The organism is Streptomyces sp. NPDC045026 (assembly GCF_056432625.1).
Genome location: NZ_JBWKIS010000010.1, coordinates 226,604 through 282,398 on the forward strand (window position 1 = coordinate 226,604; position 55,795 = coordinate 282,398).

At 69.9% G+C, this 55,795-nt stretch carries 55 protein-coding genes and 3 pseudogenes (2 of these 58 cut by a window edge); 38 read left to right on the forward strand and 20 right to left on the reverse strand.

Annotated elements, in window-relative coordinates; all coding sequences use genetic code 11:
* From AC07EJ_RS22965 to AC07EJ_RS22975, 3 genes and pseudogenes are all read right to left on the reverse strand, one after another.
* Positions 1-545, reverse strand: partial view of an aminoglycoside phosphotransferase family protein gene (locus tag AC07EJ_RS22965; RefSeq protein ID WP_478884839.1) — the 5' portion only. The gene continues 340 nt to the left of window position 1, outside the view; 545 of the gene's 885 nt are visible here — the first part of the coding sequence; the start codon lies at positions 543-545; the stop codon falls past the left edge of the window.
* Between the two features lie 94 nt (positions 546-639).
* Complete coding sequence (locus AC07EJ_RS22970) at positions 640-1,545, reverse strand: hypothetical protein (protein ID WP_478884840.1); 906 nt, start codon at positions 1,543-1,545, stop codon at positions 640-642.
* Positions 1,542-2,338, reverse strand: a pseudogene (locus tag AC07EJ_RS22975) (MerR family transcriptional regulator). The gene AC07EJ_RS22970 and the pseudogene AC07EJ_RS22975 overlap by 4 nt, the downstream one beginning before the upstream one ends.
* A 133-nt stretch (positions 2,339-2,471) precedes the next feature.
* Between AC07EJ_RS22975 and AC07EJ_RS22980 the strand changes: the two are divergent.
* A complete protein-coding gene (locus tag AC07EJ_RS22980) occupies positions 2,472-3,554 on the forward strand; it encodes a Dyp-type peroxidase (RefSeq protein ID WP_478884841.1) in 1,083 nt (360 codons plus the stop codon).
* 51 nt (positions 3,555-3,605) lie between these two features.
* Here the strand turns inward: AC07EJ_RS22980 and AC07EJ_RS22985 are convergent, their stop codons facing one another.
* From AC07EJ_RS22985 to AC07EJ_RS23005, 5 genes are all read right to left on the reverse strand, one after another.
* A complete protein-coding gene (locus AC07EJ_RS22985) occupies positions 3,606-4,025 on the reverse strand; it encodes a cytidine/deoxycytidylate deaminase family protein (protein ID WP_389482781.1) in 420 nt (139 codons plus the stop codon).
* Between the two features lie 40 nt (positions 4,026-4,065).
* Positions 4,066-5,073 (reverse strand): winged helix-turn-helix domain-containing protein, encoded by a 1,008-nt coding sequence (locus tag AC07EJ_RS22990; RefSeq protein ID WP_478884842.1) that lies wholly within the window; start codon positions 5,071-5,073, stop codon positions 4,066-4,068.
* A 294-nt stretch (positions 5,074-5,367) separates the two neighbouring features.
* Positions 5,368-5,889, reverse strand: a complete 522-nt coding sequence (locus tag AC07EJ_RS22995) for a hypothetical protein (protein ID WP_478884843.1) — start codon at positions 5,887-5,889, stop codon at positions 5,368-5,370.
* 158 nt (positions 5,890-6,047) lie between these two features.
* Complete coding sequence (locus AC07EJ_RS23000) at positions 6,048-7,466, reverse strand: sensor histidine kinase (RefSeq protein WP_478884844.1); 1,419 nt, start codon at positions 7,464-7,466, stop codon at positions 6,048-6,050.
* Positions 7,463-8,140: a response regulator transcription factor gene (locus AC07EJ_RS23005; RefSeq protein ID WP_389482770.1), complete on the reverse strand. Its 678-nt coding sequence runs from the start codon at positions 8,138-8,140 to the stop codon at positions 7,463-7,465. The genes AC07EJ_RS23000 and AC07EJ_RS23005 overlap by 4 nt, the downstream gene beginning before the upstream one ends.
* A gap of 64 nt (positions 8,141-8,204) precedes the next feature.
* Between AC07EJ_RS23005 and AC07EJ_RS23010 the strand changes: the two genes are divergently transcribed.
* The 4 genes from AC07EJ_RS23010 (at position 8,205) to AC07EJ_RS23025 (ending at position 12,224) form a co-directional block, all read left to right on the forward strand.
* Positions 8,205-9,356 carry a UDP-N-acetylglucosamine--N-acetylmuramyl-(pentapeptide) pyrophosphoryl-undecaprenol N-acetylglucosamine transferase gene (locus AC07EJ_RS23010; RefSeq protein WP_478884845.1) on the forward strand — a complete coding sequence of 384 codons (1,152 nt, stop codon included), beginning with the start codon at positions 8,205-8,207 and terminating at the stop codon, positions 9,354-9,356.
* The gene (locus tag AC07EJ_RS23015; protein ID WP_478884846.1) at positions 9,353-10,360 is read left to right on the forward strand and encodes a GDP-mannose 4,6-dehydratase; all 1,008 of its coding nucleotides are present in this window, start codon (positions 9,353-9,355) and stop codon (positions 10,358-10,360) included. Before AC07EJ_RS23010 ends, AC07EJ_RS23015 begins: the two co-directional genes overlap by 4 nt.
* Before the next feature lie 165 nt (positions 10,361-10,525).
* Positions 10,526-11,503 (forward strand): class I SAM-dependent methyltransferase, encoded by a 978-nt coding sequence (locus AC07EJ_RS23020; protein WP_478884847.1) that lies wholly within the window; start codon positions 10,526-10,528, stop codon positions 11,501-11,503.
* 151 nt (positions 11,504-11,654) lie between these two features.
* Complete coding sequence (locus tag AC07EJ_RS23025; RefSeq protein ID WP_389482760.1) at positions 11,655-12,224, forward strand: dihydrofolate reductase family protein; 570 nt, start codon at positions 11,655-11,657, stop codon at positions 12,222-12,224.
* A gap of 57 nt (positions 12,225-12,281) precedes the next feature.
* Here AC07EJ_RS23025 and AC07EJ_RS23030 read toward each other — a convergent pair whose 3' ends face one another.
* On the reverse strand, positions 12,282-12,626 hold the full coding sequence (locus AC07EJ_RS23030; RefSeq protein ID WP_389482758.1) for a VOC family protein: 345 nt from the start codon (positions 12,624-12,626) through the stop codon (positions 12,282-12,284).
* Between the two features lie 109 nt (positions 12,627-12,735).
* Positions 12,736-13,548 (reverse strand): hypothetical protein, encoded by an 813-nt coding sequence (locus AC07EJ_RS23035; RefSeq protein WP_478884873.1) that lies wholly within the window; start codon positions 13,546-13,548, stop codon positions 12,736-12,738.
* 110 nt (positions 13,549-13,658) lie between these two features.
* On the opposite strand from AC07EJ_RS23035, the gene AC07EJ_RS23040 reads away from it, so the two are divergent.
* The 13 genes from AC07EJ_RS23040 (at position 13,659) to AC07EJ_RS23100 (ending at position 27,647) form a co-directional block, all read left to right on the forward strand.
* Positions 13,659-14,282 (forward strand): TetR/AcrR family transcriptional regulator, encoded by a 624-nt coding sequence (locus AC07EJ_RS23040; protein ID WP_389482756.1) that lies wholly within the window; start codon positions 13,659-13,661, stop codon positions 14,280-14,282.
* Between the two features lie 128 nt (positions 14,283-14,410).
* Positions 14,411-14,884 carry a carboxymuconolactone decarboxylase family protein gene (locus tag AC07EJ_RS23045; protein WP_389482753.1) on the forward strand — a complete coding sequence of 158 codons (474 nt, stop codon included), beginning with the start codon at positions 14,411-14,413 and terminating at the stop codon, positions 14,882-14,884.
* A gap of 97 nt (positions 14,885-14,981) precedes the next feature.
* Entirely contained in the window at positions 14,982-15,530 is a 549-nt protein-coding gene (locus AC07EJ_RS23050; RefSeq protein ID WP_389482751.1) for a YciI family protein, read from the forward strand.
* A 104-nt stretch (positions 15,531-15,634) separates the two neighbouring features.
* On the forward strand, positions 15,635-16,516 hold the full coding sequence (locus AC07EJ_RS23055) for a hypothetical protein (protein ID WP_389482748.1): 882 nt from the start codon (positions 15,635-15,637) through the stop codon (positions 16,514-16,516).
* 82 nt (positions 16,517-16,598) lie between these two features.
* On the forward strand, positions 16,599-17,297 hold the full coding sequence (locus tag AC07EJ_RS23060; protein WP_389482746.1) for an HAD family hydrolase: 699 nt from the start codon (positions 16,599-16,601) through the stop codon (positions 17,295-17,297).
* A gap of 181 nt (positions 17,298-17,478) precedes the next feature.
* On the forward strand, positions 17,479-17,787 hold the full coding sequence (locus AC07EJ_RS23065) for a trypco2 family protein (protein WP_389482743.1): 309 nt from the start codon (positions 17,479-17,481) through the stop codon (positions 17,785-17,787).
* A 15-nt stretch (positions 17,788-17,802) separates the two neighbouring features.
* Positions 17,803-21,762, forward strand: a complete 3,960-nt coding sequence (locus AC07EJ_RS23070; RefSeq protein WP_478884848.1) for a trypsin-like peptidase domain-containing protein — start codon at positions 17,803-17,805, stop codon at positions 21,760-21,762.
* Between the two features lie 4 nt (positions 21,763-21,766).
* On the forward strand, positions 21,767-22,222 hold the full coding sequence (locus tag AC07EJ_RS23075; RefSeq protein ID WP_389482737.1) for a DUF4913 domain-containing protein: 456 nt from the start codon (positions 21,767-21,769) through the stop codon (positions 22,220-22,222).
* 506 nt (positions 22,223-22,728) lie between these two features.
* Complete coding sequence (locus tag AC07EJ_RS23080; protein WP_389482734.1) at positions 22,729-23,316, forward strand: hypothetical protein; 588 nt, start codon at positions 22,729-22,731, stop codon at positions 23,314-23,316.
* 122 nt (positions 23,317-23,438) lie between these two features.
* Entirely contained in the window at positions 23,439-24,227 is a 789-nt protein-coding gene (locus tag AC07EJ_RS23085) for an alpha/beta hydrolase (RefSeq protein ID WP_389482731.1), read from the forward strand.
* 169 nt (positions 24,228-24,396) lie between these two features.
* Positions 24,397-25,797 carry a carotenoid oxygenase family protein gene (locus AC07EJ_RS23090; protein ID WP_389482728.1) on the forward strand — a complete coding sequence of 467 codons (1,401 nt, stop codon included), beginning with the start codon at positions 24,397-24,399 and terminating at the stop codon, positions 25,795-25,797.
* 211 nt (positions 25,798-26,008) lie between these two features.
* Complete coding sequence (locus AC07EJ_RS23095; RefSeq protein ID WP_389482726.1) at positions 26,009-26,971, forward strand: RNA polymerase sigma factor; 963 nt, start codon at positions 26,009-26,011, stop codon at positions 26,969-26,971.
* A 112-nt stretch (positions 26,972-27,083) separates the two neighbouring features.
* Entirely contained in the window at positions 27,084-27,647 is a 564-nt protein-coding gene (locus AC07EJ_RS23100; protein ID WP_393581990.1) for an NADPH-dependent FMN reductase, read from the forward strand.
* Positions 27,648-27,683: 36 nt separating this feature from the next.
* Here AC07EJ_RS23100 and AC07EJ_RS23105 read toward each other — a convergent pair whose 3' ends face one another.
* Both AC07EJ_RS23105 and AC07EJ_RS23110 read right to left on the reverse strand, forming a co-directional pair.
* Positions 27,684-28,076: a VOC family protein gene (locus tag AC07EJ_RS23105; RefSeq protein WP_393581991.1), complete on the reverse strand. Its 393-nt coding sequence runs from the start codon at positions 28,074-28,076 to the stop codon at positions 27,684-27,686.
* Positions 28,073-28,381 (reverse strand): ArsR/SmtB family transcription factor, encoded by a 309-nt coding sequence (locus tag AC07EJ_RS23110; protein WP_389482718.1) that lies wholly within the window; start codon positions 28,379-28,381, stop codon positions 28,073-28,075. The genes AC07EJ_RS23105 and AC07EJ_RS23110 overlap by 4 nt, the downstream gene beginning before the upstream one ends.
* A 106-nt stretch (positions 28,382-28,487) precedes the next feature.
* Here AC07EJ_RS23110 and AC07EJ_RS23115 point away from each other — a divergent pair, with 106 nt between their 5' ends.
* From AC07EJ_RS23115 to AC07EJ_RS23125, 3 genes are read left to right on the forward strand one after another with little or no spacing between them, the layout of a single operon-like run.
* Entirely contained in the window at positions 28,488-28,976 is a 489-nt protein-coding gene (locus tag AC07EJ_RS23115) for a MarR family winged helix-turn-helix transcriptional regulator (protein WP_393581992.1), read from the forward strand.
* Entirely contained in the window at positions 28,973-30,298 is a 1,326-nt protein-coding gene (locus AC07EJ_RS23120; RefSeq protein ID WP_478884849.1) for an MFS transporter, read from the forward strand. Before AC07EJ_RS23115 ends, AC07EJ_RS23120 begins: the two co-directional genes overlap by 4 nt.
* Positions 30,299-30,341: 43 nt before the next feature.
* Complete coding sequence (locus tag AC07EJ_RS23125) at positions 30,342-30,854, forward strand: protein kinase domain-containing protein (RefSeq protein WP_478884850.1); 513 nt, start codon at positions 30,342-30,344, stop codon at positions 30,852-30,854.
* On the opposite strand, the gene AC07EJ_RS23130 is transcribed toward AC07EJ_RS23125, so the two are convergent.
* Together AC07EJ_RS23130 and AC07EJ_RS23135 are read right to left on the reverse strand one after the other, a co-directional pair.
* Entirely contained in the window at positions 30,775-31,641 is an 867-nt protein-coding gene (locus AC07EJ_RS23130; protein ID WP_389482712.1) for an NAD-dependent epimerase/dehydratase family protein, read from the reverse strand. The two genes, AC07EJ_RS23125 and AC07EJ_RS23130, sit on opposite strands and share 80 nt — an antisense overlap.
* A 113-nt stretch (positions 31,642-31,754) precedes the next feature.
* Entirely contained in the window at positions 31,755-32,615 is an 861-nt protein-coding gene (locus tag AC07EJ_RS23135; RefSeq protein ID WP_478884851.1) for a LysR family transcriptional regulator, read from the reverse strand.
* A gap of 104 nt (positions 32,616-32,719) precedes the next feature.
* Between AC07EJ_RS23135 and AC07EJ_RS23140 the strand changes: the two genes are divergently transcribed.
* The 3 genes from AC07EJ_RS23140 to AC07EJ_RS23150 all read left to right on the forward strand — a co-directional run bounded on the left by AC07EJ_RS23140 (position 32,720) and on the right by AC07EJ_RS23150 (position 35,176).
* Positions 32,720-33,064 carry a YciI family protein gene (locus AC07EJ_RS23140; protein ID WP_478884852.1) on the forward strand — a complete coding sequence of 115 codons (345 nt, stop codon included), beginning with the start codon at positions 32,720-32,722 and terminating at the stop codon, positions 33,062-33,064.
* A complete protein-coding gene (locus AC07EJ_RS23145; RefSeq protein ID WP_478884853.1) occupies positions 33,061-34,308 on the forward strand; it encodes an RNA polymerase sigma factor in 1,248 nt (415 codons plus the stop codon). Before AC07EJ_RS23140 ends, AC07EJ_RS23145 begins: the two co-directional genes overlap by 4 nt.
* Positions 34,309-34,447: 139 nt before the next feature.
* On the forward strand, positions 34,448-35,176 hold the full coding sequence (locus tag AC07EJ_RS23150) for a DUF899 family protein (RefSeq protein WP_389482704.1): 729 nt from the start codon (positions 34,448-34,450) through the stop codon (positions 35,174-35,176).
* Between the two features lie 32 nt (positions 35,177-35,208).
* Here AC07EJ_RS23150 and AC07EJ_RS23155 read toward each other — a convergent pair whose 3' ends face one another.
* Entirely contained in the window at positions 35,209-36,159 is a 951-nt protein-coding gene (locus tag AC07EJ_RS23155; RefSeq protein WP_478884854.1) for a helix-turn-helix domain-containing protein, read from the reverse strand.
* 90 nt (positions 36,160-36,249) lie between these two features.
* Here AC07EJ_RS23155 and AC07EJ_RS23160 point away from each other — a divergent pair, with 90 nt between their 5' ends.
* The gene (locus tag AC07EJ_RS23160; protein ID WP_478884855.1) at positions 36,250-40,497 is read left to right on the forward strand and encodes a S8 family serine peptidase; all 4,248 of its coding nucleotides are present in this window, start codon (positions 36,250-36,252) and stop codon (positions 40,495-40,497) included.
* 64 nt (positions 40,498-40,561) lie between these two features.
* On the opposite strand, the gene AC07EJ_RS23165 is transcribed toward AC07EJ_RS23160, so the two are convergent.
* The 3 genes from AC07EJ_RS23165 to AC07EJ_RS23175 form a co-directional block, all read right to left on the reverse strand.
* Entirely contained in the window at positions 40,562-41,983 is a 1,422-nt protein-coding gene (locus AC07EJ_RS23165) for an MFS transporter (RefSeq protein ID WP_478884856.1), read from the reverse strand.
* Positions 41,980-42,624, reverse strand: a complete 645-nt coding sequence (locus tag AC07EJ_RS23170; protein ID WP_389482693.1) for a TetR/AcrR family transcriptional regulator — start codon at positions 42,622-42,624, stop codon at positions 41,980-41,982. The genes AC07EJ_RS23165 and AC07EJ_RS23170 overlap by 4 nt, the downstream gene beginning before the upstream one ends.
* Before the next feature lie 71 nt (positions 42,625-42,695).
* On the reverse strand, positions 42,696-43,694 hold the full coding sequence (locus AC07EJ_RS23175; protein ID WP_389482691.1) for a GlxA family transcriptional regulator: 999 nt from the start codon (positions 43,692-43,694) through the stop codon (positions 42,696-42,698).
* A gap of 195 nt (positions 43,695-43,889) precedes the next feature.
* Between AC07EJ_RS23175 and AC07EJ_RS23180 the strand changes: the two genes are divergently transcribed.
* The 3 genes from AC07EJ_RS23180 to AC07EJ_RS23190 all read left to right on the forward strand — a co-directional run bounded on the left by AC07EJ_RS23180 (position 43,890) and on the right by AC07EJ_RS23190 (position 46,600).
* Positions 43,890-44,474 (forward strand): isochorismatase family protein, encoded by a 585-nt coding sequence (locus tag AC07EJ_RS23180; RefSeq protein ID WP_389482688.1) that lies wholly within the window; start codon positions 43,890-43,892, stop codon positions 44,472-44,474.
* On the forward strand, positions 44,474-45,205 hold the full coding sequence (locus tag AC07EJ_RS23185; protein WP_478884857.1) for a cysteine hydrolase family protein: 732 nt from the start codon (positions 44,474-44,476) through the stop codon (positions 45,203-45,205). Before AC07EJ_RS23180 ends, AC07EJ_RS23185 begins: the two co-directional genes overlap by 1 nt.
* 255 nt (positions 45,206-45,460) lie before the next feature.
* On the forward strand, positions 45,461-46,600 hold the full coding sequence (locus AC07EJ_RS23190) for a hypothetical protein (protein WP_478884858.1): 1,140 nt from the start codon (positions 45,461-45,463) through the stop codon (positions 46,598-46,600).
* Positions 46,601-46,685: 85 nt separating this feature from the next.
* Here AC07EJ_RS23190 and AC07EJ_RS23195 read toward each other — a convergent pair whose 3' ends face one another.
* Positions 46,686-47,156, reverse strand: a complete 471-nt coding sequence (locus tag AC07EJ_RS23195; RefSeq protein ID WP_478884859.1) for a hypothetical protein — start codon at positions 47,154-47,156, stop codon at positions 46,686-46,688.
* A gap of 349 nt (positions 47,157-47,505) precedes the next feature.
* Between AC07EJ_RS23195 and AC07EJ_RS23200 the strand changes: the two genes are divergently transcribed.
* The 10 genes and pseudogenes from AC07EJ_RS23200 to AC07EJ_RS23245 all read left to right on the forward strand — a co-directional run bounded on the left by AC07EJ_RS23200 (position 47,506) and on the right by AC07EJ_RS23245 (position 54,893).
* Complete coding sequence (locus AC07EJ_RS23200; RefSeq protein WP_478884860.1) at positions 47,506-48,273, forward strand: PIG-L family deacetylase; 768 nt, start codon at positions 47,506-47,508, stop codon at positions 48,271-48,273.
* A 63-nt stretch (positions 48,274-48,336) separates the two neighbouring features.
* Entirely contained in the window at positions 48,337-48,588 is a 252-nt protein-coding gene (locus AC07EJ_RS23205) for a hypothetical protein (RefSeq protein WP_389482677.1), read from the forward strand.
* A 30-nt stretch (positions 48,589-48,618) separates the two neighbouring features.
* A pseudogene (locus tag AC07EJ_RS23210) lies at positions 48,619-48,836 on the forward strand (helix-turn-helix domain-containing protein); the annotation flags it as partial.
* A gap of 85 nt (positions 48,837-48,921) precedes the next feature.
* Positions 48,922-50,112, forward strand: a pseudogene (locus tag AC07EJ_RS23215) (cytochrome P450 family protein).
* Positions 50,113-50,509: 397 nt separating this feature from the next.
* A complete protein-coding gene (locus tag AC07EJ_RS23220) occupies positions 50,510-51,565 on the forward strand; it encodes a chitinase (protein ID WP_389482674.1) in 1,056 nt (351 codons plus the stop codon).
* A gap of 107 nt (positions 51,566-51,672) precedes the next feature.
* Entirely contained in the window at positions 51,673-52,083 is a 411-nt protein-coding gene (locus tag AC07EJ_RS23225) for a VOC family protein (RefSeq protein ID WP_266571662.1), read from the forward strand.
* A gap of 67 nt (positions 52,084-52,150) precedes the next feature.
* Entirely contained in the window at positions 52,151-52,594 is a 444-nt protein-coding gene (locus tag AC07EJ_RS23230; RefSeq protein WP_478884861.1) for a helix-turn-helix transcriptional regulator, read from the forward strand.
* A 5-nt stretch (positions 52,595-52,599) separates the two neighbouring features.
* Positions 52,600-53,232 carry a glyoxalase gene (locus AC07EJ_RS23235; protein ID WP_389482668.1) on the forward strand — a complete coding sequence of 211 codons (633 nt, stop codon included), beginning with the start codon at positions 52,600-52,602 and terminating at the stop codon, positions 53,230-53,232.
* 94 nt (positions 53,233-53,326) lie between these two features.
* The gene (locus AC07EJ_RS23240; protein WP_389482666.1) at positions 53,327-54,145 is read left to right on the forward strand and encodes an SAM-dependent methyltransferase; all 819 of its coding nucleotides are present in this window, start codon (positions 53,327-53,329) and stop codon (positions 54,143-54,145) included.
* A gap of 10 nt (positions 54,146-54,155) precedes the next feature.
* Positions 54,156-54,893, forward strand: coding sequence for an HAD family hydrolase (locus AC07EJ_RS23245; protein ID WP_389482664.1), 738 nt, complete (start codon positions 54,156-54,158; stop codon positions 54,891-54,893).
* A 20-nt stretch (positions 54,894-54,913) separates the two neighbouring features.
* Here the strand turns inward: AC07EJ_RS23245 and AC07EJ_RS23250 are convergent, their stop codons facing one another.
* A protein-coding gene (locus tag AC07EJ_RS23250; protein ID WP_478884862.1) for an NAD(P)H-dependent flavin oxidoreductase crosses the window boundary here: on the reverse strand, positions 54,914-55,795 show its 3' portion. It continues 78 nt past the right edge of the window; the window shows 882 of its 960 coding nt (coding positions 79-960); its start codon lies beyond the right edge, outside the window; the stop codon is at positions 54,914-54,916.

A 55,795-nucleotide genomic window follows, 5' to 3' on the forward strand; every position in this document is an offset into this window, starting at 1 on the left:
CCGGTGGGCAGGGTGACGGGTCCGTGAGCAGCGAGAAGCCGCTCGCAGACCTTGACGAGGTCCCGGCCGGTCGGGCCCGTCACGGCTGTCTGGCGCCACAGGTCGTCACCGGTCATGCGGGTGGTCGCGAACTCGGACCAGCATCGTTGCGGGTCGGGGTCGAGACCGGCGTGCATCTCCAGGACGTCGATCAGCAACCGGGCCTCGCGCGCGGTCAGTTCCTGCGCGATGTGACCAGGGGCGAGTTCCTGGATCTGGTATCCGAAGCCGTCTGCGCTGGTGCCGACGGCGAGCCATGCAGGGGTCGGATATCCGGCAGCGCGGATCTTGGCGACGGCCGCGGCAGCCCGTTCGATCTGTGGAGCCCAGGAGAGGTCCGGGCTCCACTTGAGTACGGCTTGCCGGCCGGATTCGTCGCTGACGAGCCACGCTCCCGACTGGACTCCGTCGTCGAATCGGTGAAGCAGGTGGAACCGTTCGTCATGCGCGTGGTTGGCCTCGGTCAGGACTGCCTGGGCGGTGCGCGTGTCAGTGGGCTCAGACATGGTCTTCCGGGGCATGGGGAACTCCAGGGCAAGCCGAGTGGTGCCGAACGTGCGCAGGGGACACTACGAGGTACGGTCCCGAACCGCTCGTCAATTACAGGCTGTGGATGCCGCCGGCCGGGTCGGAACTGGGGCTGTTTCCGGCCTGGTTGGTGAGCGTGGACGGGCCGGCGAACGCCTTCAGCGCGGTGACCGCGGCCGTGGCGTCCTCGGCGTAGAAGCGGAAGGCGCGGGCCTCGGCGGGCCTGCCGAGGGCGCGTATGTAACGCACCGGTCCGGTCTGTTCGACGGTGACCGTCGTCTGGCCGCCGACGGCCAGGTCGGCGACGCCGTTCTCGTCCACGGCAGCCAGCCTGCTTGTCGGGAACTTACGGTCCTGGCGCACGGAGGCTATGCGGTCGGCCGGGATGCGGATGTCCAGCAGTGCGCCGTAGCGCAGGTGCAGGGAACCGTCGGATCCGATCACGTGCGGGCGCACCACGCACGAGGCGTGCAAGGCGATGACGAAGTAGCAGCCCCAGACGTCGAGTACCAGCGTGATGGCGTGCACCAGGGGCCAGGGGATGAGGAAAGCGAGGGCGACGGTCTCGACGATGCTGACGAAGAGGAAGCCGTACATGAACGACGTCTGCCCCGGGGCGTAAGGGACGGGCACGTCGCCTTCGCCCACTCCGTGCGGGCCGCGGCGGGCGACCCAGCGCGCGAAGCTGGTGGAGAGGGAGATCTCGTGGGCGGTCAGTTTGCGCACGGGCGCCGGTACGGAGTCGGCGACCGCGGCGAGGAAGGCGCCGCGACGGTCGAGACCGGTGCGGTGGTGCCGGCGCCAGTCGAGGCAGAGCAGAAGGGCTGCCGCCGACATGAGCGCGAGCGCCGCAAGTTCCACCGCCGTTCGGGCGGCCGGGGGCGGTCGCACCCCACCGGCCATGCACAGGACGAGCGCGAGCTCCCCCGGCACGAGTGCGGCGAAGGACCGGCGCACCGTCTTCCTCAACGCCTTCACCGGGCACGCTCCTGAAGCAGCACGATGGCGCGGCGCACGGCCGCGGCCTGGGCCGGGGCGAAGTCCGAGAAGAGGGCGTTCGTGAAACCGCCGCCCTCACCCACATCGCCGTCGGCAGGGATGTTCATCGCTTGCACCGCCGCCTCGGGGATGCTGTCGACGAGGGCCTGCGCCGCCTCCTCCACTCGCACGTCGTCCTCGTCGGCCTCGGCCAGTTCGTCCAACCGGGCGTAGACCTCGTAGGCGCGCCGCATGGCGTCCGGGTCGGCGTTGAGGGTGTGCATCAACGCCTCGAGCCAGCCGCGGTCGCCGCCGGGTGAACCGGTCTCCAGCAAGGCGAGCAGTTCCCGTTCCTTGGCGGCCATCGCGGGCTCCGGTCCGGTCAGCCGCGCCGAGGCGCGGGCCATGTCTTCGAAGAGCGCGGTCAGTTCGGGGGAGACGGGGCCTCGGCGGGAAGCTGCCCGGTGCCCTCGGCCTGTTCGAGCAGCAGCCGCAGACGGGTACGGCGTTGCCGGATGGCCTCCTCCTGGCGGGCCAGGTCGGCGTCCAGCTCGGTGAGGATCTCGACGAGATCCTTGCCCGCATCGTCCGCCAGCACGTCCTTGACCTCGTCGAGGCTCAGGCCGAGCTCGGTCAGCCGCCGGATGCGCGCCAGTTCTACGGCGTCGCGCAGGGAATACTCGCGGTACCCGTTGGGCTGTCGGGCAGGCTCGGGCAGGAGCCCGATGCGGTGGTAGTGCCGCACGGCACGGGTGGTGATGCCGACGATGCCGGCGAGCTCTCCGATTCGCATGGCACCAGTAGAAACGTTGACGTTGCGACAAGGTCAAGCGGCGCGGTGCACGGCTGGTGGCCTCCGCCGTGCGCGGGTCTGGGTGTCCGGCCCGTACGGCCGGGGCCGGTGGCGGACCGTGGTGGGGTGTCCGATGCTGGTTGCGGTGGCCGCCACGGATCTGAAGAGACGCCGTCGCGCGTCGAAGGCCGAGGGTCGAACGTCGCATGCTGAACGCCGCTCGCTGGGAGAGACCGAGATCATGGACCATGCCGCCTCGCAGACCGCCGCCGCCGGCCAGGAAGCGGTCGACACCGAGCCGCAGTGCATCGACGCACCGCTGAGCTCGGCGGCCGCCTTTCTGGTGCTGGTCATCAACGAGGGCGACCGGGCGATGGCCGCGGCCCGTTTCGTCGTCGCCGGCTCGGACGACCTCATCAAAGACGTCCGTATCCGCGCCGGTGGAGGCCTCTTCAGCTGCAACGTCGGGATCTCGCATCGTGTCTGGGAGCCACTGACCGGGAAGCCCCTGCCCAAGGAGCTCAAGCCGTTTCAGGAAATCAAAGGCGCCAAGCACACGGCCGTCTCCACGCCGGGTGATTTGCTCTACCACATTCGGGCTGACTCGGCCGATCTGATTGTCGAATTCGAAAAGATCCTGCTCACGGCTTTCGGTGATTCCGTGACAGCGGTCGATGACGTCGTCGGCTTCCGTTACTTCGACGGGCGCGACCTCCTCGAATTCGTCGACGGCACAGCGAACCCGGATGGCCTGGCCCTCAAGGTCGCCACCCTCGTCGGCGCGGAGGACCCGGCCTACGCCGGAGGAAGCTACGTCGTCATCCAGAAGTACCTGCACGACCTCGCGGCCTGGGAAGCGGAGGACATCGGTACTCAGGAAGCCGTCATCGGGCGCACGAAGTTCGACAACGTCGAAAAGCCGGACGGTACGGAAGGCCAGAAGGCACACAAGACCCTTTGCACCATCCAGGATGCCGACGGCGAGCACGACATTCTGCGCGACAACATGCCGTTCGCCAATCCAGGACGCGGCGAGTACGGCACGTACTTCATCGGGTACTCCAGGCGCCTGTGGGTCGTCGAGAAGATGCTGGAGCGGATGTTCATCGGTGATCCGCCGCCCTTGCACGACCGGATCCTGGACTTCTCCAAGGCTGTTGCAGGGGTGACGTTCTTCGCCCCTGCCCGGAATTTCCTGAGCGACCTGGGCCGATGACCGCCTTGGATGAGTGAGCGCACGACGCGCATGGGTCTGTCCGGTCCGGCGCTACTGGCGTTCCTCATCGAGCTGGTGGTCGGCCCACACGTAGGTCTCGGGAAGCAGGTCGGCGATGGCGACGGTCCGGAGTCGGTCGCCCGCACCGACAATCACCTTCAGGGCCGGGAAATAGTCGAGAAGGACCTGGCGGCACCGGCCGCACGGGGGAACGACTCCGCGGTCGCGGTCGCCCACGGCGACGATCGTGTCCAGCTCGTAGGCGCCTTGGCCTGCTGCCGCGCCGATGACGACCAGCTCGGCACAAGGGCCTCCGGTGAAGTGGTAGGCGTTCACCGCGGTGACGATCCGGCCGTCCCGGGCTCGGGCCGCGGACGCCATGGTGTGGTTGTCGGTCCGGCAGCGCGTGCGCGCGACCTGGGCCGCGGCCTCGATGAGTTCGTGGTCGACGTGATCGGTGTGCGTGGTCATCTTCTCTGCCTTCGTGAGGTGTTGGCCGTCTTGCCGTCAGTCAGCCCGGATGGTCGGGTGGCAGCTTCGCCGTCATGCGGTGTGCGGCGGCGGAACGGCCCTGCCTGCGGTAGAGGGGCAGGGCGGTGGTCCAGGCTTCCCGCGCACGAGCGTCTTCGTCGCGCTCGGCGTGGAGGTCGCCGAGTTTGGACCACGTGTCAGCTTCTCGGTTGGCGTTCCCGATGGACCGGAAGTGCAGGAGCGCCTGACCGTATGCGTGCAGGGCTCGTTCGGTTCCTCCGGTGTGCCGGGCGATGTAACCCAGAGTGTCCCAGGTGGCGGCCTGGCCCTCGCCGTCGCCGTGGTGTTGCAGCAGCGGCAGGGCCTGGCGGCAGTGATCCGCGCCTTCGGCGTAGCGGCCGAGGCGGGCGAGGGCCCACCCTGTGCCGTTGAGGATGTTGGACTCGCCGACCTGGTCGCCGAGTTGCCGGTATCCGTCGAGAGCTTCGGCGAAATGCGGCAGGGCGCTCTCGTACGCGTTGAGCCGGACATGAACCTCGTCGAGAAGGAGCTCGTTGTACTCGAGACGGACACCCAGATGCTCGGCGTCGAGGGTGAGGCGGTATCCGTCCAGCCAGTTCGACTTGAGCCCGGCGAACGGGCGGCCCCGCCACAGCGCCAGAGCCCGTTCGTACCGCTCCTTCGCCTCCTCGGGCGTCATGGTTCGCGCCCGGTCGACCTCGGACCGGAACAGGACCAGGTCCACGCTTGTCTCGTCCGTGCGCAGCAGATAGCCGGCCGGAGTACGGGCGATGTCCCATGCCTCCTTCTCGGACGGCGTCGCCCGTAGGGCGCGGAGCCGGGAGATGTAGCTGTACAGCGTGGCGGAGGCCTGACGCGGGGGCGTGGCGCCCCAGACCCGCTCGATGAGCGTGTCCATGGCCACGGGCCGGTTGGCGTCGATGAGCAGAAGAGCGAGGACACATCTTTGCCGCGGGGAGCCGGGGACGATCTCGGATGTGCCGGAGCGGATGACCACGTCGCCCAAGAGCTCGAAGCCGATGCTCATACTTCCCCTTGCTCCCTGCGCCCTCGCCGACCGGTATCGGTCCGTCGACTCGGGATGCGGTGCTGCTCTCCTTGCGTGTGCAAGAAAGTATCAAGGTCGCTGCACGACGCTTGGGGGAGTCTGGGGCACAAGGGCTTACGGGCAGGGAAGGGCAGGCTCGCGCAGCGCGCCGTGTCGTGCCGTGCGTCAGAGGGCTTGGCGGTCTGACCGGGGGCGGGGGAACCGCCGGAGTCGTGTCCGGCTCTCCGCCCACGGGGGTGGCGGGGAGCCGGGCTGCCGGTGACGTGATCGCTGTCAGTCGGACACGATGTGCAGGATCGCCGTGCCGTCCTCGCCGGTCGCCGCCTGGATCACCACTGCGTCGGGCTCGGGGCTCGGCCGGGTGGCGTCCCCCAGGCCACCGCAGGAGTTGCCTCCACCGTTGCTGCGCAGGACCGTGATGCACCCTTGTCCAGGGCCGGTCGCGCCGGCCTTGGACTGGCCGTTTCCCGACTTCACCGTGTACTCGACCTTGTCCGGGCCGACTTCGGTGACGGTCAGTGTCGCCGTACCGTTCGGGCCCTTGAAGCGGAACGTCACCGGACTGGATACCGCGATCTCGCAGTTGCCGTCCGCGCAGGCGCCGACGTCGCGCCCGTCCGCCGCCGACGCGGACGGCTGCCCGGACGAAGGCCGCGTGGACGGAGTCTTCGGGGACGGGGACTTCTGGGACGGCGAGGTCTTCGACGTCTGTTGAGGGGCGGAGGGCGCCGCCTCGCCGGAGTGGTCCGAACTGTCGCAGCCACCCACCGCCGAGGTGACCAGCGCGGCGAGCACGAGGCCCGCTACCCGCCGATACGAAAGCCCTGCTCGCCGCCTCCGTGCCGATGCCGTCGCGCTCATGAGTTCCCCCGTGTTCCAGCTCGCATGGTTCTCGGCAGCCAGTCTTCCCCCTTGCCACCGTCGTCACGCGGCCGCGGTCCGGTAAGCGGCTCTCACTCGAACGTCAGCCGGAACACCGCCCCGCCGCCCTGCGCCTGTTCCGCCGTCAACTCGGCGCCGTGTGCTCGGGCGATCTGGCGGGCCATGGCCAGGCCGAGGCCCGACCCCGGCAGGGCGCGGGCCGTTTCCGCCCGGTAAAAGCGGTCGAAGACATACGGCAGGTCCTGTGCGGTGATGCCGGGCCCGTGGTCGCGGACCGTCAGTTCGAGACGCTCACCCGGACCCGGACCCGGACCCGGATGCCGGGACGTGGTGAGTTCCATCTCCACCGGCAGCCCTTCCGGGCTGAACTTCGCCGCATTGTCCAGCAAGTTCGTCAGCAGCCTGGTCAGCCGGGCAGGAACCCCCGGGCGTACGGCCTGGGAGGCAGCCGGGGCGATGTCCAGGGTGAAGGGGGTGGTGGGCCAGTGGGCGCGGGCCGCCGTCACCGCGTGTTCGGCGAGTGCGGCGATCCGTACCTCTTCGAGGAGCGGCGCGGGTTCCTCGTCCCTGGCCAGCTCGATCAAGTCGTTCACCAGGCCCGTCACTTCGCGCAGCTGCCGTGCCAGCGCCCCCGCCGCCCGGTCGCGCTGTGCATCGGTCAACCGGTCGGCGCGGGCGAGGAGTTCCGCGTTCGTACGCAGCGCGGTGAGTGGAGTGCGCAGCTCGTGCGAGGCGTCCGCGACCAGGCGGCGCTGTGCCGTCACCGACTGCTCCAGCTCGCCCAGCATCGTGTTGAAGCTCGCGGCGAGTCGGGTCACCTCGTCCTCACGCCCCGGCGGGCCGGGCGGCAGCTCGATGCGGTGGCGCGGGTCGCGGGTCGACGCGATGCGCTCGGCGGTCGCCGTCAGCCGCGCCACCGGCGCGAGACCGGTCCTGGACACCCAGTAGCCGAGCCCGGCCGCCAGCAGAACGCCGGCCGCGCCGATCACGGCCAGCAGGCCGGCCGCTTGGCGTACGCCCTTCTCGACGCTGTCCGAACGGAGCGCGACCTGAAGGGCCTTGTCGTGGCCGAGGCGGGTCGTCAGCATCCGTATGGGCTTGCCGGAGAGCGTGATGTTGCTGAAGTAGGGGGCCCGATCGCCCGTTGCCACCTCGCGGACCGGCGCCGACACGGGCAGGAGATAGGGGTGTGCGGGGTCCTCGGCCGCCAGGGCCGGCACGATCTGGGCGCAGGCCGGAGCCGACAGGAACCGGCACTCTCCGGCCACGACCTGCGGTCCGGCGTCCCGGTTCTCCTGGAGCACCCGGGTCGCCGACTGGGTCAGATTCAGGTCGAGCTGGTGGAACATCTCGTAACGGATCACGAAGAACGCCGCCGTGCACACGCCGACGGCGACCAGTGCCACCGCCGCCGAGGCCGCCACGGCGAGCCGGGTGCGCAGCGGCCGGTGCCGCCGCCAGCGGCGCCCGAGTCTGCGCGCGCCGCTCATGCCACGTCCAGCCGGTAGCCGATGCCGTGGACCGTGTGCACAAGGCGCGGTTCGCCGCCGGCCTCCAGCTTCCGGCGCAGATAACCGACGTATACGGCGAGGGAGTTGGAGTCCGGGCCGAAGTCGCGGCCCCACACGAGTTCCAGGATCAGCTCGCGCGGCAGGACCTGTCCCGGGTGGCGCATCAGCAGTTCGAGCAGTGCCGCCTCGGTGCGGCTGAACTCCAGCGGACGGCCGGCTCGCCGTCCCGTACGGGTGTCGGGGTCGAGGACCAGGTCCGCGTACGTCAGCCCGTCCTCCGTAGGGGTCGGTGCCGCACGCCGCAGCAGCGCCCGTACGCGCGCCACCAATTCGTCCAGGGCGAACGGCTTCACGAGGTAGTCGTCGGCGCCCGCGTCCAGGCCGTCGACGCGCTCACTCACCGAGTCGAGCGCCGTGAGGACGAGTACGGGAGTACGGTCGCCCATCGCCCGCAGCTGACGGCACACGCCGAGCCCGTCCAGGACCGGCATCATCACGTCGAGGACGACCGCGTCGGGTTGCCAGGACGAGACCGCGGAGAGCGCCTCGAGGCCGTCGCGCGCACCGCGCACCTCGTATCCCTCGACGGTCAGTCCGTCCTCGACGGCCGCCCGCACTTCCGGCTCGTCATCGACTACGAGGATCTTGGTCATGCCGTAAAGAGTGCCAAACGGGACTCTTAGAACCCTCTTAGACCGCTCCACGAGTGTGGCCGCCATGCGCACACCAATCTCCGTCGTGATCGGTGCGGGCGGCACCGGCGGTCACATCTACCCCGGGCTCGCGCTCGCCGAAGCACTGCGCCGGGCCGCCCCGGACGCGGTGATCTCCTTCGTCGGCACCGAGCGGGGCCTTGAGACCAAGCTCATCCCGGGCGCCGGGTTCCGCCTGCACACCGTCGACATGATCCCCTTCGACCCCGCCCTCGGCGCCAAGCGCTACCTGCTGCCCGCCGCTCTGCTGAGGTCGGGCGCCCAATGCCGCGCCATTCTGCGCGCCCAAGGCGCCCAGGTGGCGGTCGGCATGGGCGGCTATCCGAGCGCCCCCGTCATCGTCGGCGCGCGCATGGCCGGGCTGCCGAGCGTGATCCACGAGTCCAACGCGGTTCCGGGCCGCGCCAACCAGTTCGCCGCGCGGCTCACCCCGCACATCGCGGTCGCCTTCGACCGCAGCCGCACGCACCTGTCCGGTGGCAAGAACGCCGACACCGTCGGCATGCCGATCGCCACGCAGCTCGCCACCCTCGACAGGATCGCCCTGCGCGCCGAGGCGCGGCACGCCTTCGGGATACCCGACGGCGCGCGGGTCGTGCTGTTCAACGGCGGCAGCCTCGGCGCGGCGCGGCTCACCGAGGCGGCCCTCGGGCTCGCCGCGCGCTGGCGGCACCGCCCCGACGTCCATCTGCTGATCAAAACAGGGCCCGCCGCGCTCGACGAGACCCGCCGGCGGCTCGGGGACTCGCCGGTCGCGCAGGCCGTCCCGTACCTCGACCGGATGGACCTGGCGTACGCCGTCGCCGACCTGGTCGTCTGCCGGGCCGGTTCGGCGACCGTCGCCGAACTCGCCACCACCGGCGTGCCCGCCGTTCTCGTGCCGTACCCGCACGCCCCGGGCGACCACCAGACGCACAACGCCCGCGTGCTGTCCGACGCGGGCGCCGCCCACCTCGTACCGGACGGCGAGACGACCGCCGAGCGGCTCGCGGTCCTCGTCGAGCCGCTGCTCGCCGACCCGTCCCGACTCGCGGCGATGAGCCGCGCCGCGGACCCCGGAAACCATGCGCACGCGGCCGACCTGCTCGCCGCGAAGGTGATCAGCCTCGCCGCCACCCCCAACTCGCCTGTCCACGAAATGGAGTTCACCTCATGACCACCACCGACAACCACTGGGCCGACCGCACCGTCCTCGTCACGGGCGCCGAGGGGTTCATCGGCTCGACGCTCGTCGACATGCTCGTGGAGCGTGGCGCGAAGGTCCGTGCGATGGTGCACTACAAGCCGTACGCGGAGAAGGGCTACCTGGCGCGCTACCTGAGCGACCCGCACAGCCCCGTCGAGATGATCGCGGGCGACGTGCGCGACGCGGGCCGCGTGATGGACGCTGTGGCCGGCTGCGACACCGTGTTCCACCTGGCCGCGCTCATCGGCATCCCGTACAGCTACGACTCGCCCGGCGCCTACGTCCAGACGAACGTCGTCGGCACCGAGAACATCGCCGAGGCCTGCCGCCGCCACTCCGCACGCCGCCTGCTGCACACCTCCACCAGCGAGGTGTACGGGACCGCGCTGACCGCCCCCATCAGTGAGACGCACCCGCTCCAGCCGCAGTCCCCGTACTCCGCCTCCAAGATCGGCGCGGACATGATGGCGCTGTCGCACTGGCACGCCTTCGAACTGCCGGTGACGGTGGTGCGGCCGTTCAACACCTACGGTCCGCGGCAGTCCGCGCGCGCCGTGATACCCACGATCCTGTCCCAACTGCACGCGGGCGCAACGGAGATCAGGCTCGGGTCGCTCACCCCGACCCGCGACTTCACGTACGTCACGGACACCGCGGCCGGCTTCCTCGCCCTCGCGGACTGCGACCGGGCGCTCGGCGAGTCCGTCAATCTCGGCACCGGGCGGGAGATCTCCATCGGGGACCTGGCGACCGCGCTGATCGCCGCATCGGGTCGAGACGCGAAGGTGGTAGTGGACCCGGCGCGGCTGCGGCCGTCCGGCAGCGAGGTGGAGCGGCTGCTCTCCGACAACGCGCGGGCGCGTGAGTGGGCGGGGTGGCAGCCCGAGGTGTCCCTGGAGGACGGTCTGAAGCGGACGTCGCAGTGGGTGGCCGAGAACATCGAGCTGTTCGCGACGGACCGGTACCAGGTCTGAGCCGGAGGTGTCAGGCGGCTGGGGGAGGCCGGGTCGTCGCGTGACCGGCCACGTGCGGCGCGCAAGGCCGTGATCCCTTGCGCTGGAGGCCGTCGAGCGGCGGATCTTCTTGCTTCATAGGCAAGGGCTTATGCGTTGAACGAAATGGCACGTACGGTCGATGTCATGACGCACCGCACACCCGCACCGCACGGTTCTCCCGCTCACTCCCAGCCGCAGCCGCAGCCGCAGCCGCAGCCGCAGCCGCAGCCGCAGGGGCATGGGCCTCATGGCGCAGGCCACAGCGCCCACGCCACCCACAGCCACGGCACTCCTTCCCATGAGCAGGACGGCCTCGCGGAGCTGCTCGACCTCGATGCCGATCTGTTCGCGCCGTACCTCGCTTCCGCGATGCGTTCCATCGCGGAAGCCGCCGGGGACGTCGAGAGGATCGTGGACCTCGGTGCCGGGAGCGGCACGGGGACGTTCGCCTTGCTGAAGCAGTTCCCCTCCGCCCAGGTGACGGCCGTGGACAGCTCCGCTCACATGCTGGAACTGCTGACCCGGACCGCTGCCGCCGAGAACCTGGCCTCGCGGGTCCAGCCGCTGGAAGCGGACGCCGGTACGGGCCTGCCGGGCGTCGCCGACGCGGACCTCGTGTGGGCCTCGGCCTCCATGCACCACATGGACGACCCCGCCGCGACCCTCGACATCGTCTTCAAGGCGCTGCGTCCGGGCGGGGTCCTGGCCGTCGCCGAACTGGACGGGATGCCGCGGTTCCTCGCCGACGACGCGGTACCGGAGCGCCCGGGGCTGGAAGGCCGCTGCCGCGACGCACTCACGACACTGCACGCCGAAGAGGTGCCCCACATGGGTGCCGACTGGGGCACACTGCTGGCGTCGAGCGGCTTCGCCCTTGAGGACGAGCGCACAGAGAATCTCGAACTGCGTCCGGCGGCGGGCGGCAGCGCCGGGCTCTACGCGCACGGGACGCTCAGCCGTATCCGCGGCGCCCTGGACGGCCGCATCGAGCCGGCCGACCTCGAAGCGCTCGACACCCTCTTGAACGAAGGTCCGGCGGACGTACGCCGTCGCGACGACCTGGTGGTGCGCTCCACGCGCCAGCTCTGGATCGCACGCCGCCCCACGGACAGCGGCTCGTAGCGACCCGGAGGAGCGGGCGACGTGATTGGCTGAACAGGTCGAAACACGCGATGCCGCTCCGGCGTCTGTCCTACGTCTCTCCGACGTCTCCGCTGGAGGCCATGGCCGAGGGGAGCGGGTGTGGCACGGAAGGTGCGAGACATTCGGAGGTATGGCCATGCAGACACTCACCGTCGATGTGTTCGTCTCGGTTGACGGGTATGCCGGCAGCGCAACGTCGCCCGCCTACTTCGGCTACTACGGACCCATGCTCGAGGAGTGGATCCACGAGGAGATGGCCGGACCGCAGCTGGTGCTCATGGGGCGGCGTACCTACGAGGCCCTCGCGGATCTCCCCGGGGAGACGGGTGGTGCCGGCGCGGATCCGATGCCCGGTGTGGACAAGGTCGTCTTCTCGTCGACGCTGAAGACGGTCGCCTGGCAGGACACGCGCGTGTGCCATGACGACCTGATCGCCGAGGTCACCCGGCTCAAGAGCGAGGGCCATGTGCCTCTGCGGACCATGGGCAGTCTGTCCGTGGTCCGGCAACTCCTCGACGCGGGTCTCGTGGACCGGCTGCGGCTGATGACCTTTCCGCTGCTCGTGGGGGAGTCGGGCCGCGAGCCGTTGTTCGACGGTGTGGGGTCGGCCGACCTGGAGCTGTTGAGCCATCACGACCTGGACGGCAGGGTGCTGGTGATGGAGTACCGACCCACGGGACGCGCCATCCCACGGGCCTGACGGGCAGCCGGCAGCCGACCCGGCCCGGGAGAGGTCGTTTGAGGTCGTCAGATTTCGTCAGAGGTGGTGGGCCGTTTCGTGGCGCGGTTGGTAGAGGCCCAGCTCGCCGCCGCCCGGCAGCCGGATCCCGGTCTTGATGCCCCACCCGGCGTTCGTGACCGGGGTGCACTCGACCCCCTTGGCCGAGAGCTCATCGACCGTCGCATTGACGTCATCGCACATCAGGTACAACTCGTGTGACGGTGCGTCGGCGGGGTGGACCGCTACCTCGGCAGGAGGCAGCTTGAAGATGAGCCAGCCGTCGCCGGCATCGACGTGCGGATACCCCAGGACATCCCTGAAGAAGGCGCGATCCGCCTCCGCGTCCTGGCTGTAGATGATGACGTGAGCGCCGTTGATCATGCGTGCAGGGTACTTACTGCCGGGGGCAGCGCCTGGATATGACGTCGTGTCCGAGGCGCGGCCGGGAGCGGGACCTTCCGTTACGCGGCGCTCCGGGTCCGGCGACCGATTACGCGGCGCTCCGGGTCCGGCCACCGATGAGCCCGGCCAGCGAGGCCATCGTCGTGCGCGGCGGCTGCCGCAGGTCGCGGTCCGGGCGCAGCACGGTGCGGAACGCGACCCAGGCGAGTGCCCCGAGGGCGAACCCGTAGCAGGCGACGAGCCCGTGGCCGTTCTCCTGGGTGAACCACATCGCCATCCCGAGCGCCGGTACGGCGAGGGCGAGGAGCCGGTGCTTGCGGACGGCACTGCGGCGCGTGCTCTCCTCGGGCGAGGGCGCGGTGTCGGAGTTCGCGCCGTGGGAACCCTTGCCGAGTGCCTCGCCCGCAGCGCCGTGCAGCAGCAGCGCCGCGGCCAGCGTCGCGCCCAGGAAGTACGTCGCGCCCGAACTGCCGGCGAAGTTGCGCGGGTCGGTGCTGTGCGAGGTCTGGGCCCACAGCGCGTCGATCCGCTCAGGCAGCAGAATGCCCGCGGCGAACAGGGCGAGCGTCAGCGGCGCCCCCCAGAACCACTCGGCGAAGGCCCCGACGGCAGCGAGGGTCGCGATGTTCCAGGCCGCCCCGCCGAAGCCCCCGTTCTGCATGAAGACCGAGGTGACCACGCGCCACCAGCCGGACTTCGCCGGGTCCGCGTCGAGCGCCCCCATCGCCCCCGACCAGCAGAGCTGGAGGACGACTCCGGCGAGCGCGACCCCGGTCAGGCCTACGGCCGCCCATGGGATCCGCCGCCCGCCCAGCGTGGTCTGACCGACCAGAGCCACGCCACCGTTGAACATCAGCGCCATCAGTGCCGCCGTGGTCGCGCTGAACAGCAGGCTGCCCATCGTCACCGCCCCCTTCGTTCCCCCGTCGATTCGTCGATCGTGACAGTAGCTCGACGGCGGCGATTTTCAAACAGTGTTTGAAAACTGTTGAGGATCGTTAAACTGCGGTCGTGAAGCTGACTGCAGACCGGATCGTCGACGCGGGGATGGCGGTGTTCGCCGAGACCGGCTACCACGGCTTCTCCATACGGCAGGTCGCGGACAGGCTCCGCGTACACGCCGGCAGCCTCTATTACCACGTGCCGAACAAGGCCGCGCTGCTCCAGCTCATGGCCGACCGCGTGGCCCGGCAGGCCTACGACGTCGGCACCGCGGCCCTGGCCCAACTGCCGGGGCAGGAAGGCTGGCAGGCGCGGGTCGCGGCGCAGGCCGTCGCCGTACGGCAGAGCATCCAGCGGCACCCCGGCGGGGCGATCCTGCTCGCAGACAGCCCCAAGACGCTCAGCCCCGGCGCGCTCTCGCTGATGGAACGGCTGCTCGACACCCTTGCCGAGGCCGGCGTCCCGCCGGAGCACTGCGGCACCGCTGCCGACACGGTGCTCAGCCATGTCACCGGCTATGTACTCCAGGAGCAGAGCGAGCCACCCGCGGTGCCCGTCACCGCCGAGGACATCGCCGATCTTCAGCGGCGCTACCCCCGGACGGTTGCCGCCGCGTCCGCCCAGCACCCGGACGAGAAGTTCACCCGCAGCCTCGACCTGCTCTGCGCCGGCATCGCGACGCTCATCCCGTAGACCGCGCCTTCGGTGGCCACTCCCGCAGAACAGGGCATGGAGACGCAGGTCACATGCGGCCATGTCACAGCACGCGGAGCCATTCCGTCATAGGGGTGTAGGCATCGGCAACGACCGAGGAGTTCACGATGAACGCCCGTTTGGACATGTTCGGCAACGCGACCGCCATGAAGTTCTGGAAGCACATCATCGCGGCGAACCAGGTGCTCGCCGAGTCGTCGGTGCCGCACGCGACGCTGGAGCTGGTGAAGATCCGCGCCAGCCAGATCAACGGGTGCGGTGGCTGCCTCGACATGCACACCAAGGACGCCGCCGCGGCCGGTGAGACCTCGACGCGCCTGAACCTGGTCGCGGCGTGGAGGGAGGCCACGGTCTACACCGACGCCGAGCGCGCGGCGCTGGAGCTGACCGAGCAGGGCACCCGCCTCGCGGACGCGGCCGGAGGCGTGTCGGACGAGGCCTGGGCGAATGCCGCCAAGCACTACGACGAGGACCAGCTCGCCGCCCTGGTGTCGCAGATCGCCCTCATCAACACGTTCAACCGAGGGAACGTCATTCTCCAGACGCCGGCCGGCGACTACCAGCCCGGCCAGTTCGGATAACTCGGGCAGGACGGAAGATCCTGCATGTGCCTGGCCCCGGTGGTGTCTGCGGACCACCGCCGGGCCGGCCGCCCAGCCGGTGGTGGAGAGTGTGCGCATGGAATTCTTCTGTTACCACCGCGATCGTCTCGGCTCCCTGGCGCTGCGCCAGGAGCTGTTGGAAGACCACTGGTCCTACATGGACCAGTACGGCAAAGAGATGATCGCTCGCGGCCCGACCCTCAGCAGCGACGGTGAAGAGCCCACGGGCAGTGTGCACATGGTCGACCTGCCGGATACCGCGGCGGCGCGCGCGTTCGCCTTCGACGAACCCGGCTACCAGGCCGGTGTGTACCGGGACGTGATGCTGCGCCGGTGGCGCAACACGCTGGGGCGCACCATGTGGGACTACCCCGGTGGCCCGACCGAAGGCAACCGATACCTCGTGCTCGGCCTCGGCGCGGGGCAGGCCGCCGACCTCGATGTGCCCGCCGGTCAGGACGACTTGATCGCGTACGGGCCTCTGCTGTCCGACGACGGTGCCGCCTGGCTGGGTACGGCGGCGCTGGTCCGGGCACCGGACCCGGACGCGGCATGCGCCGTTCTGACCGTTGGCCTCTACGCAGAAGTCGAGGTCCACAACTGGCAGTTCGGCGGCAGGCGGTGATGATGCACTGAGGGTGGCTGCGGAATTTCGCCTTCCGTGCAACGATCCTGGCTCGGCGTGCGTCAGTTGTCCGAGAGTTCATTTCGATGCTTGAAGGACGTCATATGCAACGCGAGTCTGTCTTCGGGATCGCAGGGGCCGTGCTGTTGGTCACAGCCGGCATCACCGCCTGTCAGGTCGACGCCGCGGCCGCGCCGACCGGAGTGGCACGGGTCGTCAAGGACACCGACGACGAGGCGGTCGTCGAACTGTCCGACGGACGCCGGGTCTCCCTGCGCTACCAGGCCGGTACGGGCCTGCTCGAACGGCACCGGAGCGCCAACGGCAAGGCCTGGTCCAGGTCGAAGACGGTATACGCCACCAAGACCGATCCCTGCCGGGGCATCGACCTGAAGGCACTTCGCGCCACCGTCACCGTGCGCGCCAACTTCGGACCGTACTGCCGGGACGGCGAGCCGCCGACGGAGAGCGTCGCCGCCGTCGGCACCGGCGGACTCGGGAAGTGGGACACCCACCTCACCAAGGACTGGGACGGCTGGGACCGGGTCGACATCGCACGCGACGGGAGGTCGGCGACGTTCTCGTCCAAGTCATCGGCCGGCACGACGACACTCGGCTGGCGCGCAGGCAAGGGCTTCGGCGAGGTCGCGACCACGTACAAGAAGCTCGGTGAACGCTTCCTCGGCACCTGGCGGGCCGAGGACGGCAGCCACGAGGTGACCTTCCGGCAGAGCGAGCTCAACGTGCCCGCCTCGGCCACGGTCGAGACGCTCAAGGGCCCCACGTGCCGGGTCCGCATGGACGTGATCAACATCTGGGAAGACAGGGTGCAGCCCAGGGGAGCCAAGGTCCTGGAGGGCGAGAAGACCACGTACTGCCCGCCCGAGGAGTTCAATTCCGAGTACGTGGTGGAGACCCCCGACGGCCCGATGGAGCTCAGGAACCTCGGTGACGCCACACCGCTGGTGACGTACCGGAAGCCGTGACGCGGACGCCGACGGCGTCGTCCACTTCCTGGCGGGCTCTCGGGCTTGCGCACCGCTGGTGGAGGAGGCGAGGATCGCCGGCATGATCAAAGGCGTGATGTTCGACTTCTCCGGGACCCTCTTCCACATCGAGTCGGTCTCACACTGGCTGGGAGCCGTCGTCTCGGAGGCCGGACTCGACATGTCAGAGGACGAACTCGCAGCATGTGCCGGTCGGTTGGCGGAGGCGGGAGCCTTGCCCGGAGGGCCTCCGCCGCGCGCGCTGCCGGCGCACCTCGACACGCTGTGGCGGGAGCGCGACCTGAGCGCCGAGCGACACCGTGCCGCGTACACCGCTCTCGCGCGGGAGGCGTCGCTCCCGTCGGTGGAGCTGGCCGACGCGCTGTACGACCGACACCGCACTCCCGCGGCATGGCGCCCCTACCCCGACGCCGAGGCCACGCTCCGTGCCCTGCGTGGGCGAGGCGTGCCGGTCGCCGTGGTGAGCAACATCGGCTGGGACCTGCGCCCCGTCTTCCGCGAACACGGTGTCCACGGCCTCGTCGACGCCTACGTCCTCTCCTTCGAACACGGGGTTCAGAAGCCGGATCCGGAGCTCTTCCGAGCGGCCTGCGACAAGCTCGGGCTGCCGCCCCGCGAAGTCCTCATGGTCGGCGACGACCGCGTCGCGGACGTCGGGGCCGCCGCGCTCGGCTGCCAGGTCCATCTGGTGGACCACGAGCCCGTCGAGCGTCGCCCGAACGCGCTGCGTGCCGTTCTCGAGGTCGTGCACGAAAGGTGAGTTGTGGTGTCTGCGCCTTCTTCGAAGAGGGTCGCGCCCGGCATGACCCCCGTCCACGCCGCAGTGAGGCGTTCCCCGGATCAGCATCTGCGTTTTGTGCGGGATGGCGGATCGCAGCGGTGAGAGTGACTCAGGATCACTAGAATGGGTGCCCATGCTGAAGTCGTGACGAGGGGTGAGCGTGGCGAGCAGAGGGCACGACGAGGACTGGTTGGACCTGGCTGACGCCATCGAGGTGTTGCGATCCCAGCTGTCGGAGGCTCAACGCCGGGGCCAGCGCTCAGAGTTGCAGTTCGTGCTGGGCGAGATCACCGCGGAGTTCGAGATCGAGCTGGTGCGCAGGCGAGACGGCGGCGGGGCGCTGCGGTTCGGCGTCGTGGAGGCCAACGGCCGGCAGGAGCGGTCGACGCGGTCCGCTCAGCGCGTGACGCTGCGGCTGAACCCGGAGCGCCGTGGCGGCGGAGACTTCGCCGTGGGCGACATCGACTAGCGCGGCGGTGGGCTGATGGAGGTGGAGCAGGTCGTTCTCGTCCGCAGCGCGGGCATCGGCAGCGGCTACCTCATCGCGCCGCGGCTCGTCCTGACCGCCGCGCATCTGCTCCCGCCGCCGGACAGGCAGGCAAAGATCACTGTGGCGCTGGGCGAGTCGGCGGCGCCGTTCCCGGTGGTGGTGCGGTGGCGCCGGCATGACGAGGCCGTGGACGCCGCCCTGTTGGAGATCCCGGCCGATGACCAGGAATGGCCGACGCCTGCCACGCTGCGCGGCGCCCTCGGCCGACGCCCGCAACGCTGGGGCTGGTGCGTGACGGCCGGTTCCGAGATGCGGGTCACTGCCACGGGATTCCCCCGCCAGCAGCGAAGCGAGGACGGCGGACGCAACCGCGAGACACTCGTCGGCCGGGTCAGGCCGCACGGTGGCAGGACCTCCGAAATCATCGACGACGCAGGTCTGTTGGGATTCGCCACCGCGGGGCTCGACCACGGGACCGCCGCGCAACTCACCCCATGGTCCGGGATGTCGGGCGCGGCCCTCTTCCGGGAACGCGGGAAGCTGCTGCTCGGCGTCGTGCGTGCGGACCGCCGGCCGCGCCAGGGCACGCGGCTGACGTACACCCGCAGCGAGGACCTGCTGGCCTGCGACGACTTCCGCGCGGTGGTGCGCGAGGTGACCTCCGTTGATCCGCAGCCCGAACCGGCCGAGCTGGCAGGCCTGTTGGAATCCGCGCTGCCCAAACGTGAGGTGGCGTCCCCCACCATGCTGTTGCGGGCCGACGCCGAGGTGGTGTCGTTCCACGGCAGGGAGGACACCCTCGCGGACCTGGAGCAGTGGTGTCTGGCGGATTCGGACGGCGCCCCCGCCGTCCGTGTCCTCACCGCCCCCGGCGGGCAGGGCAAGACCCGGCTGGCGCGGCAGGTGATGGAACGGCTGCGGAACCGCGGCTGGGTGGCCGGACAGGTCCGCCACACGCCGCGCGACCTGGAGGCGCTGCGCACCGTGCAGCATCCGCTGCTCCTCGTCGTCGACTACGCGGAGACCCGGCCCGAGCTGGTCAGGGAGCTGCGGGAGCAGACCGAGGAAGCCAGGCATCCGGTGCGCCTGTTGCTGCTCGCCCAATCGCTCGGTTCCTGGCGGACCAGGGCGACCGGCGCCCTCCCCGAGACCCGGCTGCACTCGCTCAGCACCCGTTCCGCGGACCGGGAGCATGCGTTCTTGGCGGCGGCCCGCGACCTCGCCGGCCGCCTGACGGAGGTGACCGGGGGGACGGACATCGACTGGCAGCAGCTGTCCGACGTCCTCCCGACCGCGGCCCGCGCGGCGGGTCCACGGGTCGAGACGGCGCTGACGGTTCAGATGGCGGCCCTGGCCGCGCTGCTGCGCCGCGTTCGGGTTCCTCAGCGGGCCGGGGACGGATTGGAGTCCCAAATCCTGTGGCACGAGCAGACGTACTGGCAGGATTCCGCCGAGAGACGGGGCATGGGGCGGCGGGCGCGGCCCCTGCTCGGGCAGGCCGTGGCGGCGGCCGTGCTGTGCCCCGCGCAGGACGAGCGGGAAGCGCGCGCGATCATCGCCCGCCTGCTGCCCGACGAACCGCAGTGGCTGACCGCGGACATCGCCGACTGGCTGCGCGACCTGTATCCGCCGCCCGAGGGCCGCCACTGGGGCGGGCTCGAGCCGGACCGGCTGGCGGAGTACCAGGCGTCCGAGCAGATCATCGACGAGGCGGGGCTGCTCGGCAGGCTGTTCGCCGGAGCCCCGGACCATCAGCGGGTGCAGACCCTCACCGTACTGGCCCGGTCCGCCGTGGCCCATGCCAACGAGGGCCGCACGCGCGAGGCCCGCATCGTCGTCGACCGGCTCCGCGAAGTGCTGAACCCGGCCCTCACCGGCGAGCCGCTGACTGTCACGGTGCTGCGCGCACACTCCGACGCACTGCCGGAACAGTCCCATGTGCTGTGCGAGTACGCCCTCGATGTGGCCCGCGAACTGAACCGCCTGTGCCGCGCGACGGGCGACAGCCCGCAGGCGCTGCGCGGCCGCGCCTGGGCGCTGCACAACCTGGCCGAGCGGCACCTCGCGGTCGGCGACTGGGAGGAAGCCCGGGTGGCGGCCGGTGACGCTGTCGTGATCCGCGCAACGCTGGCGGACGACGGGGCGACGACGCACCGCACGGAGTGGGCCGACTCGCTGTTGGTGCTCTCGCTGGCCCGGCGCATGACCAGGCACCTGATGGAGGCACACGACGCCGGTGACCAGGCGCTGGGTCTCTTCCGCGCAATGGCGGCACAGGGCGGCGAGGACTGGGCGAAGCGCGAGCGCGGACTGGTGCGGGCACTCATCAACCAGTCACAGGTGGTGTGGCGGCTCGACCCGAGTGCGATTGCCTTCGACCAGATCGCCAGGTCGGACGACCACACGGACGAGGCCGTCCGGCGCGCGCGCGATCTGGTGGCCCGGCACCCCGATCTGGATCCGCTCCTGCTCACGAAGGCGCTGACGGCACGAGGCGCGAACCTGTGGCGCTTCGAGCGGCATTCGGAGGCGTTGTCGCTGAGCGAGGAGGCAGCGGAGACCGCGCGCCGGTTGACGAAGGAGAACCCCGACGCCTACGCCGCCGACCTGGCGAACGCGCTGATGGGCCTGGCGGTCGACTACAGCAACGCCACGCGGCCACCCGGCGAGGCCATGGAGCTGGTACGGGAAGCGATCGGACTGCTGCGCCCGCTGTCCGGGGATCTTCCCGGCGTCCACCGCTCCACACTGGCGCAGATGCTGCACAACCTCGCCTGGGAGCAGCTCGACGCGGGGGAGTTCGCGGCGGCACGGGATTCCATCGCAGAGGCCGTCGAGCATCGCCGGGCCCTGGCGCGCCAACCGTATGGGACTCCGGAGCCCGCTCTGGCGCAGTCGGTGAGCGCGCTCGCCACCTTCCAGGCGAGCGCGGGCGAGCACCGGGCGGCGGTGGAGGGTTTCAAGGAGGCACTGGCGACCTACGAGCGGGCCGAACTACCGCTCAGCGCAAGCGACTTGAAGAACCAGTCCGGGATAGCTCTCAAACTCGCCCACTCCTACGACGTCCTGGGCCGCTCGGCGGACGCGCTCGCGGCCCTGAACGAGGCCCTCGCCGTCCGGCGCCGCCTGAGGGAGTACGCCCCCAGTCTTTACACAGTGGGGTACGCGACCGCCCTCCACGACCTCTCCGACCTGTACCGCAAGTACGACCGGCCGGTCGCGGAGCGCATCCTGCTGCGCCAGGCGCAGCCGCTCTACCGCCGGCTGTCCCATGTCACCGAGGAGGGGCGCGAGGGCCTGGCATGGTGCCTGCACGACCTCGGCACGAGCTACGCCACGTCCTGGGCGACGGCCGACCGGTCGGTTTCCTCGCTGCGGGAGGCGTACGAGCTGCGCGTACAGCTGTCGGCGAGCGACGCCAGGCACGAGCCGGACCTGGCCGCCACGTGTGCGCAGCTGGCCCGCGCACTGCTGATGACCAGTTCCTTCCGCGACTCCGTCCGTATCGCGGAGCACGAGGTGCGCCTGAGGCGCCAGTTGATCGTCGGGGACCGGGCCGGCCAGGAGCGGTCCCTGTGCTTCGCTCTCCTGAGGCTGGCCGAGGGGCAGGCCTCGACGGGGGACGAGGCCGCGGCCTGGCGCACCGCACTACAGGCGGAGGAGGTTTGCCTTGCGTTCGTCGATCGCCCCGGCGTGCCGCCGGCCGAGCGTGCGCTGGTCCTGTGCCGGCTGGCCAGAGCGCTGAGCCTGTGCGGGCGGCGCGACTGGGACCGAGCCGCCCGTGCGGAACAACCGGCGCGACGGGCCGCCCGCATCTACCACCGCCTGGTGGACGAGGACCCGAACACACACCAGGCCGACCTGGCATGGGCCCTCAAAACGCTTGTCAGGGTGCTGGACCGCCTTGGCCGCCATACCGAGGCAACCGACGTACAGCTGCGAAGAGGAGCATGACGCCGTGACATCACCCCTGCCCGACGAGGAGCGCGCCGAGTCGCTCGAGGACATCCGGCGTGATGAGGAGAGCGCCGGCCGCCCGGCAGAGCTGTACTACCCGAACGTCGCCGAATTCATCGCCGACCGGTTCATCTATCTCGTCCCCCGCCCCACCCCCGACTCCGGGCGCGTGTGGTGCCCGAGCTGGTTCACACATGCTCAGGCGTATTCCCGGCTGGACTCCCTGTGGCGCGCCTGGGAGACGCTGCGCTGGGACGGCGCCTTGGGCATGTCGAACTGGTGGGTCCATCACGTCGACCCGCATCTGAGCGCCCTCATGGACCCGGTCACGGGGCCGTTCGCCCGTTGCGCCGAAGGCCACCGGAGGGAGGAGCCGCTGCCGATCGAGCAGCCGCCGGAGGGGGCGTTCGATCAGCACACGCTGCCACCGGCGAAGGACCCGTTCGCCCTGGACTGACCGAGCCCGTCAAGTGTCAGCTCCGGGACCTCTGATCCGCCCGGCAACGGAGCCGCCGGACATCATGAATCGCACGAACTGCCGGCAGCACCAAGGGCGTGCGCGACTACGCTCGTATGTCGTGAACGCCTACTTCACGACGGAACAGTGCCCCAGCTGCGGCTGCCACACCGACGGCCTGTCCAACAGATTCGCCTGCACCTCCTGCGACACGGTATGGACCTCGGGAGATCCGGACTCGGTCGTGAGCCCGCGCGTGAGCGTCATGTGACCGTAGGGCAGCGCCGACCGGGCGGGTGACGTAAGCGGTGCGCAGGCCGAGAGCTGGCCTCCATGCGCGACCGGTGCACCCACTCCGAGCAGCCCGACGGCGCATGTGATGAGCGTCACACGCGCCGTTCCGAACTTCCGTACTCGCCGCGCATCTTGTCGGTGTCGGTCACTCGACGGCTTCGGGAACGTACTCCTCCCGTAGCCGTCGATTCCCTTTCACCGAGGAACTTTCAATGGGTTATCTGCGCGGATTCATCCCCTGGATCGTCGCCGGCGTCGTGTCGTCCTTCGACTGGCGCTGGGGCGCGGTCGGGGGTCTCGTCACGGGGCTGCTGCTCCTGCTGCAGGACCGCCGTCGCGGGGTCGGCCTCGACGCTCTGATCCTGGAGATCAGCACCGTCCTGTACTTCGTCGTGGTCGGCGCCGTCGCCGTCTCCAGGCCCGACTCCGGCCTGGCGGACCACACCGACGTCATATCCTTCGCCTGGCTGGCCGCCACCGCCTGGGGGAGCCTGGCCATCCGCCGCTCCTTCACGCTGGGCATCGCGCGGCGGCAGACACCCCGCGAGTTCTGGGACATGCCGGAGTTCATCCGGGTCAACAACCACATCACCAGTGCTTGGGGCTCGGGTTTCACCTTCATCGGCGTGAGCCTGGCTGTCTGCGGCGCGGTGGACGCCCCCGCCTGGGCGGGCATCGCGGCCCACGTCGCCGGTCTCGTCGGCCCCGCCGTCTTCACGAAGGTCTATCCGGCCCGCGCCCAGGCGCGGCTGCTGGCCGCCCAGGCCGCGACGGCGCCGGCGACGGCCTTTCCCGGCTGAGGGCGGCGCGGGCCGTCCCTTTCGCGGGGACTTCGGCGACTCCCGCGACTTCCGTGACTTCTGCGAACGCGCGGGACCAACACCAAGACCAAGCACACACAGCATGAAGGAGCTGGCACATCGTGAGCACCACACCTGAAGCAGGACAGACAGCGCACACAGGCGAGGCAGGGCAGGCCGGGCACGCAAGGAAGGCAACACGAGCAACGAGCGTCGTTCTCGTTCACGGTGGCTTCGTCGACGGATCGGGCTGGAGGGGGGTCCACGAGCTGCTGCGCGCGGACGGCTACAACGTGAGCGTCGTACAGAACCCCACGCTCTCGCTCGAAGGCGACGTCGCCACGACCAACCTGACACTCGACGCTCAGGACGGCCCGACCGTACTCGTCGGACACTCCTACGGCGGCGCGGTGATCTCCGAAGCGGGCAACCACGAGAACGTGACGGCGCTCGTGTACGTCACCGCGTTCGCGCCCGACAAGGGCGAGTCCGTGAACACCCTCATCGCCGACCCTCCGCCCGGAGCCCCCGTACCCCCGATCCTCCCGCCCCGCGAAGGGTTCCTCTTCCTGGACCGGGAGAAGTTCGCCGCGTCGTTCGCCGGGGACCTGCCCGCCGACGAGGCCCGGTTCCTCGCGGACTCCCAAGTGCCTTGGGGCGTGGGCGCGTTGGGCGGGACGGTCGGACAGCCCGCCTGGCGGTCCAGGCCGAGTTTCTACCTGGTCGCCACCGACGACCACATGATCCCGCCCCCTGCACAGCGCGCCATGGCCGAGCGGGCCGGCGCGACGGTGGTCGAGACCGGCGGCAGCCACGCCGTGTATGTGTCCCGGCCCGCCGAGGTGGCCGCGCTCATCAAGAAGGCCGCGTCAGGGGTCTCCGAGGATGCGGCCCGCACCACGGCCAAGTAGGCAGCCGGCTCCCCTGCGGATCCCGTTGCCCCCTCACGGGATCCGCAGGGGGCTCCACCGCCCCATGGCAACCGCCCCATGGCGACCACCACGAGTCTCACCACGATGCATCCGCCACAAGGCGAACGACGAAGCGACGACGAAGCGACGACGAAGCAAGGAAAGCAGCATGACCGATGGGACCACCCTTCCGATGTATCTCCGGGGCCGCTTCGCCCCGGTCCCCGAGGAGCGCGACGCGGCCGATCTCACCGTGAGAGGGTCGCTGCCGCCCGATCTGGACGGCCGCTATCTGCGGAACGGTCCCAACCCGCTGCCCGGCGAGGACAAGGGTCACTGGTTCACCGGCCCCGGCATGCTCCACGGCATCCGGCTGCGGGGCGGCCGCGCCGAGTGGTACCGCAACAGGTGGGTCCGTACAAGGGAGTTGGAGGGGCATCCGTTCATCCGCGCGGACTCCACGGTCGACCTGGCCGCGACGCCGGCCAACACTCACGTGATCCGGCACGCCGACACCGTCCTCGCCCTGTGCGAAGTGGGGCTTCCCTACTGGGTCACTCCGTCGCTGGAGACGGTCGGACCGTACGACTTCGGGGGGCGGCTGAAAACCTCGATGACCGCACATCCCAAGGAGGACCCGGTCACGGGCGAACTGCACCTGTTCGGGACCGGGTTCGCCCCACCGCACCTCACGTATCACCGGGTCACGGCGGAGGGCGTACTGCTCGACAGCCGGCCCATCGACGTGCCGGGCCCGACGATGATGCACGACTTCGCCATCACCGAGCACCACATCGTCTGGATGGATCTGCCCGTCGTCCTCGACCCCGCCCTGGCCGGGCACGGCGGCATGCCCTACCGGTGGGACGACGGCTACGGCGCACGGCTCGGTGTCATGTCCCGCACGCCCGGGAGCACCGCTGTGCGGTGGTACGAGGTCGATCCCTGCTACGTCTTCCACGTCGGCAACGCATACGAGGACGCGCAGGGGCGGATCGTGCTGGACGCGGTGCGCTACGACCGCGTCGGCTTCCAGCACGCCTGGACAGACATCGGCGGACTCGCGGGCCCGGTCGGCCCCGTCGGTCCGTTCGGTTCGGCCGGCCCGGTCGGGGTACGGGAACCGGGCCCCGCCTCCCGGGCCGATTCCGTCCTGCACCGCTGGACGCTGGACACGTCGACCGGCCGCGCGTACGAGTCCCAACTCGACGACCGCTCAAGCGAGTTCCCCACGCACAACGAGGCCCTCACCGGGCGCCCGAACCGCTACCTGTACACCGTCAACGGCGACGGCATCGCCAAACACGACCTCACGCGGAACACGGGACGCACCTATGAGACGCCCGGCAGCCGCTTCGCAGGGGAGGCGGTCTTCGTCCCGGCGGCGGATGGCACGGCCGAGGACGAGGGCTGGCTCCTGTCACTCGTCTCGAACGACGAGGGTGAGGCGGGGGAACTGCTCGTACTCGACGCCGCGCAGTTGACCGTGCAAGCAGTGGTGGAACTGCCCTGCCCGGTTCCGTCCGGCTTCCACGGAAGCTGGCTGCCGGAGCCCGCCAACCGGTCCTGACATACGGCCGGCAGAGCAGGCCAGGCGTAGCTGCCGTGGGGGACGCCGAGCGCCTGCGCGGGCGTATTTTCCTCGGCATTCGACCCTCGACCCGATACCCGAGGTCTACTCTCCGTGCATCGCCGATTGGGAAAGGGGGGATTCCAACTCCGATCCCAACCCCGAAACGAACCTCGATCCATCGTTCACACCGTCACGGAGACGTTCAGACATGGTGCCCCTCGACCCGCCCACGGATGAGGAACTCACCCGCCGGGCCCAGGCCGGCGAGACCGGATCCCTCGGGCTGCTGCTGGCCCGCCACCAGGCGCCGATGCGCGCGGTGGCGATGTGCCTGCTCGGCCACGGCCCGGACGCGGAAGACGCGGTGCAGGACGCCGCGTTGACCGCGCTGCGGCGCATCGGGGACGTGAGAGACCCCGCGGCCGTGGGAGCGTGGCTGCGGGCGGTCGTGCGCAACACCTCCCGTATGCGCCTGCGCGCCACACGGGAGACGCCCGGCCTTGACGGGCTCGGCTTCCTGCACCTTCGCGCGCACGATGCGCCGCCCCCCGATCAGCTCATCGAGCAGCACGCGATGCGTGACTGGATCTGGGACGCGGTGGAGGAACTCCCGCAGCAACTGAGACTGGTGCTGATGCTGCGCCACTTCAGCGGCATCACGTCCTACCAGGAGATCGCCGACGCGTGCGAGGTACCGGTCGGCACGGTGCGCAGCCGGCTCAGCCAGGCCAGGGCGAAAATGGCCCAGGTGCTCCTGTCGACCGCCGCGCAGGCGCACGACGACGCGTCCGCGCTCACCGAGGAGAGCAGGCACGAGGCCGTGGCGACTCTGCAGGCGTCCGAGCGTGGCTCCCTGCCCCGGGAGATCTCGGTGTTGTGGCCGGAGGAGACCGAACTGGTCGGCATCCTGAACCGGCCGGGTGAGCGCGTCCATCCCGTTCCGGTCATGCGCCGGACCCTGGAGGCCGGGGTGCGCCAGCGTCTGCGTCACGTGGTCGCCAGCCGCGACATCATCATCTGGGAAATGGACGTCACCAACCCCGTCGGCGCGGTCAATCCCTGCCCGTCGAACCTGGCCTGGCTCATGTTCCGCCGCGAGGGACGAGTCCAAAAGCTACGCGTGGTGTTCCCGGGGCCGCAGCGGCGGGCGTCGCTTCAGGAGGGTGGGTGACGGGTGCGTGGCTGACGGGTGCCGACTACCGGTTTGTCGTCCACCCCGCCTTCGCGGCCGAACTACGCAGTACATCCCCCGGGGTTGGTGAACGGGCAGATATGTTGGGCTGATGTCTGAGCCGCCATCGATCCTGTTGCTGTCCGGAAGCCTGCGGGCCGATTCCTCCAACGAGGCCGTGCTGCGCACCGTGCAGGCCCTCGTCTCCCCGCAGGTGCGCACGGTCATGTACGACGGGTTGGCCGCCCTTCCGCACTTCAATCCGGACGACGACGCGGATCCGTTGCCGACTCCCGTGGCTGGATTGCGCTCGGCGATCGCGGAGGCGACCGCGATCCTGATCTGCACCCCGGAGTACGCGGGCACGCTGCCGGGTTCGTTCAAGAACCTGCTGGACTGGACAGTGGGCGGCACCGAGATCTGCGACAAGCCCGTGGCCTTCGTGAACGCGGCCGCCCCCGGCCGGGGCGAGGGCGCGGCGGCGACGCTGCGAACGGTGCTCGGCTACACCGGCGCCGACATCGTGGAATCGGCCTGCTCGAGGATCCCGGTGGAGCGCCGGATGATCGGCACGGACGGAGTGATCACGGACCCGGCGGCGCGCGGGCGACTCGGCGAGGTGCTTGGTGTGCTGGCTGGTTTGCCTGCACCGGCCGCGGAGTCCGACGAGACGTAGTTCCATCCCGTGGCCCCGCAGGTGGCCGGTCGGCGCCTACTGCGGCTCCGTTGCGATCTGGATCAGGTTGCCGCAGGTGTCGTCGAAGACAGCGGTGGTGACGGGGCCCATCTCCAGGGGGGCCTGGGTGAAGGTGACGCCGAGGTTGCTGAGGCGCTCGTATTCCGCCTGCACGTCGTCGACCGCGAACTGGGCGAGCGGGATGCCGTCCGCGATGAGCGCGTCGCGGAAGGGCTTGACGGCCGGGTGCTCGGCGGGCTCCAGGAGGAGTTCGGTGCCGCCGAGCTCGTCCGGTGAGACGACGGTCAGCCACCGGTGCTTCTCGCCCACCGGGACGTCGTGTTTCTTCACGAAGCCGAGGATCTCGGTGTAGAAGCGCTCGGCCTTGGCCTGGTCGTCGACGAGGACGCTGGTCAGGTGGATCTTCATGGGGTGCTCTCCTCCGGTCCGGATGTGTGGGGCGCGGGCACGGGCCATCGCTCGACGATGTGCCGCAGTGGCCCTGTGTTCAGCTCGTGGAATTTGTAGCGGCCTTCACGCCTGGTCTCGACGAGCCCGGCTGCCTCCAGCACGGCAAGGTGCTGGGAGACCCCCTGGCGCGAGATGCCGAGCTGGTGCTTCATGCTGAGCCGCCCGCAGATCTCGAACAGTGTCTGTCCGGACTTCTCCGTGAGCTCGTCGAGGATGGTGCGGCGGGTGGGGTCGGCCAAGGCTTTGAAGAGATCGTCGGCCATGGCCGAATGATAGGCAACTCTTCGCTTGCCTATCAAGTCGAGGTGCCCGAGGCGGCGAATTCCGTCGCGCTCCGGGCAATTGCATTAGCGCTGTTATATTAGTGCTGTGACATCTCCTGACCCCACCGTGCTGCCCGACCCCTGGCACTCGCTGCACGAGCTGCTGGCCGCCATGGATGCCGAGATCGAGCAGGTCTACGTCGAGCGCGGCATCAAGGGGGTGCGGCCGCGGTTCGCGTACCCGCTGATCCGGCTCGCCCACACCGGACCGCTCACCATCCGCGAGCTCGCGGAGTCCCTGAACCGCTCGCACTCCGCGATCAGTCAGACCATCGCCGCCATGCGCAAGGAGGATCTGGTCACCTCCGAACCCGGGCCCGACGCCCGCACCCGGCGGATCAACCTGACCGAGCGCGGGCGTTCGCTCGTGCCGTTCCTGGAGGCCGAGTGGCGGGCCACGCACGCGACGGTCGCCGAACTGGACGGTGAGACCCCGCACGCGATGACCGCTGTCGTTGAGGAGGTGCGGCGGGCGCTGGAGCAACGGTCGATGCGCGAGCGCATCCTCCATCACCTGGCCGGGCCTCCGAAATGAAGGGGCGGGTCCGGTTTCTCGACACCCGTCCGCTGCGTCGCAGCCGACCGTTCCGCGACTTGTGGATCGGCACCTCGGCCTCCCAACTCGGCGGCCAGATAACGACCGTGGCGGTGCTCGCCCAGGTCTGGGACCTGACCGGCAGCACAGTGGGCACCGGCGCCATCGGGCTCGCCACCGGCCTGCCGATGGTGCTGTTCGGACTGATAGGCGGCACGCTGGCCGACAGTGTCGACCGCCGGGCGCTGGTGAGGGCCACTTCGGCAGGCCAACTGCTGGTCGCCGCAGGGCTGTCGACTCAGGCCCTGGCGGGCAACCGGAACGTGTTCCTGCTGCTCGCCCTGGTTGCTGCCGGGACCGCCTGTGGTGCGCTGGGTGCTCCGGCCCGGCGCACGTTCCCGGTCCGGTTGCTGCCGGCCGACCAGGTAGCGGCCGGCCTCGCGCTGACGAACATCTCCTTCCAGGTGGCGATGCTGGCCGGGCCCGCACTGGCCGGGCTGATCATCGCCCGCTGGGACCTCTCTGCCGCGTACGCCGCCCAGGCGGTGGCCACGGTGGTCTCGATGCTCGCGGTGATCCGCCTTCCGGCCATGAGGCCCGAGGGTGCGGATGCAGCTGTCGCCGAGAGGCGCCCGCAGCGCGGCGGTTGGCGGATCGTCCTGCGTCGCCCGACGCTGTGGGGCTCGATGGTCACCGACCTGTCCGCGACGCTCCTCGCCATGCCGATCGCGCTGTTCCCGCTGGTGAACGAGATCCGCTTCGGCGGCAACCCGCAGACACTCGGCCTGTTCCTCTCGGCCGTCGCGGTCGGCGGGATCACGGCCGGCCTTCTCTCCGGCACGGTGACACGCTGGCGCCGCGGCGGCCTGGTCCAGCTGGGCGCGGCTGCCGTCTGGGGCCTGGCGCTGGCCGGCTTCGGTCTCTCCGGGCCGCTGTGGCCGGCCCTCGGCTGCCTGGCCGTGGCAGGTGCCGCCGACACCGTCTCCGTGGTCACGCGCAGTGCGCTGGTTCAGTTGGAGACCCCGGACGCGTACCGGGGGAGAGTCTCCTCCGTGGAACATGTCATCGGCGTCGCGGGCCCTGAACTCGGCAATTTCCGGGGCGGGTTGATGGCTTCGGCAACCTCCGCCCCCTTCGCCCTGGTCGCCGGCGGCCTGTCCGCGACGCTGGCGGTCGCGACGGTGGCAGCGACCAACGCCTCCCTCCGCGCCTACCGCACGCCACGCACCCCCGACAATCGCCGGAACGAGGAGCCTTACGGAGGCCCGTCGTCCGAAACTGCAGACGCCGCGCTGAATTATGACGGCTCAGAGACACGATGAGGCCAATGGGTGAACCCGAGTTGGACCGCCACTGAAGAAAGAATTGGCCAATGACGGGTGCCTGTTCATCGTCATGGAGTTGCTGCGTGGCCACGATCTTGCACGACTGCCGGCCGACCACCGAGGACCTCTGCCGGTGGAGCGGGTCCTGAACGTGGCCCGGCAGACCGCGGTCGCCCTTGCCGCCGCGCACGGCTCCGGGGTCGTCCACCGGGATCTGAAGCCGGCGAACCTTTTCGTGACCGTGGCCGGCGGCGGCCACGACGGCGTGATCCACTTCTGGGACGCGGCCACCGGAGACCGGCGACTCGCCCTGACCGGGCACGTCGGGCCGGTGATCTGCGTGGCGTTCGGCCCCGACGGACGCACCCTTGCCAGTGGTGGCCAGGACCGGGTGATCCGGCTCTGGGACGTACGGATTCGTTGGACGGGGCTTGTTGCCGGTCGGGAACGGCCGGCCGCGGCGGACCCGCGGTTCAGCCCCGCGCGAGCTCGGTCAGCGCGTCGAGACGGGTGGGTGTCCAGCCGAGTTCGCGGCGGGCACGGGCGCCGGTGAACTGCTGGTCGAGGGCGAATGCCTCGGCGACCGGGCCCATCCGCCGCACGGCCTCCTCGAGCGTCAGCGAGTCGATACTGCCCGGGTACCCGACGGCCTGGCTGAGGGCTCGGGTGATGTCCGCCAGCGGGACGTTCTGGTCGCTGACCCCGGCGTAGACGGAACCGGCCGGGGCATTCAGAGCCAGTACGTACAGCTCGGCGAGGTCGTCCACGTGGACCAGGGCCCAGTGGTTGGAGCCGTCCCCGATGCAGGGCACGGCGCCGGCGGCACGTCCCGGCTCGGCGAAGAACGACTGCACAAGGCCGCCGGAGTGGCCGTAGACGAGTCCCGGCATCACCACCACCGGGCGCTCCCCGGTGGCGGCCCGCGCGAGCACGCGCTTCTCGTTCTCCAGCCGCCACGAGGTGATGCGCGGCGGGCTGAGCGGGGCGGTCTCATCGACGACTCCGTCGGTGTTGCCGTACACCCAGACCCCGCCTGTGTGTACATACGGGTGGCTTGCCGCGCCGTCCTGCATTGCCTCGGCCGCGACGCGGTCGACGTCTGCGGTGCCCTCGGCGTAGTCCACCCCCAGGTGGATCACTCCGTCGGCCTGGCGGGCCGCCTCACGAAGGACGTCGGTGTCGGTGAGTGCCCCCGCGACAGGCGTCGCGCCCAGGTCCGACACGGTGCGCGCGGAGCGTTCGCTGCGCGCCAGCGCCGTCACCTCGATGCCACGCCGGATGAGCGCCTTGATGGTGGAGCGGCCGATGTACCCGGAGCCGCCCGTGATGAAGACCTGCATCGCCCTCACGGTCCTTTCGGATGGCGGCGGGAAGTCCGCCGCTCCTCCACCCTGGCCCCGTGCCGCACCCCGAGTCCAAGACCTCTTCCGTCGTCGGTGATGCCCTCAGGGCATCAGTGCTGTGCAACGGCGATGTCGGCGAATTCCTGCAGCAGCGGCGACTGCCGGTGAGCGCTCCAGGCAAGGCACACCTCGTTGGGGCCGATGTCGTCGATGGGTACGTGGGCGACATCCGTGTGGGTGTAGTACGCCGCGGTCGAAAGCGGAAGGACGACGACGCCGCCGGAGGTCGCGACGTGTTCCAGCTTCTCCTCGACGCTGCGGAACGCGGGCGGCGGCCCGGACGCCTCGCCGCCGGTCCGGTCGGGGAGGTCGCGCCACTCGGGGACGGCGTCGGGGTCCTGGAGCAGGCGTTCGGCGGCCAGGTCCGCGATACCGATGGACTCCTTGCCCGCGAGGCGGTGATGCGCCGGCACGACGGCGACACGCGGTTCCCGGAAGACCGGGCGCAGAACGAGACCGCTGTGGTCGACCGGCAACCGTACGAAGCTCACGTCGAGAAGCCCCTCGTGCACCGCCTGAACCTGGTTCTCCCAGGAGGTGCGCACCACCTCCACGCCGAGCTCGGGATGTCTGGCGGCGAAGGCCCGCACCGCGCCGGTCACGGTGATCCCGGGCATGAAGCCGACTGTGAAGGTCGACGTCCCGTGCGCGGCCCGCTGGACACGAAGCTGGAGCGCCTGCGCGCCGGCCAGCAGGGGACGGGCGTCCTCCAGCAGCTGGCGGCCTGCCTCCGTCAGCTCCGTGGACTGTTTGTTCCTGGCGAACAACCGCGCGCGCAATTCATGCTCCAGGGCGCGGATCTGCCGGGAGAGCACCGGTTGCGTGATGTGCAGTCGCTCCGCGGCTCGGCCGAAGTGCAACTCCTCGGCCACGACCACGAAATAGCGCAGCTTGCGCAGATCGACATCCACTACATTTCCCACCGTTCCCGCAGTGCAGACGCCATGCGCCCAGGCTAATCCTCCGTACCTGCGTCGTGATGCGACGCTCTCACGCCGGGAGCATCGGGGGCAGAATGAACCGGGTGAAGTACGTGCTGCTTATCTGCGACGACGAGAAGGTTTCTCCCAGCAACGAGGAGCTCGAGGCGGATCCGACACACCAGGCCTGGCTCGCGGCTCTCGACCGACGGGGCGGCATGCTTGTCGGCGCGCGGCTGCGTCCGGTGGTGGACGCGACCACGGTCCGGGTCCGGGACGGCGAAACCCTGGTGTCGGACGGCCCGTTCGCGGAGACCAAGGACTTCGTCGGCGGCTTCGTCATCGTCGAGTGCGCGGACCTGGACGAGGCGATCGCGATCGCCGAGGGCCATCCGTACGCGCGCTGGGGTGGCGTCGAGATCCGCCCGGTCTGGGAATGACCGCGCCGGACGACCGGGTCCGGACGGCCGTCGACGAGGCGTTCCGGGACGAGTGGGGCCAGGTGGTCGCGACCCTGATCGGGACGACGGGCGACTGGGACCTGGCCGAGGACTGCGCGCAGGACGCGTTCGCCGCAGCGCTGACGACCTGGGCGCGCGACGGCGTGCCGCGCCGCCCCGGCGCATGGCTCACCACCACCGCCCGCAACCGCGCCACCGACCGGCTGCGGCGCAACGCCGCGGGTGCGGCCAAGCTGCGCCGGCTCGCCGTGATCACCCGCGACCCGGAAGAACCGCCGGTGGAGGACATCCCGGACGAGCGGCTGCGGCTGATCTTCACCTGCTGCCATCCGGCGCTGCCCTTCCCCGCACGGGTCGCACTCACCCTCCGTACGCTCGCCGGGCTGAGCACCGCCGAGATCGCCCGCGCCTTCCTGACGGCCGAGCCGACGATGGCGCAGCGCCTGGTCCGCGCCAAACGCAAGATCGCCGAGTCCGGCATCCCGTACCGCGTGCCGCCCGCCGACCTGCTCCCGCAGCGACTCGCCGCCGTCCTCGCGGTGCTCTACCTGATCTTCAACGAGGGGTACGACGACGAGGGCGCGGACGCCCGCCGGGCGCTGACCGCCGAAGCGATCCGGCTGGCCCGGGTCCTGATCCGGCTGATGCCCGGCGAATCCGAGCCACGCGGGCTGCTGGCCCTGATGCTGCTGCACGAGGCGCGGCGCATGACCCGTACGTCCGACGGCGTGCTCGTCACACTGGAGAAGCAGGACCGGAGCCGGTGGGATCAGGGGCTGATCGCCGAGGGGGTGGAGACGCTTGACGAGGCGCTGGCCACGAGGCGCAGTGGGCCGTACCAGGTACAGGCCGCGATCGCCGCCTGTCATGCCACCGCGCCCGACGCGGAGAGCACGGACTGGCCGCAGATCGCGGTGCTGTACGCGGAGCTGGCCCGGTTGGCCCCGTCCCCGGTGGTCGAGCTGAACCGGGCGGTGGCGGTCGCGATGGCGGACGGCATCCCGGCCGGCCTGGCGCTGGTCGACGAGCTGGCCGCATCCGGGCGGCTCGACGGTTACCACCTGCTGCCCGCGACCCGGGCCGACCTGCTGCGTCGCTCCGGCCGGAGGGCCGAGGCCAGGCACGCGTACGAGGAAGCGGTGAAACTGGCGCCGACGGAGGCCGAGCGCCGCTATCTGACAAGCCGGATCCGGGAGCTGACCAGCGGAAACGGCGAGCTGTGACTAACGTCGTGCACATCCGGCGAACTTTTTCGCTGGCGGTGTCGATCCGGGGGGTCCGTCTTCGTCGGTGGGGTGACAGTCGCTCCGGAGTGAGCCGGAGAAAGAGGCTCCTGACAAGGACATGAAGGGATGAGTTCTCATGAGCACCGAAACGAGCGCACCCGCCCCCAAGGCCGTCGACCGAGCCGCCTACCAGGCGGAACTGGACGCGCTGCGGATCCGGGAGAAGGCGTATACCCGTGAAGGCGACGCGATCGCGGCGGCCCGCCGCCGGCTGCCCATGGTGGAAGTGGACGCCGGCGCCCCGCTGACCGGCCCGTCCGGTCGGGTCACGCTGCTGGACGCGTTCGAGGGCCGCACGCAGCTCATCGCGTACTTCCAGATGTGGCACGCCGACCACCCCGCCGCCGACCAGTGCGAGGGCTGCACGTTCTTCAACAGTCAGGTCCGCGAGCTGTCCTACCTGCACTCCCGTGACGTCACCTACGCGACGCTGTGCCAGGGCCCGTACGAGGTGAGCGTCCGATACCGCGACTTCATGGGCTGGGACGTGCCCTGGTACTCGGCCGAGGAGTCGATCGACACGCTGATGGCGGGGCGCGGCCCGTTCATGCTGGCGTGCTATCTGCGGCAGGGAGACCGCGTGTTCGAGACGTACTGGACCACAGGCCGCGGCGTCGAGGCCATGGATCAGACGTACAGCCTGCTGGACCGGACGGCGTACGGGCGGCAGGAGCCGTGGGAGGACTCGCCCACAGGCTGGCCGCAGATCAACGGTAGCTACATGCGCACCGACGGACGCCCCACCGCCCAGTGGCCCTGCCTGGACGCAGGACGCTCCGACGCGCTGGAAGCCGCCGGGAGCTAGGGTCTTTCAACCGCCTTACGGCTGACGGGAATTCATATCCACCCCCGGCGCGCCGCGATTACCCCCGCCTGGAAGCGGTTCGCGGCGCCCAGCTCCTCGTGGAGGCGGCTGATCCGGCGCCGCATCGTCCGTACCGACCAGCCCAACTGGCGGGCTATCGCCTCGTCCTTGAGGCCGCCGACGAGGAGGGTCAGCATCTGGCGGTCCTCCTCGCCGAGCGGGTCTTCCTCGGCGGGGGCACCCAGTGGGGTCGCGGTGCGCCAGCACAGTTCCCAGTAGTCGATCAACCCGTCGAGCAGGGCTGACGGGCGGATGACGGCGGCGCGTACCTCAGTGGTGAAGTCGAGGGAGAGCGGCATCAGGGCGAGGCGGCGGTCGGAGATCGCCAGCTTGATGCGCAGGCCCGGCAGTACGCGGGCCTGCTCGCCGTGCGCCACCAGCTCGCGGATGTCGCCCAGGACGCCGGGCCACTCCAGCGCATCGGGGGCGTAGACGGCGCGATAGCGGACACCCCGAGTGAGGGCCGTCGCCTCGACCGGGTTGGAGGTGGTCAGCGCGTACGGCGGACGGTCCAGGGTGATGACCTCTTCGCGTGCTTCCTGCTGAAGCTGTACGAACCAGCGGCCCAACGCCTCGCCGCCGGTGATGACTTCGACCTGCTCGGAACCGCCCTGCCGGGCCGTGGCGAACAGCCGCGACAGCTCGCCCGCCGCCGCCCGGACACCGTCGAGATCGGCGGTCCGGGAGCGGACCAGGGATTCCAGGGCCGCGCCCGGCTCAATGGCCGCGTACCGGCGGCGCGTTCCGGCCAGCCGCCCGACCAGGCCGTTCTCGCGCAGTCGGTCGAGGGCGCGGGCGACCCGCTCGGTGGAGCAGGACAGATCACCCGCAAGGTCGGCGGGCGCGGCGGTGTGCCGGACGAGGATCGCGCGGTAGACGCTCTCGTCGAAGGCTTCGATTCCTGCGGCGGTCAGCTGAGGCATGGGCGGATCTTGGCCCGTGTGTGCCAGCGGCAGCAATGGGCCAGGCCAAATCGTTGTCCAGACCACTCGCGTCCGATTAATTCGTCTGGCATGACCCCTCGAAGAACCTTCACTGCCGGACTCACGGCCGCCGTCATCGGCGGTCTGCTGTCCGCGGTGCCCCAGTCCGCCGCCGCGGACCCACACCAGGACCCCGAGCAGCACGTCATCGTCACGCTGTCCGGGGATGCCGCCGCGACGGGAAAGGGCCGGCTGCGGTCCGCCGACGCGAAGGAGATCGGCGCCGACCGCGCCTCCCTCGCCGCCCGGCAGAAGACGTTTCTCGGTGACGCGAAGGGCGCCGGGCTGCGCGTCGCCTCCCCGCGCCGCCTGAACCTGCTGCTCAACGCGGTCGCCGTGACCGTGAAGGCTTCCGAGGTCGCCGAGCTGAAGCAACTGCCCGGGGTGGCCTCCGTCGTCCCCGACACCAAGGTGCACCTCCTCACCGACGACAGCGTGCCGCTGATCAACGCGCCGCAGGTCTGGCAGCGCAAGGACCCGGCGGGCAACGGCGCCGACGGCAAGGGCGTCACCGTCGCCGTCCTCGACAGCGGCGTCGACTACAGCCACCCGGACCTGGGCGGTGCCCTCGGCAAGGGCCACAAGGTCGTCGGCGGCTACGACTTCGTCAACGGCGACGCCGACCCGATGGACGACAACGGACACGGCACCCACGTCGCCGGCATCATCGCGGGCAAGGCCGCCGAGAAGGGCGGCGTCACCGGTGTGGCGCCGGGTGCGAACCTCCTCGCGTACAAGGTCATGGACGCCGCGGGGGAGGGCTACACCTCCGACATCGTCGCCGGCATCGAGGCCGCGATCGACCCGGCCAATCCGCACCGCGCCGATGTCATCAACATGAGCATCGGCGGCTACGGAGACGGCCACGACCCGCTCGGCCAGGCCGCAACAGCCGCCACCAAGGCCGGAGTTGTCGTCGTCGCCTCGGCCGGGAACGAGGGCCCGGACAGCGGCACCGTCGGCTCCCCGGCCGCCGCCGACGGCGTCATCGCGGTCGGGGCCTCGATCAGCGGGCTGCGCATACCCGGCGCCACCTACAAGGGCGGCAAGAAGATCCAGACGTACCGCGGCATGATCTCCGCGAACCCGCCCGCCAAGCCCGTCACCACCGAACTCGTCGACCTCGGCCAGGGCACCCCGGAGGACTGGGAGCGGGCCGGAGACGTCAAGGGCAAGGTCGTCCGCATCGAGATGCTGGTCGCGGCCGTCCGCGACGACCTGTACGCCTCGGAGATCGAGACGGCCCGTGAGGCGGAGCGCCGTGGCGCGATCGCCGTCATCGGCGGGCTGGGCTCGGGCGGCGGACCGGTGCTCGCCGGGGGGCCGGACGCGGCCGGTCAGCCGGGACGCTCGGGTCAGGCGGGTGGCTCGACTCAGCCGCCGCCCGGCGCGGACGGCACCGTGCCGCTCGACCCGGCGACGTCCGTCAAGGAGTCGGGCGACTCGCTGCGTATGGACTCCATGGTCATGCTGGGCGTCGACGCCACCCAGTTCGCCGAGCTCGGCCGGCGCCTGGCGGACGGCAAGGTCGAGGTGACGATCAGTGGCACGGACGTCACCGACAAGATCGCCTCCTTCTCCTCGCGCGGCCCCGACCTGAACTGGAACCTCAAGCCCGACCTGGTCGCCCCGGGTTACGACATCCGCTCGACGGTCCCCAAGTCCCTTTACGCGCCCGGCTATTACCGCATGTCGGGTACGTCGATGGCGGGACCGCACGTCGCGGGCGCCGCCGCCCTGCTGCGCCAGCTCCACCCCGGAGAGGCCCCGGTGAAGGTCACCTCCGAACTCGTGGGCAGCACAAAAGAGTTGAAGGACTACGGCGCGACGACCACCGGTGCCGGACGGCTCGACGTCGCCGCGGCCGCGGACCGGGCGGACGCCGCCGTCACCACCACTCCGGCCACCCTTTCGTACGGGCTCGCCGACCTCGCCCGGCCCACCGTGGGCGGCAGCAAGAAGCTCGCGGTCAACAACTCCGGCACCCGCACCCGCACCGTCCGACTGAAGGTGAGCGGTGAGGCCCGGGTCAGCCCGAGCACCCTGCGCGTCCCGGCCGGCGGCAGCGCCACCGCGACCGTCACTCTCAGCGCCGACCGTCCGTCGGGCGAGGCCGAGATCAGCGGCACGGTCACGGTCACCCCGGAGCGCGGCGCGGCCCTGCGCGTCCCGTATCTCCTGGTCGTACGGCAGCTGTTCGTCCAGGCGGGACCCGACCCGAGCGACGGCAAGTCCACCGCGGTCGTCTTCACGCCCGCCCCGCTGGCGAAGCCGCCGGTCCTCACGGTGACACCGCCGCACGGCAGGCCCTACACGGTCACCACCGGACTCCGCTCCGGGAACGTCTACCAGGCGGAGATCACCGGCCGCGGCGTCGGCGCCCACCTGGTCTCGGTGACCGGCCGGACCACCGACGGCATGACCCTGACGGGCAACCGCGACGGCTTCGAGGTCACCCCCGAGGACACCCGAGACTCCCGCTGGCAGCCGGTCGGACCGAACTCGGAGAGCGGCGACATCACCACCGCGGGAAGCGACCCCAAGGCCGCCCTCCTCACCCAGTACAACAAGCTCGGCCCCTGGTCGACCGACGACAAGGGCGAGACCTGGAAGCAGCACTCCAGGCTGCCGATCGGCGACGTGGCCGGCCAGGCCTTCACCGTCGTCGACCCGAAGAACGCGAAGCGCTGGTGGTACGCCGCCAACACCTCGTCCGGCATCCCCCGTACGAGTTCGATCCTGCGCACCGAGGACGGCGGCCGCACCTGGGAGACACTGGACACGCCCGACGTCCCCCTCACCACGTTCCTCTCCGACGAGGCGGCGAAGAACCTCGTCGCTGTCACCCCCACCGACCTCCTGATCAGCAAGGACGGCGGCGACACCTGGGCGAAGGAACCCATCGGCATCCCCGTCGACGAGGTCTACGACGTGGCGATCGGCGGCGACAGCCTCTACTTCTCGGCAGGCAACACCCTTTGGGAGCGCGACGGCCTCTCCACCGGCACACTCGGCCCGGCCACCAAGATCCACGAATCGACGGCCGGCAAGGTCTCCGTCACCGTCGCCGCGGACAGCCAGGTCGTCGCGATCTACGAGATCGGCTCGGGCGTCGTCGGCTCCTTCGACGGCGGCAAGACCTGGGCGACCCTTGACGACTACGGCCTCGGCGGTACCGGAATGACCCTCACCGGCGGTGACATGTACGTCAGTTACGGCGGTGACATCCGGGTCGGCCGCGACCACGGCCGACAGTGGACCACCATCCCGAGCGTCAACAACGCCTCGACGGCCTCGGACTTCGACCGCTGGGCCGACGGTTCACTGACCGTCTCCGCGGACTCCGCGGGTGTCTACCGTGGCACGGCCGAAGGCAAGGACTACCGTCGCCTCGGCGTCCAGGGCGGCACCGTCAACTCCCTTGCCGTCAGCGGAAACCAGCTCCTCGCGGCCGGTGACCAGGGCACACACCGTGCCCAACTCCCTGTGTCGGGAGCGGAGTGGGGAAACACCGGCGGCGAGGGCATCATCGGCCTCTCGACCCGCCTGCTCCAGACGTCCGCCAAGGACTCACGGATCGTCTGGCGGGTGCGCAATGACGCGTTCGGCGGCTTCCACCTGGGGCGCAGCGGCGACTCCGGCGCCACCTGGGAGGAGAAGGGCGTCAGCAACGGCAACGTGTTCGCCCTCGCCGTCCACCCCGCCGACCCCGACCGCGTCTACGTCTCGTACGGCAATCTGCAGGGCATGGGGCTGTTCTCCACCGAGGACGGCGGTGCCACCTGGAAGAACGTGCTCAACGACCGGACGTACTTCACCGCGGTCGCGGGCGACCCGAAGAACCCGGACCGGCTGTGGCTCGGCGCCCCTGACGGCCTCTACCGCTCGGACAACGGCGGTGACGACATCACCAAGGTCGCCGAGGGACGCGTCGACACCATCGAGTTCACCGGCTCCCGGATGCTGACCGGCGGCGACGCCGTCAAGGTCTCGACGGACGGCGGGAAGACCTTCCGCACCGGCGACACCGCCAAGCTGCCGACGCGGGTGAGCGATCTGCTCCAGGTGGGCGGCACGCTGTACGCGGCAACCACCAGCTACTGGGAGACGGCCCTGCCGCGCGGCGGCCGCGGGGTCCTGCGCTCCACGGACGGCGGCCGGACCTGGCAGAACATCTCCACCGGCCTGCAGAACCTCGACGCGACCACCCTCGCGGCCAACGGCGGCTGGCTGTACGTGGGCACGGTCCAGGGAGGCGTGCACCGCCTGAAGCTCTGACCACCCCCGAATACGCGCCGCACGTGGCCCCTGGGGGTGGGGGCGCGTGCGGCGCTTCGTGGCGCTACGGGCGTTCGCCGACATCTGCAACAGGGGCTTTGTTTGGGGCCAGTTGTCGTGGTGGGGGAGTGGCATCGGCGTTGCCGTCCGCGTGCCGAGGCAGCAGGAAGGCGGGAATCAAGCCGAGGAGGGCGAGGAAGGCCAGGGGTACCAGGCTGCGGCTCATCGGTGCGGTGGAGGCGCTGGTCGCGCCGGCTGCGACGGCGATGCCGAGCGACGGACCGATGTTCATCGCCGTCTGTTTGAGCCCTCCGACGACTCCGGCGTAGCCCGGCGGCGCGTCGCCGACGACTGTCCCGGTGGCGGTGACCATCACCGTCGCGAACCCGGCTCCGAGTGCGGCGAAGGCGGCTGTCATGGACGGCCACGGGCTGGTCGGACCGAGCGAGGACAGCTGCGCGATGCCGGCCACGACGAGAACCGTGCCTGCGATGGCGGTGTGACGTGGGCCGTACCGTCGCAGTGCGGCGCCGGCAACGGGCGCGCCCAGGACCATCAGCGCGGTCAAGGGCAGGACGCGCAGGCCTGTGGCGAGGGGGGCGAGCCGCAAGGCGTCCTGGAGGTAGAACGTGGCTTTGAACAGGGCGCCGAACAGACCTGCGCTCATGACCAGGAGGAGCGCCATGGCCGCGGTCACCGGGACGGACCGGGCCACGGCATGCGGCACGATCGGGTGTGCGGCACGGCGCTCGTGCAGAACGAGTACCGCCAACAAGGCCACGCCGCTGGTGAGTTCAAGCAGCGTTGACCCAGCGGTCCACCCGCGCCCCGGCACGTCAGTCAGAGCGTGGACGAGGATTGCCAGTGCCGCCGTGAGCAGGGCCGTGCCGGTGAGGTCCAGCCGTTGCGAACCCGCGCGTTCAGGCATCGGCGTACGGACGGCGAGGGTGAGCGCGGCGATCACGAACGCGACGGGCGCGTTGACCCAAAACACCGCACGCCATCCGAAATGTTGCACCAGAATCCCGCCGAGGACCGGACCGATCCCGGCCGCCACCGCGATCGCGCTGGTACGGATGGCGATGGGCGTGCCGAGCCGGTCCGGCGGATACGCCAGCCGCAGCAAGGCGAGCGTCGCAGGCTGGAGCAGCGCACCGAAAACGCCCTGAGCGACGCGCAGTGCGATCACCCAGCCGATGGAGGGTGCGAGCGCGATGCCGGTCGATGCGACCCCGAACCCGAGGACGCCCACCAGGAGCAGCCGTGTGTGTCCGTACCGGTCGCCGAGGCGACCGGCGACGACGAGAAGCGTGGCGACGGCGATCAGGTAGCCGGTGCTCGTCCATTGGACTTGAGCCACGCTCGCGTCGAGATCGTGCCGCAGGCTGGGCTGCGCCACGAGCAGGATGGTCCCGTCCAGTGCGACGATCATCGCTCCGGACGCGGAGGCCAGGAGAGCGAAGGGCCGCCTCGTGGCAGTGCTCACGCCGTCACCGGCCCCAGGTGAGCGTCCAGGACTGCCGCGACGAGCTGGTCGCGTTCCTGGTCACCCGGCGGGGGAGTGCCGAGGGCCAGTTGCAGGCTTCCCCAGGTCCACAGCTGGGCGATGCCGTGCAGCCCGGACCAAAGGGCGGCGGCGGTCACCGCGGGCGATACGGCCGAACTGCCGGGCGAGTCGGGCCGATGTACGGCGTCCAGATCCTGCCCGCACCGGCCGACCAGCTCGACCATCCGCATGAACAGCGGAAGCGTGGAGGTGCGCAACTGAGGCCGGCCGGCTTCCTGTTGTGCGCCATCGAGCAGGTCGTGACGGAACATCAGCTCGAACATGCCGCGGCGCTCCATCGCGTACTCGATGTACGCCCCGGCGATTCGCTTCAGTTGAGCGCGTGGTGGTGCCTCGCGGTCGACGGCGCCTTCGAAACGGGCCGCGAGGTCCTCGAAGCCGCGCTGGGCGATGGCCGCGAGCAGGGCGTGGTGCGTGGCGAAGTATCTGCGTGGCGCCCCGTGTGAAACCCCCGCCCGCCGGGCGATCTCCCGCAGCCCCACGGATGCGGAGCCTTCGGTGAGGGCCAGGTCCACACCGACGTCGATCAGCCGCTCGCGAAGGGAGTTCTCCTCAGTCATAGACACTGTCTACCATTGAGGCGTAGACAGTGTCTATGTAGCGAGGGGAAGAGCGGGCGGGGTCTCAGGCATCAGCGGGTCTGGGGCACCCGGAACCTGCGGCGGTACTCCGTCGGTGTCGTGTTCAGCCGCCGCCGGAACGCCCGCACCAACGTGTCCGTCGTACCGAACCCGCAGGTGGACGCGATGCGTTCAAGGGTGGCGTCGGACGATTCGAGGTCGTGGCGTGCCTTCTCGACGCGGACGGATTCGATGTAGGCATGCGGGGTCATGCCCAGTTCCGTCTTGAAGAGCCGGGTCAGGTGCCGGTCGCTGACGTGCGCGACCTCCGCGAGGTCCACGACGGTCAGCGGCCGGCTGATGTTGCGCATGATGTGGTGGCGGAGATCCTCGATGCGCCGCGTCGTCGAGAGCTGTTCCAGGGGAACGCTGAACTGGCTCTGCCCGCTCGGCCGCTTCAAGTACATGACGAGCTGCCGGGCGACGCGCAGCGCGATGGCTTCGCCCAGGTCATCGGCGATCAGGGCGAGCGACAGATCGAGGCAGGCGCTGATGCCCGCTCCGGTCCACACATCGCCTTCGCGGATGAAGATCGGATCGGCGTCGACCTTCACGGCCGGGTGGTCCGCGGCCAGTTGGGGCGCGGTCGACCAATGCGTGGTGGCCCGCTTGCCGTCGAGGAGTCCTGCCGCGGCGAGGAGATGCGCTCCGACGCACACGGACGTGACCCGGTGCGTGCGGTCGGCGAGGGTCTTCACCCACCTGACCAGCGCGGGGTCGACGAGCGCGCGTACGCGGCGCTCGCTGTCGACCTCCACCGAGCCGGGCACGATGAGCGTGTCGATGCTTCCCTCGGCAGCCTCCCGGAAGGTGATGTCCGGGAGGATGCGAACTCCGGCGGAGGTGGTGACCGGATCCATGCTCTCGGCGGCGAGGACGACGTGGTAGCCCGCCGCGTCCTCCGTCTCGCGTCGGGCCAGAGAGAACACTTCCGGTGGCCCGGTGACGTCGAGCAGGTCGACGCCTTCGAAGAGGACGATGACGATGAGCCGTCTGACGATGTCCTGCACGAGTCCCCCTGGTGAGCCGTCGCCGGTCGGCGACGCGCGAGCGGCATGTCCATATCGGCATGTCCGAATCGGCATGTCGGTATCTGCATGTTAGACGTCATTGTCGACACGCCTGCTGGGTCATAGCGTTCTACTCGCAGCCCACCGCATCGCTCGGGCTGCCCATCTCACGCGAAGACCGAAGGCGGTACACCCATGTCCAGAACCACGCTGCGCGAGCTCAACGGCTTCGACGAGACGCCCGCGAAGCTGGCCGACTCGACGCTGATCCTGATCGACTTCCAGAACACCTACACCCAGGGCGTGATGGAACTCGACGGGTGGGAGGCCTCGCTCGACGCCGCCGCGCAGCTGCTGGCACGGGCCCGCCAGGAGGGCACGAAGGTCGTGCACGTCATCAACGACGGCGGCGCGGGCACCCCGTACGACATCCGGGCCGAGATCGGTCAGATCCACCCCCGCGTCGCGCCGGTCGAGGGTGAGGCCGTCGTCGTCAAGCAGGTCCCGAACGCGTTCGTCGACACCGACCTGGGCACGCACGTCCCGGACGGGCAGGACGTCATCATCGCGGGCTTCATGACGCACATGTGCGTGGCGTTCACCGCGCAGGGCGCGTTCCTGCGCGGCAACCGTCCCACGGTCGTCGCCGACGCCACCGCCACCCGCTCGCTGCCGGTGGCCGGCACCGACCTCGACGCGCGCCAGGTGCACTACAGCGCCCTCGCCACCATCGCCGACCTGTACGGCGTCGTCGTTCCGACCCAGAAGGAGATCGTCTGATGAAGCTGCTGCGTCCAGCCGCCGCGCTGAGTCTCGCCACCGTGCTCGCGGCCACCGCGACGGCGTGCGGCAATGGCTCTAAAGCCGCGTCGAGCACCGACCGCAAGCCGTCGCCCGCCGTGGAGAACGCCGCGCAGAAGAACGTCGCGAAGGACACGACGACGCTGCGGCAGCTCAACAAACTGGACGAGACCCCGGCGAAGCTCTCCGATGCGACGCTGATCCTCGTCGACTACCAGAACACCTATACCCAGGGTGTGATGGAACTCGACGGGTGGCACTCTGCGGTGAACAACGCCGAGGCTCTGCTGAAGCGCGCCCGTGAGGCGGGCACGCCGGTCATCCACATCGTCGACAAGGGCTACGACCTGAAGTCGAAGGCGGGGCAGATCATTCCGGCGCTCAAGCCGGCCAAGGGCGAGCCCGTCGTCGAGAAGACCGTCCCCAACGGCTTCCACAAGACCAATCTCGCCGAAGAGGTCAAGAAGGCCGGGCGCAAGAACGTCATCATCGCCGGCTTCATGACCAACATGTGCACCCTGTTCACCACCCAGGGCGCGTTCCTCAACGGCAACGACCCGACCGTGGTCGGCGACGCCTCCGCGACCCGGCCGCTGCCGCTCAAGGGCAATCCGAACGGCATCCCCGCGAAGCAGGTTCACGAGGCCGCGCTGGCCACGGTTCAGGACCTCTACGGAGTCGTGGTCCCCAAGCAGAGCTCTCTCAAGTAGCCGGTACTTGCCCGGTACTCGCCCGGTACTCGCCCGGTACTCGCCTCGCTCGGAGTTCGGAGGGGGAAGGAATGCGCATTCTTTTCCCCTCCGCCCCCTGTGATCCCCCCCCCAAAAGAACCCCCACAAGTAAGGCCCCCCACAAATGACTCACTCGACCACTGGATTTCCCCCCATGCCCCAGATGCCCCCCATGCAGATGGTTCCCCAACTCACTCAACATTCGCGCTCAGAACCGCTACGGAGAAAACGAAGATGGCTACGCGCAGAGGATTCATAGGCAGCGCTTCCGGTATCAGCACCGCGGCGCTGCTGGGCTACTCGGCTTCCCCGAGTGCCGCGGACACCCCACTGACCGACACGACGAGCACGGGCGCCGCGTCGACGGTGACCCAGCAGCAGGCAAAGGACTCGATCTTCGCAGTCAACGCCGGCATGCGCTCCAACTACGCCACTCTCAAGGCGGAGTTGGTCAAGCACCTTTCGCCGGTGATCGTGGTGCAGAACGACGCGAAGGGCGGCAGGTTCACCCTCGTGACCGCGAACGGCCAGGAGTCCGTCAACCCCGTGGCGGAGACGTTCGAGCTGGCGAAGTCCATCGCTCACGTTCCGCTCGGCTGCTTCTCCGTGATCGCCTCGTACCTCGCGGACAAGATCCCGAACCTGCCGAACGCCGATCGCATCGACCCGCACGACCTCCTGCTGGTGGCATTCAACGACGACAAGTCCACCGCGTGGATCGAACCCCTGCAGGCCTACGCCGCCACCCTCACCACGGCCCGCAAGAACCTTCCCGCCGCCGGTCTGCCGGCCACGCTGACCACGTCGTGCGGCAACATCCTCGACGCCGCGCTGAAGTTCATCAACGCCTCCGTCACGGCGAAGGTGTTCGACATGAAGTCGTTCGAGGACTTCTCCGGCAGCGTCTACCCCGACATCCGCGTCAACATGGAGCACGCCGCGCAGGCCCAGATCAAGGGCGTGCAGGAGACCATGAAGACCTGGCGCGCGAAGGTCGGCGAGGCGGCATGGGCGGACCTGTACTGCGTCGTGCTGTCCCAGTGGACCACCAGCGTGCTCAACCAGAACACCATCATCATCAAGGACTGCATGAACGCGGCGAAGGTCGCCACCCACCTGATCGATCTGCCCGGCCTCGAGACGCCGAAGGACTCGATCTTCACCGCGCTCGACAATCTCGCCCGGATCGTGCAGGACAACATCGCCGCGGAGATGGTGTTCCCGAAGGACACGAAGGTCGCCGACGCGCTGAAGGGCAAGGAGGACCTGCTGTCCGACGAGATCCTCATCCAGCTCGGCGGCAGCGCGGCGACGACGCAGAGCGCCCCCACGTACAACACGCTGTCCGAGGGGATGTGCCCGGTCAGGAAGTAGTCCCTCGCCTCCCGCGGGAGCCGGGCGGCGCCGTCCGCACAGGAAGAGTGCGGGTGGCGCCGCCCGGCGTAGTCCGTCCTGCGCGTCAGAAGACGAACGGACCAGGTGCTTGGGCGGTTGTGGCGTTACAGGTCACGGTGATGCCCATGACCACGACCTTCAGGGACTTGGCCTCCAGGCTGTCCCCGGCGGCGACGGTCCCGTTCAGCGGCCCGGTGGACACGGGGCTGCCGGCGGGGATCGCCGGGTTGGAATTGCCGGTGAACGTGGACGTCCCGGTGCCGTTGTTGGTCAGCGTGAGTGTCGAGTTGACCGAGCCCGCCGCGACGTCGATGGGCGCCGAGATGGCGGAGGTGGACACGCTGATCGTCGCGGCCGTGCCGTCCTGGGTGGCCGTGAGGGTCGCCGTGCCCGACCCGTAGATTCCGCAGTCGAACGAGATGGTGGCGGTGTCGGGGGTCACCGCGGTCGCCACGGGTGCGAGCGCGAGTGCGCTCACGGCGACCACGCCGACGCCCAGGGCCGAACCGATACCGAGCCTTCTGCCATACCTCATGGGGAGCCTGCCTTCACTGTGCGAGTGGGGGGAAAGTGCAGGTGCGGATCCCGGTGCAGATGCGGATGCAGTTACGGGAGTGACGTGCTGAAATCGTCGCCCATTGAGACACAGGCCGCGTGAGGCAGCAAGACCGATCCCATGATTGTTGACATGCTACGGCTAGAACCGGCCTTGATCGGCGACCGCGGTCCGCCGCCCGGTACGGAGAGGCGGCGCCGTCACGCCGGAACGACGCCATACATAACACACGGCGGCCGAGGTCGGACTGGTCGTCCACACCATCGCGGACATAGCCGCCGCATTCACGCCCTGGGATCCGAACTCCCCGCACTGGAAGGTGATCCGCATGACTGTGCCGAGCCTGCTCGCGGTCTTCGCCCACCCGGACGACGAGTGCCTGCACGCCGGAGGAGCGCTCGCCCGTCACGCCGCTGCCGGCGCCCGCACCGGAGTGGTCACGGCGACGTGGGCCGAAGGCACCCCACGCGCCGCGGAGTTGGCCGAGGCGCTACGGATCCTCGGCGCCGGCACACCACGGCTGCTGGGCTACGGCGACGCTCGCGCTCCGCAGTCGGCTCCCGGCGCGGTGCGATTCCTGGACGCGCCGATCGACGAATCGGTGGGCCGACTCGTCGCGCATCTACGGGAGTTCCGCCCGCAGATCGTGGTCACCCATGACGCCTACGGCGGGCTGACCGGGCACCCGGACCATGTGCACACCCACCGGATGACCATGCTCGCGGTCCAGGCGGCCGGGCTCGAGCGGCTCTACCCGGACGCCGGTGATCCCTGGCAGCCGAGCGCCCTGTACTCGGCGTCACACCCGCACTCGGCGATCCGGGCGTGGGGCGGACACGTGGCCGCCACGGGCAAGGCGATGCACAGCGTTCCGGACGAGCGGATCACCGCGACAGTCGATGTCGGTCCCTGGCTCGAGCAAAAAGTCGCCGCCGTGCTGGCGCACCGCACCGAGGTGGAACGGGGAGCCGTCCCGGCCCTGATCGCGAGCCTCCCAGCCGCCGACCGCCACCGACTGCTCTCCACCGAGTGGTACATCCGCCACGACCCCGTCTCCACGGCGGCAACGCAGACGGAGCTCATCGCCGGGACGTGATTTGAGGGCCTTCCGCGCGGCACAGTTTGATGTGGCAGGGACGGCGTAAGGACTGTCCCGTAAATGATCTCCGAGTCGATGTGGGACGTGGTTGGTCCCGGTCTGGCCTGCACGTCGAGCCGCCCCATCGCGCCACGGATTGCGACGCTTGCGATCGCCCATGTGGCCGTCGTGCTGGTGTGGCTGCTGTTCTGGACGTCTGTGGTCGACGCTGCGCGCGCGGCGATCGGCACACCTCGATTCCGACGTGGGATGAGTCGTCCGGCGGGAGCCGTCCTGGTCGCCGTCGGGGATCGAACGGCAACGGCGAGCTGAGTCCGCACACCTTGGCTGTCCCATAGCTGCTTGGAGGGCCGTGCCCTGCTGGTCGCGGCTTACTGGCGCACGAACTTGACGATGCGGCAGATCTCACCACTCCTCGGAGTGTCGAAGTCCGCGGCCGACCGGATCATCGACCACCTCGGGCCGATGCTCGCGCCCTGGAACTGCGGAAGCCGCTCGGGGAACGCGTTCTCCTGGACGCCCTCACCGGTCAACCAGTCCCTACGGGGCACTCAACGGTCCGTCACCGAGCTGGTCTTGACGGCAGCAGAGTGCGGCTCTCCCTCATTGGGACCGTGTCCTGCATGTTGAGTTGGCGGAGGTGTTATGGATCTCCAGGACGAGCTGGACGAGCTGGACGAGCTCATCGACAGACCGTACGACGTATACGCCCGCCTGCGTGACACCTCGCCGGTGCATCGCATCGCCGGGCCGAACGGCGACCCTGCCTGGATCGTGACACGGTACGCCGACGTACGCGCCGCCCTCGCCGATCCCCGGTTCTCCTTGGACAAGAAGCACGCTTCGGACGGGGCCTACCGAGACTTCTCCTCACTGCCGGCCCTCGATGCCAACCTGCTCAACATGGATCCTCCCGACCACACCCGCATCCGTCGGCTGGCCGGCCGCGCGTTCGCTGCTCACCGCGTCGAGCAACTCCGAACGCCCATACGCGAATCCGCGGACCGGCTCCTCGACTCCCTTGGCCCACACGGCAGTACGGATCTCATCGCCACCTACGCCGGACCTCTGCCGATCGTCATCATCTGCGAGCTTCTCGGCATCCCGGAGGACCGGCGCCCGGACTTCCGCGCATGGACCGACACGCTCGTCGCCCCGGATCCCGGCCGCCCCGGGCCGCGAAGGAGGCCGTGGTGGCGGTGCTCGACTTCTTCGTCGAACTCCTCGCCCACAAGCGCGAGCAACCCGGCGAAGATCTGCTCTCCGACCTGATCAGGGTGCGCGACACCGGCGGCGACCGCCTCGGCGAGGACTAACTGACCTCGCTCGCCTTCCTGATCCTTTCGCCGGGTACGAGAACACGGTGCAACTCATCGGCAACGCCGTCCCTGCCCTGTTGCGTCATCCGGAACAACTGGCCGCACTGCGCAAGGACTCGTCCCAACTCCCGGAAGCCGTGAAGGAGTTCGCACGCTACGAAGGGCCTGCTCTTCTCGCCGTCCGGCGCTTTTCGACCGAGGACATGACCATCGGGGGCGTCCCTGCCCCGCGGGCGAGACGGTCCTGCTGTCGCTGTCCGCCGCCAACCGCGACCCCGCCCGCTTCGCCGATCCGGACCGCCTCGACCTCGAACGCGACGCCGGTGGGCACGTGGCACTCGGGTACGGCATCCACTACTGCCTCGGCGCGCCGTTGGCCCGCGCCGAGACCGAGATCGCGCTGGCAGCCCTCCTCGACAGGTTCAAGAAGATCGAGCCGGCGCAAGAGGACCTGCAACGGCGGCCATCCATGCGCGCCCGCGGCCTGCTCACACTTCCGGTGACCTACAGCAGCTGACGGAGGTCCTCGGCCTGACCCGTGGCGAAGCGGATGGCCCCTCCCTGCCCGGCGCGGTCGCGTTCCTGGCGTGCGTGCTGCCGATCGCGCTCGCCTCGAACCGGCTCGGGCAGCTGCGCGCGACACGTTACGGCGTCGGGCATGGCGCTGGGCCCGGAGATTCTCGGCACGTCGGTCGGCCTGACCAGCTGGCGCTACATGCTTCTGAACGCCGCCGTCTTCACTGCCGTCACCTTCCTCGTCTTCACCCGCCAGGCCCGCCGCGTCCCGGAGGACGCCGACGCCCGCTCCGCTGCTCCCCATTGGTCCATACCCATTGACGAAAGGTCTGGACCTCTCTACCGTGCGTCGTGCTCACGCCAACCCCACTCGCCCGGCGATCCTGCGGAGGCCCCCCATGTCCCGTCGCAGTCGTACGTCCCGTCTCCTCGGCGCAGCCCTCGCGGTGGCCGCCTCCCTCTCCACCGTCCTGGTCGCGGCGCCCGCCGCCCCCGCCGCCGACACCTGTGCGACCAAGCAGAAACCGGCCGGCAAGGTTCTCCAGGGCTACTGGGAGAACTGGGACGGTGCGTCCAATGGCGTGCACCCGCCGTTCGGCTGGACCCCCATCACCAACCCCGAGTTGGCGCAGCACGGCTACAACGTCATCAACGCGGCCTTCCCGGTGATCCGCTCCGACGGCACCGCGCTGTGGGAGGACGGCATGGATACGAACGTAAAGGTCGCGACCCCCGCCGAGATGTGTCAGGCCAAGGCCTCGGGCCAGACCGTCCTGATGTCCATCGGCGGCGCTGCGGCGGGCATCGACCTCAACTCGACCGCCGTCGCCGACCACTTCGTCGAGACGATCGTCCCGATCCTGAAGGAGTACAACTTCGACGGCATCGACATCGACATCGAGACGGGCCTCACCGGCAGCGGCAACATCAGCCAACTCTCCACCTCCCAGGCCAACTTGATCCGCATCATCGACGGCATCCTCGCGCAGATGCCCGCCGGATTCGGCCTGACCATGGCACCCGAGACCGCATACGTCACCGGCGGCAGCGTCACGTACGGATCGATCTGGGGCGCGTACCTCCCGGTCATCAAGAAGTACGCCGACAACGGCCGCCTGTGGTGGCTCAACATGCAGTATTACAACGGCAGCATGTACGGCTGCTCCGGCGACTCGTACGAGGCCGGCACCGTCCAGGGCTTCACCGCCCAGACCGACTGCCTGAACAAGGGCCTCGTCGTCCAGGGCACCACCATCAAGGTCCCCTACGACAAGCAGGTCCCCGGCCTGCCCGCCCAGCCCGGCGCGGGCGGAGGCTACATGGCGCCGAGCCTGGTTTCGCAGGCTTGGAACACGTACGGCGACGGCCTCAAGGGGCTGATGACCTGGTCGATCAACTGGGACGGGGCGAAGGGGTGGACCTTCGGGGACAACGTGAAGAGCCTGGAACAATAGCCGCGCCGAGCCGTGGGTGACGCCTTCACCCCACTGGGGTGGGCGGGCGGCTCGACGGGTCAGGATTGGAGAAGCGCAGTTCGCCGGGCCGCTACTAACGTGGGGCTATGGACATCACCATTCACACGACCTCGCTCCCGCACGACGACCCGGACGCTTCCCTGGCCTTCTACCGCGACGTCCTCGGTTTCGAGGTCCGCAGCGACGTGGGGCAGGGCAAGATGCGCTGGATCACGGTCGGCCCCGTCGGCCAGCCCGGCACCTCCATCCTCCTCGCACCGCCGGCGGCGGACCCCAGCATCAGCGAGGACGAGCGCCGCACCATCGCCGAGATGATGGCGAAGGGCACCTACGGCTGGATCCTGCTGGCCACCCGGGACCTGGACGGCACCTTCGAGAAGGTGCAGGCGGCCGACGTGGATGTCGTCCAGGAGCCCACCGAGCAGCCGTACGGCGTCCGCGACTGCGCCTTCCGTGACCCCGCGGGCAACATGGTCCGCATCCAGGAGCTTCGCTGAGCCCTGCCGCGCCAGGCGGCCCCTGTGGACCCTGGCGCTCGCCCATACCCACGAAGGCAGGTGCCGTATGTGTCATCCCGGCTGGGCGCGCGCACTCGCCCAGGAGCAGCGACTGAAGGACCTGGTGCGCCTGCGCCGTGTCCGTGACCGGATCGACCGGGAGTACGCGCAGCCGCTGGACGTGGAGGCGCTCGCCCGCGAAGTGAACTGGCCGGCTGGGCATCTCGGACGGCAGTTCCGGCTCGCGTACGGCCGGTCGCCGTACGCGTTTCTGACGGCGCGACGTGTCGAGCGGGCGAAGATGTTGCTGCGCCGTGGCGACCTCGCGGTCACCGAGGTCGGCTTCCTGGTCGGCTTCGCGTCGCAGGGAGTCTTCCGCGCCCGCTTCACCGAGCTGGCCGGCCTGACGCCCGACGCGTACCGGCGCGGGACGGCGGCCGCCGCGACAAGGACGCCGTCGGGACCGGTCAGGAATGGAGAAGCATCCCTGACCGAGCCGCAACTAGCGTGATGGCCATGACCTCCATCGAAACCATCACCCTCGAGGTGGCCGACCCCACGGCCGCTCACCGCTTCTACACCGCCGCGTTCGGCCTGGGCACTCAGGTCGGACTGTGCGCCTCCGATGCGCCGACGACCGGCTTCCGCGGTTTCTCGCTGTCGCTCACGGTGTCCCAGCCGGCCGACGTCAAGGCGCTCATCGACGCCGCCCTCGACGCCGGAGCCACGCCCCTCAAGCCCGTCACGAAGTCCCTGTGGGGCTACGGCGGCGTCGTACAGGCACCGGACGGGACGATCTGGAAGGTCGCCACGTCCGCGCGGAAGGACAAAGGCCCGGCGACCCGGCAGTTCGACAGCATCGTCCTCCTGCTGGGCGTGGCGGACGTGGCCGCGAGCAGGCAGTTCTACGTCGACCGCGGACTCACCGTGGCGAAGAGCTTCGGCCGCAAGTACGTCGAGTTCGCCACACCGTCGAGCCCGGTCAAGCTGGCGCTCTACGGGCGCCGCGCGCTTGCCAAGGATGTCGGCGTCCCCGTCGACGGCACCGGATCGCACCGACTCGTACTCGGCGGCGACGCCGGGACCTTCACCGACCCGGACGACTTCGCCTGGCAGGCCACCCCGGTCGCCTCAACCGCCGGTCTCTGACCGGGAGTTGATTCCGTCCGATCGTCTCCGCCCTCGACGGCAGCATCTAGGGTGAGGGCCGAGATCGTGATCGGCGGACGACAGGAGAGGGACCGTGACAAGCGACGCACGCCCCGGCGGCTCCGGCAGCAGGATCGACACCAGCAGGCCGCACACCGCACGGATCTGGAATTACTGGCTGGGCGGCAAGGACAACTACTCCGTCGACGAGGCAGCGGGTGACCAGATCCGGCAACTCCACCCGGGCATCGTGGACTACGCCCTGGCCGACCGGGCGTTTCTGGGGCGCGCGGTGCGCCATCTGGTCGACGAGATGGGGATACGCCAGTTCCTGGACATCGGTACCGGCCTGCCCACGGTCGACAACACCCATGAGGTCGCCCAGCGCATAGCCCCGGACGCGAAGATCGTCTACGTCGACAACGACCCTCTCGTCCTGAGCCACGCCCAAGCCCTCCTCACCAGCACACCTGAGGGCAGAACCGACTACCTCGACGCCGACCTGCGCAACGTCGAGCAGATCCTGGAGTCCGCCGCCAAGACCCTCGACCTCACCCGGCCCGTGGCACTCATGCTGCTGGGTGTGGTCATCTTCGTAGGCGACGACGAGGACCCGTACGGCATCGTCCGAAGCCTGCTCGACGCGCTGCCCTCCGGCAGCCATCTCGTCCTGTCCCACACCATCACCAGCCCGGCCATGCCGGACGTGGACGCGGCCGTGGCGTTCTGGAACGAACACGGCACACCGAAGCTGAACCAGCGCACCCCGGAGCAGGTCGCCCGGTTCTTCGACGGCCTGGAACTGCTTGCCCCGGGCGTGGTCTCCTGCTCACGCTGGCGGCCGGAGGGTGGTGCCGTCGCCGCGGTGCCTGACGAAGTGGCGATGTTCGGTGGGGTCGGGCGGAAGGGGTAGGGACAGTCTTGTGCTGACGATCTCGAGACCTACGGATGTGTCAGGCATCGTCTTCATCGACATAGACGGCACGCTCGTGCCGGCTCCGGGCTCGGCCGTCCATGTCGCCCGCTACTTGGGGACCGAGGCGGCCATGGCCGAAGCTGAGGCCGACTATGCGGCCGGAAGGCTGACCAACCCTCAGGTTGCCGCTGTCGACGCGAAATCCTGGTCCGGCCATACGGAGCGGGAGATCGATGACTGGCTGGCCGGCGTTCCACTCGTCGATGGCATCGAGGAGACCGTCGTGTGGTGCCGAGGGCAGGGGCTCATCCCCGTTCTGGCCACCCTCGCCTGGCAGTCCATCGGCAAACACCTCTGCCACCGGTTCGGGTTCGACGCATACTGCGGACCCGAGTTGGAGACGGCGGAAGGACGATTCACAGGCCGCGTCCTGGCAGAGCTCGACGAGTACGGCAAGCGTGACTTTGCCGTCCGCTACGCCGGGTCGCTCGGCCTTTCCCCTCAAGACTGCGCTGCCATCGGCGACAGCCGTTCAGACCTGCCGCTCTTCAGGGAGGCAGGACTGAGCATCGCGTTCAATGCCGACCAGCAGGCACGTGAGACAGCCGACGTCTCTGTGGAGGGCGAGGACATCCGAGTCGTCATCCCCCTGCTGGAGGAGTGGCTCAAGGTACGTGGAACCAGGGCCCCTCGTCTGGATCATGCCGGCCGGTCACTCCCTGGGCGCTCGGCCCATGAGCCGTAGCCGCGTGGGCAGTTGGTGTGTCAGCGGGGGCACGCGCGGGCCAGCGCCTCCTCGGCCTGTGTGGCCACGGTGGCGACGAGGTCAGCTGCCGAGGGGAGGTCGGTGATGAGGTCGACAGCTTCGCCGGCCCAGACCGGCAGCGGGGGGATGGTGCCGCGGGCCACGTCGTCCTGGTAGTCCTGACGCGCTTGGGGGTCGGCGGCGAGTTCGGCCTCCCGGCCGCGCCAGCGGTCGAGATAGGGATGGCCGAGAGTTCGGGCGAGGTACTTCGCGGGCCATCGGGAGCCGCGGGCAATGTCCAGTAGCGTGCTGCGCTCTGTGTCCTGCCCGCGCCCTTCGACGATCGCCTTGGCGATCGAGGGGTCGACCAGGGACTCTGTGGTCGCCTGGAAACGGGTTCCGATGAGGGCCCCAGCCGCGCCCAACACCAGTGCGGCCGCCAGGCCACGGCCATCGGCGATCCCGCCGGCCGCCAGTACCGGCACCGGATCCACGAGATCCACGACCGCGGGCACGAACGGCAGCGTGGAGCGCCCGCGCAAGGCTCCGTGCCCACCGCTCTCCGTTCCCTGAGCCACGATCACATCGGCGCCCAGGTTCGCGGCCTGCTCGGCCTCCTCCAGGTCCGTGACCTGAAGGATCAACAGCGCCCCTGCCTGGCGGACACGCTCCGCGTAAGGGCTCGGATCGCCGAACGACAGCATCACAGCCCTCGGCCCGTACGCCAGCGCACGCTCCACCACGCCGACGTCGATGCCCCAGGTCAGGAATCCGATACCCCACGGGCTCTCGGTGCCCGCGACGATCGGCACCTCGCGCGCCAGCCATTCCGGATCCCCGAACGCGCCGCCCAGGATCCCGAATCCACCGCCGCGCGAGACAGCCGCGGCCAGTGCGCCGCC

Excerpts from the sequence above, each read along its gene's own strand:
- AC07EJ_RS23150 (WP_389482704.1), top strand. The coding sequence starts at position 34,448 with ATGAGCACCGAAACGAGCGCACCCGCCCCCAAGGCCGTCGACCGAGCC.
- AC07EJ_RS23000 (WP_478884844.1), bottom strand. The coding sequence starts at position 7,466 with ATGAGCGGCGCGCGCAGACTCGGGCGCCGCTGGCGGCGGCACCGGCCG.
- AC07EJ_RS23050 (WP_389482751.1), top strand. The coding sequence starts at position 14,982 with ATGGAATTCTTCTGTTACCACCGCGATCGTCTCGGCTCCCTGGCGCTG.
- AC07EJ_RS23160 (WP_478884855.1), top strand. The coding sequence starts at position 36,250 with ATGACCCCTCGAAGAACCTTCACTGCCGGACTCACGGCCGCCGTCATC.
- AC07EJ_RS23030 (WP_389482758.1), bottom strand. The coding sequence starts at position 12,626 with ATGATCAACGGCGCTCACGTCATCATCTACAGCCAGGACGCGGAGGCG.
- AC07EJ_RS22980 (WP_478884841.1), top strand. The coding sequence starts at position 2,472 with ATGCTGGTTGCGGTGGCCGCCACGGATCTGAAGAGACGCCGTCGCGCG.
- AC07EJ_RS23195 (WP_478884859.1), bottom strand. The coding sequence starts at position 47,156 with ATGAGGTATGGCAGAAGGCTCGGTATCGGTTCGGCCCTGGGCGTCGGC.
- AC07EJ_RS23090 (WP_389482728.1), top strand. The coding sequence starts at position 24,397 with ATGACCGATGGGACCACCCTTCCGATGTATCTCCGGGGCCGCTTCGCC.
- AC07EJ_RS23225 (WP_266571662.1), top strand. The coding sequence starts at position 51,673 with ATGGACATCACCATTCACACGACCTCGCTCCCGCACGACGACCCGGAC.
- AC07EJ_RS23045 (WP_389482753.1), top strand. The coding sequence starts at position 14,411 with ATGAACGCCCGTTTGGACATGTTCGGCAACGCGACCGCCATGAAGTTC.
- AC07EJ_RS23155 (WP_478884854.1), bottom strand. The coding sequence starts at position 36,159 with ATGCCTCAGCTGACCGCCGCAGGAATCGAAGCCTTCGACGAGAGCGTC.
- AC07EJ_RS23220 (WP_389482674.1), top strand. The coding sequence starts at position 50,510 with ATGTCCCGTCGCAGTCGTACGTCCCGTCTCCTCGGCGCAGCCCTCGCG.
- AC07EJ_RS23230 (WP_478884861.1), top strand. The coding sequence starts at position 52,151 with ATGTGTCATCCCGGCTGGGCGCGCGCACTCGCCCAGGAGCAGCGACTG.
- AC07EJ_RS23060 (WP_389482746.1), top strand. The coding sequence starts at position 16,599 with ATGATCAAAGGCGTGATGTTCGACTTCTCCGGGACCCTCTTCCACATC.
- AC07EJ_RS23100 (WP_393581990.1), top strand. The coding sequence starts at position 27,084 with ATGTCTGAGCCGCCATCGATCCTGTTGCTGTCCGGAAGCCTGCGGGCC.
- AC07EJ_RS23205 (WP_389482677.1), top strand. The coding sequence starts at position 48,337 with ATGATCTCCGAGTCGATGTGGGACGTGGTTGGTCCCGGTCTGGCCTGC.
- AC07EJ_RS23140 (WP_478884852.1), top strand. The coding sequence starts at position 32,720 with ATGAACCGGGTGAAGTACGTGCTGCTTATCTGCGACGACGAGAAGGTT.
- AC07EJ_RS23095 (WP_389482726.1), top strand. The coding sequence starts at position 26,009 with ATGGTGCCCCTCGACCCGCCCACGGATGAGGAACTCACCCGCCGGGCC.
- AC07EJ_RS23080 (WP_389482734.1), top strand. The coding sequence starts at position 22,729 with ATGGGTTATCTGCGCGGATTCATCCCCTGGATCGTCGCCGGCGTCGTG.
- AC07EJ_RS23120 (WP_478884849.1), top strand. The coding sequence starts at position 28,973 with ATGAAGGGGCGGGTCCGGTTTCTCGACACCCGTCCGCTGCGTCGCAGC.
- AC07EJ_RS23200 (WP_478884860.1), top strand. The coding sequence starts at position 47,506 with ATGACTGTGCCGAGCCTGCTCGCGGTCTTCGCCCACCCGGACGACGAG.
- AC07EJ_RS23055 (WP_389482748.1), top strand. The coding sequence starts at position 15,635 with ATGCAACGCGAGTCTGTCTTCGGGATCGCAGGGGCCGTGCTGTTGGTC.
- AC07EJ_RS23070 (WP_478884848.1), top strand. The coding sequence starts at position 17,803 with ATGGAGGTGGAGCAGGTCGTTCTCGTCCGCAGCGCGGGCATCGGCAGC.
- AC07EJ_RS23145 (WP_478884853.1), top strand. The coding sequence starts at position 33,061 with ATGACCGCGCCGGACGACCGGGTCCGGACGGCCGTCGACGAGGCGTTC.
- AC07EJ_RS23110 (WP_389482718.1), bottom strand. The coding sequence starts at position 28,381 with ATGGCCGACGATCTCTTCAAAGCCTTGGCCGACCCCACCCGCCGCACC.
- AC07EJ_RS23015 (WP_478884846.1), top strand. The coding sequence starts at position 9,353 with ATGACCACCACCGACAACCACTGGGCCGACCGCACCGTCCTCGTCACG.
- AC07EJ_RS23010 (WP_478884845.1), top strand. The coding sequence starts at position 8,205 with ATGCGCACACCAATCTCCGTCGTGATCGGTGCGGGCGGCACCGGCGGT.
- AC07EJ_RS23190 (WP_478884858.1), top strand. The coding sequence starts at position 45,461 with ATGGCTACGCGCAGAGGATTCATAGGCAGCGCTTCCGGTATCAGCACC.
- AC07EJ_RS23185 (WP_478884857.1), top strand. The coding sequence starts at position 44,474 with ATGAAGCTGCTGCGTCCAGCCGCCGCGCTGAGTCTCGCCACCGTGCTC.
- AC07EJ_RS23005 (WP_389482770.1), bottom strand. The coding sequence starts at position 8,140 with ATGACCAAGATCCTCGTAGTCGATGACGAGCCGGAAGTGCGGGCGGCC.
- AC07EJ_RS23170 (WP_389482693.1), bottom strand. The coding sequence starts at position 42,624 with ATGACTGAGGAGAACTCCCTTCGCGAGCGGCTGATCGACGTCGGTGTG.
- AC07EJ_RS23025 (WP_389482760.1), top strand. The coding sequence starts at position 11,655 with ATGGCCATGCAGACACTCACCGTCGATGTGTTCGTCTCGGTTGACGGG.
- AC07EJ_RS22985 (WP_389482781.1), bottom strand. The coding sequence starts at position 4,025 with ATGACCACGCACACCGATCACGTCGACCACGAACTCATCGAGGCCGCG.
- AC07EJ_RS23020 (WP_478884847.1), top strand. The coding sequence starts at position 10,526 with ATGACGCACCGCACACCCGCACCGCACGGTTCTCCCGCTCACTCCCAG.
- AC07EJ_RS23235 (WP_389482668.1), top strand. The coding sequence starts at position 52,600 with ATGACCTCCATCGAAACCATCACCCTCGAGGTGGCCGACCCCACGGCC.
- AC07EJ_RS23105 (WP_393581991.1), bottom strand. The coding sequence starts at position 28,076 with ATGAAGATCCACCTGACCAGCGTCCTCGTCGACGACCAGGCCAAGGCC.
- AC07EJ_RS22990 (WP_478884842.1), bottom strand. The coding sequence starts at position 5,073 with ATGAGCATCGGCTTCGAGCTCTTGGGCGACGTGGTCATCCGCTCCGGC.
- AC07EJ_RS23035 (WP_478884873.1), bottom strand. The coding sequence starts at position 13,548 with ATGGGCAGCCTGCTGTTCAGCGCGACCACGGCGGCACTGATGGCGCTG.
- AC07EJ_RS23180 (WP_389482688.1), top strand. The coding sequence starts at position 43,890 with ATGTCCAGAACCACGCTGCGCGAGCTCAACGGCTTCGACGAGACGCCC.
- AC07EJ_RS23130 (WP_389482712.1), bottom strand. The coding sequence starts at position 31,641 with ATGCAGGTCTTCATCACGGGCGGCTCCGGGTACATCGGCCGCTCCACC.